51 protein-coding genes and 1 pseudogene (1 of these 52 running past the window's edge) are annotated in these 56648 nt (G+C 63.2%); 18 read left to right on the top strand and 34 right to left on the bottom strand.

All coding sequences use genetic code 11. The features are described from left to right. Positions 1–36 precede the first annotated feature (36 nt). Positions 37–414, top strand: coding sequence for a hypothetical protein (locus tag LQ249_RS20575; protein WP_017847524.1), 378 nt, complete (start codon positions 37–39; stop codon positions 412–414). A 116-nt stretch (positions 415–530) separates the two neighbouring features. After that, entirely contained in the window at positions 531–2042 is a 1512-nt protein-coding gene (locus LQ249_RS20570; protein WP_057005608.1) for a hypothetical protein, read from the top strand. 176 nt (positions 2043–2218) lie between these two features. Here the strand turns inward: LQ249_RS20570 and LQ249_RS20565 are convergent, their stop codons facing one another. From LQ249_RS20565 to LQ249_RS20505, 13 genes are all read right to left on the bottom strand, one after another. Continuing rightward, on the bottom strand, positions 2219–3082 hold the full coding sequence (locus LQ249_RS20565; RefSeq protein WP_017847522.1) for a LysR family transcriptional regulator: 864 nt from the start codon (positions 3080–3082) through the stop codon (positions 2219–2221). 153 nt (positions 3083–3235) lie between these two features. After that, complete coding sequence (locus tag LQ249_RS20560; RefSeq protein WP_232565855.1) at positions 3236–4642, bottom strand: amidase; 1407 nt, start codon at positions 4640–4642, stop codon at positions 3236–3238. Further along, complete coding sequence (locus LQ249_RS20555; protein ID WP_046382790.1) at positions 4639–5907, bottom strand: Zn-dependent hydrolase; 1269 nt, start codon at positions 5905–5907, stop codon at positions 4639–4641. The genes LQ249_RS20560 and LQ249_RS20555 overlap by 4 nt, the downstream gene beginning before the upstream one ends. A 13-nt stretch (positions 5908–5920) precedes the next feature. Continuing rightward, positions 5921–6616, bottom strand: a complete 696-nt coding sequence (locus LQ249_RS20550) for an ABC transporter ATP-binding protein (RefSeq protein ID WP_017847519.1) — start codon at positions 6614–6616, stop codon at positions 5921–5923. Then, positions 6616–7365 carry an ABC transporter ATP-binding protein gene (locus LQ249_RS20545; protein ID WP_017847518.1) on the bottom strand — a complete coding sequence of 250 codons (750 nt, stop codon included), beginning with the start codon at positions 7363–7365 and terminating at the stop codon, positions 6616–6618. The genes LQ249_RS20550 and LQ249_RS20545 overlap by 1 nt, the downstream gene beginning before the upstream one ends. After that, complete coding sequence (locus LQ249_RS20540) at positions 7362–8372, bottom strand: branched-chain amino acid ABC transporter permease (RefSeq protein ID WP_046382792.1); 1011 nt, start codon at positions 8370–8372, stop codon at positions 7362–7364. Before LQ249_RS20540 ends, LQ249_RS20545 begins: the two co-directional genes overlap by 4 nt. Before the next feature lies 1 nt (position 8373). Next, positions 8374–9234, bottom strand: coding sequence for a branched-chain amino acid ABC transporter permease (locus LQ249_RS20535; protein WP_232565854.1), 861 nt, complete (start codon positions 9232–9234; stop codon positions 8374–8376). A gap of 58 nt (positions 9235–9292) precedes the next feature. After that, positions 9293–10495 (bottom strand): ABC transporter substrate-binding protein, encoded by a 1203-nt coding sequence (locus tag LQ249_RS20530; protein WP_046382794.1) that lies wholly within the window; start codon positions 10493–10495, stop codon positions 9293–9295. Positions 10496–10736: 241 nt separating this feature from the next. Then, positions 10737–11504 (bottom strand): FadR/GntR family transcriptional regulator, encoded by a 768-nt coding sequence (locus LQ249_RS20525; RefSeq protein ID WP_046382795.1) that lies wholly within the window; start codon positions 11502–11504, stop codon positions 10737–10739. 107 nt (positions 11505–11611) lie between these two features. Next, positions 11612–13231: an alpha/beta fold hydrolase gene (locus LQ249_RS20520; protein WP_082643891.1), complete on the bottom strand. Its 1620-nt coding sequence runs from the start codon at positions 13229–13231 to the stop codon at positions 11612–11614. A 136-nt stretch (positions 13232–13367) separates the two neighbouring features. Further along, positions 13368–14783 carry an efflux transporter outer membrane subunit gene (locus LQ249_RS20515; RefSeq protein ID WP_108525017.1) on the bottom strand — a complete coding sequence of 472 codons (1416 nt, stop codon included), beginning with the start codon at positions 14781–14783 and terminating at the stop codon, positions 13368–13370. Next, positions 14776–16764, bottom strand: a complete 1989-nt coding sequence (locus tag LQ249_RS20510) for a MacB family efflux pump subunit (RefSeq protein ID WP_232565853.1) — start codon at positions 16762–16764, stop codon at positions 14776–14778. Before LQ249_RS20510 ends, LQ249_RS20515 begins: the two co-directional genes overlap by 8 nt. Then, entirely contained in the window at positions 16761–17936 is a 1176-nt protein-coding gene (locus LQ249_RS20505) for an efflux RND transporter periplasmic adaptor subunit (protein ID WP_017847510.1), read from the bottom strand. The genes LQ249_RS20510 and LQ249_RS20505 overlap by 4 nt, the downstream gene beginning before the upstream one ends. Before the next feature lie 255 nt (positions 17937–18191). Between LQ249_RS20505 and LQ249_RS20500 the strand changes: the two genes are divergently transcribed. Together LQ249_RS20500 and LQ249_RS20495 are read left to right on the top strand one after the other, a co-directional pair. Beyond that, positions 18192–18674 carry a sigma-70 family RNA polymerase sigma factor gene (locus tag LQ249_RS20500; protein ID WP_017847509.1) on the top strand — a complete coding sequence of 161 codons (483 nt, stop codon included), beginning with the start codon at positions 18192–18194 and terminating at the stop codon, positions 18672–18674. 119 nt (positions 18675–18793) lie between these two features. After that, complete coding sequence (locus LQ249_RS20495; RefSeq protein ID WP_108525021.1) at positions 18794–20131, top strand: lysine N(6)-hydroxylase/L-ornithine N(5)-oxygenase family protein; 1338 nt, start codon at positions 18794–18796, stop codon at positions 20129–20131. Between the two features lie 281 nt (positions 20132–20412). On the opposite strand, the gene LQ249_RS20490 is transcribed toward LQ249_RS20495, so the two are convergent. The 7 genes from LQ249_RS20490 to ctlX all read right to left on the bottom strand — a co-directional run bounded on the left by LQ249_RS20490 (position 20413) and on the right by ctlX (position 26300). Beyond that, positions 20413–20910, bottom strand: a complete 498-nt coding sequence (locus LQ249_RS20490; protein ID WP_029296543.1) for an Lrp/AsnC family transcriptional regulator — start codon at positions 20908–20910, stop codon at positions 20413–20415. 5 nt (positions 20911–20915) lie between these two features. After that, the gene (locus LQ249_RS20485) at positions 20916–21755 is read right to left on the bottom strand and encodes an ABC transporter ATP-binding protein (RefSeq protein WP_057005602.1); all 840 of its coding nucleotides are present in this window, start codon (positions 21753–21755) and stop codon (positions 20916–20918) included. Between the two features lie 3 nt (positions 21756–21758). Then, the gene (locus LQ249_RS20480) at positions 21759–22472 is read right to left on the bottom strand and encodes an ABC transporter permease (RefSeq protein WP_046382798.1); all 714 of its coding nucleotides are present in this window, start codon (positions 22470–22472) and stop codon (positions 21759–21761) included. Further along, a complete protein-coding gene (locus LQ249_RS20475) occupies positions 22469–23170 on the bottom strand; it encodes an ABC transporter permease (protein ID WP_057005601.1) in 702 nt (233 codons plus the stop codon). Before LQ249_RS20475 ends, LQ249_RS20480 begins: the two co-directional genes overlap by 4 nt. A gap of 106 nt (positions 23171–23276) precedes the next feature. Next, complete coding sequence (locus tag LQ249_RS20470) at positions 23277–24056, bottom strand: ABC transporter substrate-binding protein (protein WP_046382800.1); 780 nt, start codon at positions 24054–24056, stop codon at positions 23277–23279. 254 nt (positions 24057–24310) lie between these two features. After that, positions 24311–25357 carry an ornithine cyclodeaminase gene (locus LQ249_RS20465; RefSeq protein ID WP_232565852.1) on the bottom strand — a complete coding sequence of 349 codons (1047 nt, stop codon included), beginning with the start codon at positions 25355–25357 and terminating at the stop codon, positions 24311–24313. A gap of 16 nt (positions 25358–25373) precedes the next feature. Continuing rightward, the gene (ctlX, locus tag LQ249_RS20460) at positions 25374–26300 is read right to left on the bottom strand and encodes a citrulline utilization hydrolase CtlX (protein ID WP_057005600.1); all 927 of its coding nucleotides are present in this window, start codon (positions 26298–26300) and stop codon (positions 25374–25376) included. A 250-nt stretch (positions 26301–26550) separates the two neighbouring features. Here ctlX and LQ249_RS20455 point away from each other — a divergent pair, with 250 nt between their 5' ends. After that, a complete protein-coding gene (locus tag LQ249_RS20455) occupies positions 26551–27444 on the top strand; it encodes a GNAT family acetyltransferase (protein WP_017847504.1) in 894 nt (297 codons plus the stop codon). A 129-nt stretch (positions 27445–27573) separates the two neighbouring features. Here the strand turns inward: LQ249_RS20455 and LQ249_RS20450 are convergent, their stop codons facing one another. The 5 genes from LQ249_RS20450 to LQ249_RS20430 form a co-directional block, all read right to left on the bottom strand. Beyond that, positions 27574–28593, bottom strand: coding sequence for a branched-chain amino acid aminotransferase (locus LQ249_RS20450; protein WP_017847503.1), 1020 nt, complete (start codon positions 28591–28593; stop codon positions 27574–27576). 193 nt (positions 28594–28786) lie between these two features. Beyond that, positions 28787–30166 carry a dihydrolipoyl dehydrogenase gene (lpdA, locus tag LQ249_RS20445; protein WP_104902826.1) on the bottom strand — a complete coding sequence of 460 codons (1380 nt, stop codon included), beginning with the start codon at positions 30164–30166 and terminating at the stop codon, positions 28787–28789. Positions 30167–30170: 4 nt separating this feature from the next. Then, positions 30171–31439, bottom strand: a complete 1269-nt coding sequence (locus LQ249_RS20440; RefSeq protein WP_232565851.1) for a dihydrolipoamide acetyltransferase family protein — start codon at positions 31437–31439, stop codon at positions 30171–30173. Further along, positions 31440–32498: an alpha-ketoacid dehydrogenase subunit beta gene (locus LQ249_RS20435; protein ID WP_017847500.1), complete on the bottom strand. Its 1059-nt coding sequence runs from the start codon at positions 32496–32498 to the stop codon at positions 31440–31442. 1 nt (position 32499) lies between these two features. Further along, a complete protein-coding gene (locus LQ249_RS20430; RefSeq protein WP_126589067.1) occupies positions 32500–33735 on the bottom strand; it encodes a 3-methyl-2-oxobutanoate dehydrogenase (2-methylpropanoyl-transferring) subunit alpha in 1236 nt (411 codons plus the stop codon). A gap of 195 nt (positions 33736–33930) precedes the next feature. Between LQ249_RS20430 and LQ249_RS20425 the strand changes: the two genes are divergently transcribed. Both LQ249_RS20425 and LQ249_RS20420 read left to right on the top strand, forming a co-directional pair. Beyond that, entirely contained in the window at positions 33931–34413 is a 483-nt protein-coding gene (locus LQ249_RS20425; RefSeq protein WP_017847498.1) for an Lrp/AsnC family transcriptional regulator, read from the top strand. 415 nt (positions 34414–34828) lie between these two features. Continuing rightward, positions 34829–36454, top strand: coding sequence for a methyl-accepting chemotaxis protein (locus tag LQ249_RS20420; RefSeq protein ID WP_126585770.1), 1626 nt, complete (start codon positions 34829–34831; stop codon positions 36452–36454). A gap of 31 nt (positions 36455–36485) precedes the next feature. Here LQ249_RS20420 and LQ249_RS20415 read toward each other — a convergent pair whose 3' ends face one another. Beyond that, positions 36486–37349 (bottom strand): MBL fold metallo-hydrolase, encoded by an 864-nt coding sequence (locus LQ249_RS20415; protein WP_232565850.1) that lies wholly within the window; start codon positions 37347–37349, stop codon positions 36486–36488. A 319-nt stretch (positions 37350–37668) separates the two neighbouring features. Between LQ249_RS20415 and LQ249_RS20410 the strand changes: the two genes are divergently transcribed. From LQ249_RS20410 to LQ249_RS20400, 3 genes are all read left to right on the top strand, one after another. Then, positions 37669–38844, top strand: a complete 1176-nt coding sequence (locus LQ249_RS20410; RefSeq protein ID WP_017847495.1) for a porin — start codon at positions 37669–37671, stop codon at positions 38842–38844. Between the two features lie 248 nt (positions 38845–39092). Continuing rightward, positions 39093–40250, top strand: a complete 1158-nt coding sequence (gene nosP / locus LQ249_RS20405; protein ID WP_102618595.1) for a nitric oxide-sensing protein NosP — start codon at positions 39093–39095, stop codon at positions 40248–40250. Next, a complete protein-coding gene (locus tag LQ249_RS20400) occupies positions 40180–42144 on the top strand; it encodes a PAS domain-containing hybrid sensor histidine kinase/response regulator (protein WP_079444258.1) in 1965 nt (654 codons plus the stop codon). Before nosP ends, LQ249_RS20400 begins: the two co-directional genes overlap by 71 nt. A gap of 222 nt (positions 42145–42366) precedes the next feature. Here LQ249_RS20400 and LQ249_RS20395 read toward each other — a convergent pair whose 3' ends face one another. The 6 genes from LQ249_RS20395 to LQ249_RS20370 form a co-directional block, all read right to left on the bottom strand. Continuing rightward, positions 42367–43032, bottom strand: coding sequence for a response regulator transcription factor (locus LQ249_RS20395; protein ID WP_017847492.1), 666 nt, complete (start codon positions 43030–43032; stop codon positions 42367–42369). Between the two features lie 24 nt (positions 43033–43056). Further along, complete coding sequence (locus LQ249_RS20390) at positions 43057–43596, bottom strand: PQQ-dependent catabolism-associated CXXCW motif protein (RefSeq protein WP_046382809.1); 540 nt, start codon at positions 43594–43596, stop codon at positions 43057–43059. 108 nt (positions 43597–43704) lie between these two features. Then, the gene (locus LQ249_RS20385) at positions 43705–44496 is read right to left on the bottom strand and encodes an ABC transporter permease (RefSeq protein ID WP_057005597.1); all 792 of its coding nucleotides are present in this window, start codon (positions 44494–44496) and stop codon (positions 43705–43707) included. Next, the gene (locus tag LQ249_RS20380; RefSeq protein ID WP_017847489.1) at positions 44493–45233 is read right to left on the bottom strand and encodes an ABC transporter ATP-binding protein; all 741 of its coding nucleotides are present in this window, start codon (positions 45231–45233) and stop codon (positions 44493–44495) included. Before LQ249_RS20380 ends, LQ249_RS20385 begins: the two co-directional genes overlap by 4 nt. Next, positions 45230–46189: a YVTN family beta-propeller repeat protein gene (locus tag LQ249_RS20375; RefSeq protein WP_017847488.1), complete on the bottom strand. Its 960-nt coding sequence runs from the start codon at positions 46187–46189 to the stop codon at positions 45230–45232. The genes LQ249_RS20380 and LQ249_RS20375 overlap by 4 nt, the downstream gene beginning before the upstream one ends. 34 nt (positions 46190–46223) lie before the next feature. Next, entirely contained in the window at positions 46224–47408 is a 1185-nt protein-coding gene (locus LQ249_RS20370; protein ID WP_232565849.1) for an ABC transporter substrate-binding protein, read from the bottom strand. 279 nt (positions 47409–47687) lie between these two features. On the opposite strand from LQ249_RS20370, the gene LQ249_RS20365 reads away from it, so the two are divergent. From LQ249_RS20365 to LQ249_RS20350, 3 genes and pseudogenes are all read left to right on the top strand, one after another. Further along, positions 47688–48950, top strand: coding sequence for a HAMP domain-containing sensor histidine kinase (locus LQ249_RS20365; RefSeq protein ID WP_232565848.1), 1263 nt, complete (start codon positions 47688–47690; stop codon positions 48948–48950). Further along, positions 48947–49573: a response regulator transcription factor gene (locus LQ249_RS20360; RefSeq protein WP_017847484.1), complete on the top strand. Its 627-nt coding sequence runs from the start codon at positions 48947–48949 to the stop codon at positions 49571–49573. Before LQ249_RS20365 ends, LQ249_RS20360 begins: the two co-directional genes overlap by 4 nt. 334 nt (positions 49574–49907) lie before the next feature. Beyond that, positions 49908–49994: pseudogene (locus LQ249_RS20350) on the top strand (outer membrane lipoprotein carrier protein LolA); the annotation flags it as partial. 457 nt (positions 49995–50451) lie between these two features. On the opposite strand, the gene LQ249_RS20335 reads toward LQ249_RS20350, so the two are convergent. Together LQ249_RS20335 and exaA are read right to left on the bottom strand one after the other, a co-directional pair. Next, on the bottom strand, positions 50452–51099 hold the full coding sequence (locus tag LQ249_RS20335) for a pentapeptide repeat-containing protein (protein ID WP_046382814.1): 648 nt from the start codon (positions 51097–51099) through the stop codon (positions 50452–50454). A gap of 78 nt (positions 51100–51177) precedes the next feature. Beyond that, the gene (exaA, locus tag LQ249_RS20330; protein ID WP_079444253.1) at positions 51178–53085 is read right to left on the bottom strand and encodes a quinoprotein ethanol dehydrogenase; all 1908 of its coding nucleotides are present in this window, start codon (positions 53083–53085) and stop codon (positions 51178–51180) included. 255 nt (positions 53086–53340) lie between these two features. On the opposite strand from exaA, the gene pedF reads away from it, so the two are divergent. From pedF to LQ249_RS20305, 5 genes are all read left to right on the top strand, one after another. Further along, positions 53341–53802: a cytochrome c-550 PedF gene (pedF, locus tag LQ249_RS20325; protein WP_017847481.1), complete on the top strand. Its 462-nt coding sequence runs from the start codon at positions 53341–53343 to the stop codon at positions 53800–53802. 3 nt (positions 53803–53805) lie between these two features. Continuing rightward, complete coding sequence (locus LQ249_RS20320) at positions 53806–54681, top strand: substrate-binding periplasmic protein (RefSeq protein ID WP_079444252.1); 876 nt, start codon at positions 53806–53808, stop codon at positions 54679–54681. Between the two features lie 9 nt (positions 54682–54690). Then, complete coding sequence (locus LQ249_RS20315; protein ID WP_057004484.1) at positions 54691–55452, top strand: quinoprotein dehydrogenase-associated SoxYZ-like carrier; 762 nt, start codon at positions 54691–54693, stop codon at positions 55450–55452. A 16-nt stretch (positions 55453–55468) separates the two neighbouring features. Continuing rightward, positions 55469–56401, top strand: coding sequence for a quinoprotein relay system zinc metallohydrolase 1 (locus LQ249_RS20310; RefSeq protein ID WP_017847478.1), 933 nt, complete (start codon positions 55469–55471; stop codon positions 56399–56401). A gap of 135 nt (positions 56402–56536) precedes the next feature. After that, positions 56537–56648, top strand: the start of a protein-coding gene (locus LQ249_RS20305) for a PQQ-dependent methanol/ethanol family dehydrogenase (protein ID WP_046382819.1). It continues 1664 nt past the right edge of the window; only the first 112 of its 1776 coding nucleotides appear in the window; its start codon is at positions 56537–56539; its stop codon lies beyond the right edge, outside the window.

The following is a 56648-nucleotide window of genomic DNA, read 5'->3' as shown; positions in this document are numbered from 1 at the left end:
TGGTGATTTGATATTCCAGCCAGAGGGGGCTTAACCATGGATTTTTTTCTCGTTTATTCCATTGTGTTGTTTGTTGGGATGTCTGTCGTCTTGGGACTGCTGCTATTTGCCGAATATACAAAACTCGACGAGTTGGAAAGTTACTTCAGTGAAAACGAAGAAGTTCGCAACAACAAGCGCTTTTGGCGACGAAACCAGTGGATCGACAGACAATATCGCATGATGCTGATTTTTGAATACCTTGCAGACTCTAAACGCCATGTGAAAGCCGGTCTTGTGACCGAAGCCGAACTGGCGTCTATTCCTTTAGCGCTCAAACGTTGGGTGTTGTGGCCCTATTACCTTGCGTTCATTTGGGCCATCGCAACGGTGGTTTGGTCGGTTTGGCGCAGGTGGTGCAACGTCATCATCTGAAAGGCACTGCATTCCTTTCAAAAAATACTGTACATATATACAGTAATATCCTACAGTCCATCCCAGGTGACCGGATGTCACCTGACCTTCAGTTTTTAACTATGGATGGATAAAAAATGAAATCGAAAAAAAACCTTATGCTGGGTGCAGCCATGGCGGCCTCCTGCTTCGTTTCGGCCTTCGCCCTGGCCGAGCAATACCCTCACCTGGCTGCGCAAGCGCTTCAACCCAACGTCAAACAGGCGTTGAAATCCGGTGCAAAAATCGCCGCCAACAAGGCTCCCACGGCGCTGAAACAGCAACTGCGGGCAGACGCTCAGTCGAAGAAAGCGGTATTCGTCGCGAAGGCCGAGGCCGATTCGGTGGTGGAAGACAACACCGCGCCGGCCCCCGTCACCCAAGTACAGAAAGCCACTGCCAAACAGGCTGCTGCAGTGCAGGCGGCGCTGGTTCAGGGTTGTGAAACCACGCTGGATGTCAACGCGCTCTATACGATCACCGGCGTGCAAACCGGCGATTTGCTGTGCTACCACTTCAACCTGCCGAAGAAGGCCCGGATCAACGCTCTGCTGGTCAGCCAGACGGCGGGCACCGACATGTCGTTGACCTTGTTCCAGGACGACGGCCAGGGCAATCCGCTGCCCTTGGGCACCTCCAATAATCCGGGCACCGCTGATGAGAGCCTTGGCGGCGTGGTGCCGGCCGGTGATTACTACTGGTTCATGGAAGCCAACGCGGCGGTCCAGGGGTCGGGCTTTCAGTTCGGTGTGGCGGTCGATACCAACCTCGACGCCTTCGAACCCAATGACACGCCGGACACCGCCTTCAAACTGCCTGACACGCTGAACTACATCAGTGGCAATGCCGACAGTCTCGATGACGTTGATTACTTCGACTTCACCGCAGTACGTGGCCAGAGCGTGGGGATCGCATTGACTGCCGACGCTGCCAGCGGCAGCGCGCGAGGCAAATGGATACTGGAGCGTTTCGATGGCGCGCAGTGGGTCACCGTGGGCGCGAATGTGCTATCGACCTCGATCCCGAGCCCTGGCGTCGGAGGGGTGGTCAAAGTGCGCGTGCGTCCGAACCAGCACCCGAACGAACCGTGGAGCGCGACGGGCAAATACAACCTGTCGCTGGGTTCCAGCCCGCGGGTGAACAGCCCTGATGTGAAAGGCGAGGCGAATGTGTTGCGCATCCCGTCCTCCGCTTCCAATGTGGGCTATGGCTACATGACCACCCAAGCCTATCGCGATCTGACTTGGACCATGGGCCTGTCGGACAGCACCGGTGCGCCGCTGGTAGGGCTGCATCCGATTGTGTATCTCGATCAGCATATCAACCCGGACACCGGCAATATCGTCTACAAGGCCTACTCGGCAGCCACCGACAGCTCGGGTCAAGCCGGCGGCACGATCAACGTGGGCACGTGCTCCGGTGATTTCCAGACCACCTTTGTCGATTATGCCCAGGGCTACAAAAACACCTGGCGCAGCGACTTTAACTACGGCGTGTGGCGCATGGAGGTACTGGAGTATCCGGGCATCGGTGTCGGTGGTGACAATGTCGAGTACGTCAGCTTCGGCCACTTGTGCAAACAGACGCTGCTCAGCAGCACCAAGAGCTGATGCAGTAAACCGGTAGTACCCAGGGCATACAGGCCGAGCGCCTGTATGCCCTTTTTGCATTATGGCGTCAGCGCCAGTTTCAACGGCACGCGTGCCATGCTCTCGAGCGGTGGCGAATGTGCGAGTTTTTGCTCCAATAGGCGAGCCCGTAATAGGACGGGCTCAGGCGTGAACATTCAAATCAGCGGGTCCCAGCGTTGCGACCAGTCGCTTTCTGCCTTGACCACACCGCGCAGCAACTCCAGCGCCTGCTGCAACACGGCCGAATCCCGCGCCCGTGAGTACACCAGGAACGTCGGGAAGCTGAACTCCGGCGCCTTGGGCGCGCGTTGCATCACGCCGCTGTCGAGGTAGCTTTGCACCACTCGGGTACGGAAATACCCGGCACCGCCGTTCTCCAGAATGTACTGCAGCGCCAAGGGCCCGAGGTTGAAACTCAGCGCAGCGCGGGCCTTGTCGGGCAGCGCGGCGTCATGCTGCTGGCGAAACCCCGGGCCCCAGTCGATATACACATACGGGCCCGGCTTGCTCACCAGTTGCACCAGGATCAGCTTTTCTTCCAGCACCTGCTCCACCTGCAAACCCGGCCAGTACTGCGGCTGGAACACCAGCGCGGCGTCGAGCACACCCAGTTCCAATTGGCGCAGCAGGTATTCGCCCTCACGGATTTCCGTGCGCAGCGCATAGCCTGGGATATGTTCGCGCAAGGCCTGGGCCCAGCCGAGCATCAACGGGTTACACAGGCTGACCTCACCGCCGATATGCAGCACATTGCGATAGCCCTCGGGCAATGGCAGGTCGCGGCGCGCGGCTTCCCAGGTTTGCAGCAACTGGTTGGCGTACACCACAAAGGCCTCGCCGTCGGCGGTCAGCCGCGCACCGGCGCGGTTGCGCACAAACAGCGTGCTGTCCAGCTGGCTTTCGAGGTTCTTCACGCGTGCGGTGATGGCGGTCTGGGTGACGTGCAGTTTCTCGGCCGCCGCGGCCAGGCTGCCGCAGCGGGTGATTTCGAGGAAAGTGCGTGCCAGTTCGATGTCCATGAAGCCCCCGGGGATGATTGGGGGCCTATTGTAGTGGAATGCGCTCAAGAACTGTGGGAGGGGGCTTGCTCCCGATGGGGGTGTGCCAGAACCCGATCAGTCAACTGACACACTGCAATCGGGAGCAAGCCCCCTCCCAGCGTTGGGTTGGATCTACGCTGTTCCGGTGATCGGGGCTGGCAGGGGGGCGGTAGGGAATGCCTTTGCATATGCCTGGCAAACCCGCAACACCGTCTCATCGGCAAACCGCGCCGCCACCACGTGCAACCCCACCGGCAAGCCATTCGCCGCCAACCCGCACGGCACCGACGCTGCCGGTTGCTGGGTCAGGTTGAAGGGGTAGGTGAACGGTGTCCACTCCATCCATTCCTGCATCCCGGAGCCTGGCGGCACGTTGTGCCCGGCCTCGAACGCGGTGATCGGCATCATCGGCGACACCAGCACATCGTAGTGCTCATGGAACGCCGCCATCCGCGCCACCAGGGCTGCCCGTGCTTCCAGGGCCGCGCTGAAATCGTCCAGGCTCAGGCCCTCACCGCGTTGCGCGATACGCAGCAGGCCGGGGTCGAGCAGCTGTTTTTGCGCCTCGCTCATCGGGCCGGTCAGGCGGGCCGCGCCGGCCGCCCACAAGGTGTTGAACACCTCCTGCGGGTCGCTGAAACCCGGGTCGATCTGTTCGACATGGGCGCCCAACTGCACCAGGCCGGCCACAGCCCGGGCGACCACTTTGGCCACCTGCGGGTCGACATCGACGTAGCCGAAGGTGGGGCTGTAGGCAATGCGCAGGCCCTTCAAATCCACGGTCTCCGACAACCAGGGCGTGGTCCTTGGTGCGCCGATCAAGCCGTCTCGCGCATCCGGTTGTGCGACGGTTTGCAGCATCAAGACGCTGTCTTCCACCGTGCGGGTCATCGGCCCCAGGTGCGACAGGATCGTCATCGAACTGGCCGGCCACTGCGGTACATAGCCGAAGGTCGGCTTGATCCCGAAGGTGCCGGTAAACGCACAGGGAATGCGGATCGAGCCGCCGGCATCGCTGCCTTGGTGCAACACCCCCAGGTTCAGCGCAGCCGCCGCGCCCGCGCCGCCGGAGGAACCGCCGGTGGTCATGCGCGTGTCCCACGGGTTGCGGGTGATGCCGTACAGCGGGTTGTCGGTGACGCCTTTCCAGCCGAATTCCGGGGTGGTGGTCTTGCCCAGCAGCACCGCACCGGCCTTGCGCATAAACGCCGGGAAGGGCGCGTCCACGTCCCACGGGCCCTCGGCCGAAGAGGTGCGCGAGCCCTTGCGCGTGGGCATGCCGAGGGTCAGCGTGAGGTCCTTGATCGACGCCGGTACGCCATCCAGCGCACCGCAGGGTTCGCCTTTCAACCAGCGCGCTTGCGAGGCGCGTGCGGCGTTGAGTGCGCCCTCGGCATCGACATGGCAGTAGGCGTTGACCAGCGGGTTATAGCGCTCGATGCGCGACAGCGCGTCTTCGGTGACTTCCACCGGCGACAAGCTCTTGTCACGAAAATGCTGCAGCAGTTGCACCGCCGTCAGTTGGCCGATCTCACTCATGCCTGATCCCCCTGTGCCGCATTGACCATGGCGCGCAGCAACACCGCGCAACCTGCCGCCAGATCATCCGGTGCGGCGTTCTCGATTTCGTTGTGGCTGATGCCGCCTTCGCACGGCACAAAAATCATCCCGGCCGGGCCCAGTTCGGCGACGAAAATCGCGTCGTGCCCGGCGCCGCTGACGATGTCCATATGGCTCAGGCCCAAGGCGTCGGCGGCGTCGCGCACGGCATTGACGCAGGCCGGGTGGAAGTCCAGCGGCGGGAAGTCGGCGGTAGCGGTCAACTCGAACGTCAGGCCGTGGCGTGCGGCGCTGGCTTCGATCACGCTGCGCACTTCATCGACCATGGCCTGCAGCTTGTCGGCATGCAGATGGCGCAGGTCGATGGTCATCTGGACCTGGCCCGGAATCACATTGCGCGAGCCGGGGCGCAGGCTCAGGCAGCCGACCGTGCCGCAGGCGTGGGGTTGCTGTTGATGTGCGATGCGGTTGACCGCGCTGACCACCTCGGCGGCGCCGACCAGGGCGTCCTTGCGCAGGTGCATCGGCGTCGGGCCGGCGTGGGCTTCGACGCCGGTGAGGGTCAGGTCGAACCACTTCTGGCCCAGGCAGCCCATCACCACGCCGATGGTGGTGGCGCGGTCTTCCAGCACCGGGCCTTGTTCGATATGCGCCTCGAAATACGCACCGACCGGATGGCCGAGCACCGCACGCGAACCGGCATAACCGATGCGCCGCAATTCGGCGCCCACCGACAGGCCCTGGTCGTCCTGCTTGTCCAAGGTGTCCTGCAAGTCGAACTTCCCGGCGAACACCCCGGACCCCATCATGCACGGCGGGAAGCGCGAGCCTTCTTCATTGGTCCATACCACCACCTCGATCGGCGCTTCGGTTTCGATCTTCAAATCATTGAGGGTGCGGATCACTTCCAGGCCGGCCATCACCCCGAAGCAACCGTCGAACTTGCCGCCGGTGGGCTGGGTGTCGATGTGGCTGCCGGTCATCACCGGCGGCAGGGCGGGATTGCGCCCTGGGCGCCGGGCAAAAATATTGCCGATGGCGTCGACGCTGACACTGCACCCGGCCGCCTCGCACCACTGCACGAACAGGTCGCGGGCCTGGCGGTCGAGGTCGGTGAGGGCCAGGCGGCACACGCCGCCTTTGACGGTGGCGCCGAGTCGGGCCAGGTCCATCAGCGATTGCCACAGGCGGTCGCGGTTGATCAGCGGGGCGTTGCTCTGGAGCGGTTGTGCAAAGCTATTCATCTTCGAACTCCGGTCAGGCACTCAGGGCCAGGTAGCGGTTCTTGATCGTCGGGTCGGCGCGGAAGGCTTGCGCGCTGCCCTCGTACACCACGCGGCCCTGTTCGAGCACGTAATGGCGGTCGGCGAGCTTGTCGCAGACCATCAGGTTCTGTTCCACCAGCAGCACCGGCAGGCCGTCGTCCTTGACCTTGCGCAGGATCTTCACCAACTCGTCGACGATCACCGGGGCCAGGCCTTCGGTGGGTTCGTCGAGGATCAGCAGCTTGGGATCGTTGAGCAGGGCGCGGGCGATGGCGAGCATCTGTTGCTCGCCGCCGGAGAGCGCGTGGCCGGCGTTTTTGCGTCGCTCCTTGAGGCGCGGGAACATGCCGTAGACGTCTTCGAGTTGCCAGCGGCTGCTCTTGCGCGCGGCGATGCGCAGGTTTTCCTCGACGGTGAGCAGGCGGAAGATCCCGCGGTTCTCCGGCACCAACGCCAACCCCTGGCGTGCGATTTCAAAGATCTTCTGGCCCACCAGCGCCTGGCCGTTGAAGTGGATCTGGCCCTGGCGCGGGCAGATGATGCCGAGGATGCTGCGCAGCGTGGTGGTCTTGCCGGCGCCGTTGCGGCCGAGCAGGGTCACCAGTTCGCCGGGGTTGACGGTCAGCGACACGCCTTCGAGCACGTGGCTCTTGTCGTAGTAGGAATGGATATTCTCGACGATCAGCATCAGGCAGCCTCCCCAAGATAAGCCGTTCGCACACGTTCATCGGCGCGCACGAACTCCGGCGTGCCTTCCACCAGGATCTGGCCGTGGCTCATCACCGTGATGCGCTGGCTGATGGACATGACGATGCTCATGTTGTGTTCGATCAGCAGCACCGTGTGGTCGCGGCCCAGGTCGCTGATCAGTTGAGTCATGATCGGGATGTCATCGATGCCCATGCCCGAGGTGGGCTCGTCGAGCATCAACAGTTTCGGCTTGGAACAGATCGACATGCCCACCTCCAGCACCCGTTGCTGGCCATGGGACAACTCGCCGGCCAGGGTCGCGGCGCGGGCCGTGAGTTGCAGGCGTTCGAGCACCTGGTCGGCCATCTCCAGGTGTTCGCGCTTGCTCTCGACCCGACGCCAGAAATTCAAGGCGCGCGCACCGTCGCGACCTTGGGCGGCCAGGCGCAGGTTTTCGCGCACGCTGAGGTTCTGGAACAGGCTGGTGAGCTGGAACGAACGCGCCATACCGAGGCCGACGCGGGCGTGGGCCGGTTTGCGCATCAGTGGCTGGCCGTCGAAATGGATCGCCCCGGCGGTGGCCTGGCGTTCGCCGGTCAGGCAGTGGAACAGGCTGGTCTTGCCCGCGCCGTTGGGGCCGATGATGGTGTGGATGGTGCCGGCCGCGACCTTCAGGTTGACGCCGTTGACCGCATGGAACGCGCCATAGGCCAGCTCCAGGTTCTTGGTTTCCAACAGGATGCTCATAGCCCTTGCTCCTTGGCGACGACGACGGCCTTGCGGCGGCCGCGCACTTTCTCGAACAGCGACGCCAGGCCGCCCCACAAACCACCGCGCATGAAGATCACCACCAGGATCAGGATCACCCCCAGCAGCATCAGCCAGCGCGGCCACAGGTCGGAGAGGAAATCCCCCAGCAGCACGATGGAACCGGCGCCCAGCAACGAACCGAACAGCGAGCCGGTGCCGCCGACGATGGTCATGATCAGGATGTTCTCGGACATCGCCAGGTCGATATTCGACAGCGGCACAAAGTGCAGCAACATGGCGTACAGCGCCCCGGCAATCCCGGTGACCGCGCCGGACAGCACGAACACCAGGATCTTGAAGTGGCGCGTGTCATAGCCGATGGCCGAGGCACGGGTTTCGTTTTCGCGGATCGCCATCAGCGTGCTGCCGAATGGCGAGGCGATGACGCGGCGTGCGCCGATAAAGATCAGCAGGAACAGCACCGCGACAAAACCGTAGAACGCGCGGGCGTCGGCCAACGACAGCAACACGCTGTCGCCGATGCGGATCTCCGGGCGCGGCACGCTGAGCAGGCCGTTGTCGCCGCCGGTCCAGTCGCTCAGGGTGTAGGCGACGAAATACGCCATCTGGCTGAACGCGAGCGTCAGCATGACGAAGTAGATGCCGGTGCGGCGGATCGCCAGGGCACCCACCAGCAGCGCCAGAAAGCCGCCGGCCACGGCAGCGCCGAGCAGCGCGCTGAACAGACCCAGTTGCAGGTGAATCATCAGCAGCGCCGCGCAGTACGCACCGGCCCCAAAGAAGATGCCTTGGCCGAACGACAACAGCCCGGTGTAGCCGAGCAACAGGTTGCAGGCCAGGGCGGCCATGGCAAAGATCAGAATCTCGCTGGCCAGGGTCGCCGAGGGCAGGACCAGCGGCAGGCCGATCAGCACTGCCAGCACCCACAGCAACATCGCTTTGGATTGGGTCTTGGCGAACGGCAGGGGATTTTTCTCGCTCATGTCAGGCTCTCCCGAACAGGCCGTAGGGGCGGACCAGAATCACCACGGCCATCGCGCCGTAGATCATCAGGCTCGCACCCTGGGGCCAGAGTGTGGTCATCAGGCTTTGCACCACGCCCACCAGCAAACCGCCGACCAGCGCGCCGCTGAACGAGCCCATGCCGCCGATGACGACAACCACAAAGGCGATCCCGAGAATTTCCGGTCCGACAAAGGGCTGGGCACCGCGCAACGGCGCGAACAGTACGCCGGCCATGCCGGCCAGGCCGACGCCGAGGGCAAAGGTCATGGAGAACAGGCGGAAGATATTCGTGCCCAGCAGCGACACGGTTTCGGTGCTCTCGCTGCCGGCGCGCACCAGTGCGCCGAAGCGCGTGCGTTCCAGCAGCAGCCACAGGCCCAGGCCCACCAGCCCGGAAAATACGATGAGGAACAGGCGGTAATAGGGATAGACGAAATCGCCCAGCACCAGCACCCCGCGCAGCAGTTCCGGCACGGCGATGCTTTTGCCCACCGGGCCCCAGATCATCACGCTGGCTTCCTGGATGATCAGCGCGATCCCCAGCGTCACCAGGATCTGGAACATGTGCGGCAAGTGATAAATCCGCTGGATCAGCAAGCGCTCGATCACCCACGCCAGCGCGGCCACCACCAGCGGTGCCAGCAGCAGCGCCAGCCAGAAGCTGCCGGTGAGGCTCACGGCGGTGTAGCAGATGTAGGCGCCCAGCAGGAAGAACGCACCGTGGGCGAAGTTGACGAAGTTGAGCAGGCCGAAAATGATCGTCAGCCCGACCGCGATCAGGAAGTAGATCATCCCCAGGCCAAGGCCATTGAGTATCTGGAACAGGTAAAGATTGAGCATGCAGGAACCCTCGGCAGGAAGCCGCTCGCGCGGCCCTGCGGTGCAAATAGTCAGGGGGTCAGCCGAGCGTGCAGCCCGTGGCCTCGACCGGCGGGAATGACTGGCCGGCGCTGAGCACTTTGGCCAGGTCGTCCTTGTCGGCCATGTCGGCGGCGGCCTTGCCGATCAGCAGGTAGTAATCCTTGATCACCTGGTGGTCGCCGGCACGGATCGACTCCTTGCCGGTGGGGCCCTCGAAACTCAGGCCCTGCATGGCCTTGGCCACGGTCGGCCCGTCGAAGCTGCCGGTGGCGATGATGGTGTCCAGCATGACCTTGGTGCTGATGTAGTCGGCGGCCAGCGGGTAAGTGGGGTTGATGCCGTACTTGGCCTGGGTCAGCTTGACCAGTTCGCGGTTGAGCGGGCTGTCGACCTGGTGCCAGTACTGCGCGCCGAGGTACACGCCTTCGAGCACATCGCTGCCCAGTTCCTGGAACTGGTCGAGGCCGGCAGACCACACCAGCAGCACTTTCATGCGCTCCTTGATGCCGAAGTTGACCGCCTGGCGCAGGGTGTTGGACGACTGGCTGCCGAAGTTGAGCAGCACCAGTACGTCGGGCTTGGTGGCGATGGCGTTGGTCAGGTAGCCGGAGAATTCCTGCTCCTGCAGCGAGTGGTAGCTGTTGCCGACGTGTTCCAGGCCATGTTCCTTGAGCACGTTTTTGGCGCCTTCGAGCAAGGCTTCGCCGAACACGTATTGCGGGGTGATGGTGTACCAGCGCTTGGCGTCCGGCAGCAGCTTGATCAGCGGCACCAGGGTTTCGCGGATCGCGCCGTAGGTCGGCACCGACCAGCGGAAGGTCGCGTGGTTGCAGTCTTTGCCGGTGACCTCATCGGCACCCACCGGGGTCATGAACACGCCGCCGGCCTTGTCGACTTCCTTGGCCACCGCCAGCGCCGACGACGACAGGGTGCAGCCCTGGAAGAACCGCGCGCCGTCCTGCGCAATCGCTTCCTGTACCTTGCGCACCGCCTTGCCCGCGTTGCCTTCGGTGTCGATGACCTTGTAGTTCAGCGGGCGCCCAAGAATCTCGGGGTGCTGCGCCACCGCCAGGCGCGAACCCATGTCGGCGAACTTGCCATAACTGGCAAAGGCGCCAGACATGGACTTGAGGCCGTAAAAGGTAAAAGGCTCGGCGGCGAATGCCGAGCGCACGCTCAGCGGCAGGCTCAGGGCGGAAGCGAGGGTGAGGCTGGCTTTCAATAACGTACGACGCTGCATGGGGTGACTCCCTGGTTTAGTTATTGGCAGGAGCGGCAAGGGCGATACGGTGGAGCAGGGCCTGTGGGCAGGCATTTTTTTATTGGGGTAACGCAGTGTGCGGGTTGGAATGCAGTCAACTGTGGGAGGGGCGGTGCGACGATTTGACTTGCTCCCGATAGCGGTGTGTCAGTCGATATAACGGTGACTGTGCCGGCCTCATCGGGAGCAAGCTCCCTCCCACATTGGATCTGGGGTGTTCTTAAGAGTGATCGAACTCCAGTAGAAAATGCGGGCTGACCTGGCCTTCGAGCGCGGTCATATGGTGTTCGGCGTCGCACATGTGTTCATGCATCAGGCTGCGCACCGCGCTTTCATCGCCGGCGCGAAAGGCGCTCAACAGTTGCTTGTGATAGTCGAGGTTGGCCGCGTCGAACTGCTTGCGCTTGGGCTTGTAGGCTTTTTTCAGCACCACCAGGTCGCGCAGCAGGTCGTTGAGAAATTGCGCCGTAAAGCTCAGCAGCGGGTTGGGGCAGGCCTTGGCGAGCAGGTTGTGGAACTCCAGTTCCGCCAGACGTTGTTCGCGCTGACCGGCCTCGCTGTCTTCCGGCGCGCTGCAAAAATCCACGTTGGCCTGCAGCGCCTGGTAGTCGTCTTCGCTCAGGCGCCCGAGCACCGACACCGCCAGTTCCACTTCGATGACCTTGCGCAACTGGTACACCTGCTCGCCATCCAGGTGCTGGAAGTGCAGGTAGTTGCGCAGTGCGCGGCTGGCCGGTTCGGTGCCGGCCTGGTTCAGGTAGGCTCCGCCACTCGGGCCGGTGCGCGTGCTGACCAGGCCTTCGACTTCCAGGGCCTTGAGCGCTTCGCGGGCCGAGCCCTTGGAGCACTGGAAGCTTTCCATCAGCTCGCGCTCGGTGGGCAGGCGGTCGCCGGGCTTCAAGGCGTCGGTGACGATGGAGCGCTTGACCGACTCGACAATCACGTCGGACAGCTTCTGGCGTTTGCGTCGTAGCGGGCGAGTGAGCATGGGGTCTATTTATCGTATTAATGCGGATAAATAGTACTTAATAACGATTGGGCCGTAGCGTCAACGCAGGGTGTCGTTTCTGGTGTGGAAAGGTCGCAAACGGAGACTCATTGCACAGTGGCATCCGTACACACCGTCGAGCGCGGCGGTTTGTTCCCATGCATCAGATAATCGCCCACCCACTGGTTCACACAGGCACTCACGCCGCTGAACGAAACCCCGTGGGCATAGGCGTTCTTCAGTTGTACGCGGCTCGCCGGGAAGGTGCGCTCGAAGGCCCAGGCGGCGCCGGTGGACGGGGTTTGGTCGTCGAATTCGGCCTGGACCATCAGCAGACTGTCGAGCCGGGCGAGTTCCTTGTACGGCAAGCCCCGGCTGTGTTGTTGCGGCCAGGTGGTGCATTGACGCGCCTCGAGGGCGCTGCCGGCGACCGGGTACTTGGCGAGTGATTCGGTTTCTTTCTGCTGCCAGAGGTCTTCGTTGGAGTAGGTCGAGTCATTGCACAGGATCGCGGTTTTGACCGAGTCGGCGGCCGACATGCGCAACGGCCCGGGCTTGGGCACGTTGGCCTGCAAGGGTTCGCGCACGCGTTGCAGCAGCAGGCTGAACATCGACTTGGCGCGCTCTTCGATCACCGGGTCGGGGCTGAAGCGGTGTGCGCGGGCACGCGTTTCCAGCGCCAGGTCGTCGCCGTCGGGAGTGTCCCGCAGCCAGCGACTGAGCACGTGGGCGCCCATCAGGCCGGCGGGGTCGCTGTAGAAACGGTTGCTGGAACGCAGCGCGGTACGCACGCTGGGCAGCAGTTCCATGAACACACGGCGCACGGCGGCCGGCGTGTCGCCCAGCTGATACACCCCAGGGTCGAGGGCGGCGGCCTGGGCCACGAAACGCTCGAAAATCTTCTCCTTTTCGCTGGCGACGATCACGCTGGCGTGCTCGAACGTTGAGGTCCAGTTGATGTTCGAGTCGAGCACCATGCGCCCCACGTTCGCCGGAAACAGGCCGCCGTACCAGGCGCCGAGCCAGGTGCCGTAGGCGTTGCCCAGGTAGTTGAACTGCAACTCGCCCAATTGCTTGCGCACAAATTCCAGGTCGCGGGCGGTTTGCTCGGTGGTGATGTAAGGCGTCAGCGGGTGGCTGGCGCAGGCTTGGGCGATCAACCGCGCATTCTGGCGCGCGGCGGCTAGGTTGGCCGCGCTGCGGTCTTCGCTGACGTCCGCTTGCGGCACGATCCGCGCGTCGGAGCGGCATTCCAGGCGTGAGCCCGGCAGCCGGCCCAGGCCCCGCGGGGTGACTTCGATTACATCATAGGTATCGGCCAATTGGCGGTAAGTGTCGCCCCAGTCGGGTTGTCGGGCGTAGTGCTTCCAGACGGTGGCCAGGTGTACGGCGAAGGCGCCGCCGGCGTCGAGCCCGGGGCCACCCGGGTTGGCGAATATCGCGCCTTGGCGTGACAGCGGCAGTTTGGCGCCGACGCGGGTGATGTCGAAGCTAATGCGACCACGCTCTGGCGCCCCATGGTCCAGGGGTGCGGTGACGATGCCGCATTGGGTGCGTTCGATGACTTCCGGGTCCAGGCGTTCGAGCGCCGGCTGCGGGCAGTCCAGGAACCATTCGATGCCGAACGGCGAGCGCGGCGTTTCAGCGTAAGCGCCGGTGGGCGCCAGGGCTGCGACCAGCACCAGGCAACGGTAGGTGATTGCGCGTGCAGCTGGAAGGGGTTTCATCAGCGATCCTGGCCTGTCGTGTGAGAAAAAGAAGCCACTGTTGTGGCTGCTCATTCGGGACGACTTTTTTACCAAGGACCGTGGGGGGAAAAATGTAGGAGGACAAAACGGCGAGTGTACGAAATGCGACTTTCGTTTATCGGATGTCGGATTCCCAGCCGCCGCCCAAAGCTTTGTACAAGGCGATACTGGCTTGCAGGCGCGACAAGCGCAGTTGCACATTCAGGTCCTGGGCCGTGTACAGGGTGCGCTGGCTGTCCAGCACGCTCAGCCAGTCTTCGGCGCCCGCCTGGTAGCGGCTTTCGGCGATGCGCAAGGCGTTCTGCGCCGCCTGCAGCTCTTGCGTTTGCCATTGGCGCTGCTGGTCCAGGCGTGTGATGTTGCTGAGGGCTTTTTCCACATCGGCGAAACCGTTGATGATCGCCCCGCGATAGGTCTGCAGCAGCTCGTCCTGGCGCGCGCGGGCCTTGTCCCGTTCGGCGGTTAAACGGCCGTTGTTGAAGATCGGTGCGACCAGGCCGCCCGTCAGCGTGTAATACGGGCTGCGCAGGATCTCCACGGCTTTGCCGGCGTCGGAGCCGAAGGTCGCGCCGAGCGTCACCGCAGGCAGCATGGCCGCGCGGGCGACGCGAACATCCGCTTGCGCCGCCGCCAGTTCGGCCTCGGCCTTGGCCAGGTCGGGGCGCCGGCTCAGCAGTTGGCTGGGCACGCCCGGGCCGATGCGCGGCCAGGTGAGGGCCTGGAAGGGCTCGGTGCCCAGGTCCAACGCCTGGACCGGCTGGCCGAGGAGGGCGGCGAGGGTGATCCGCGACTCTTGCGCCAGTTGTTGAATCAGCGGCAATTGCCGTTGCTGGCTGGCGACCAGGCTTTGCTGCTGGGCCAGTTCCAGGGCCGTGGCGGAACCGGCGTCGTAGCGGGTCTGCACCAATTCCAGCACGTTGCGTGCATTCGCCAGGTTCAACTCGGCGATCTGCTCGCGCTGGCGTGCGGCGAGGGTTTGCGCGTAGCGGTCGGCGACGTTGCTGAGCAGGGTCAGTTCCACGGTAGCCTGGTCCGACGCGCTGGCCCGCAGGCTATGCAGGGCGCTGTCTCGCGCGGCAGCGCGGCCGCCCCAGAAATCCACTTCATAACTGGCGCTGAGGTTGGCGCCGAAGCTGTTGACCGTGTCATTGCTTTGCGTCGCGTCCAGGTCCGGCCCGCCCTGGCCGCGCAGTAACTTCTGATGGCTGGTGGACAGGTTGAACTTCACTTCCGGCAACAGCGGTGCGCCGGCGATCACTGCCGTGGCTTGGGCCTGGCGCACCCGTGCGACGGCGGCCGCCACGTCAAAACTGTCACGGCGCGCCTGTTCGATCAGGCGGTTCAGTTGCGGGCTGCCGAATTGCGTCCACCAGCGCTGGTTGTTGAGTTGGGCGGCGTCACGCTCGGCGTACTGCCAGGCGGTCGGTGCTGCCACGCCGCTGTCGACGGCGGGCAGGCTGGCGGCGCAGGCATTGAGCAGCAGGCACAGGCCGAGTACGCACACGGGGGGGGCGGGAGATCGTTTATTCACTGGTCAACGCCTTAACCGGATCGAGCCGGGCAGCTTTACGGGCCGGCATAAAGCCGAATACGACGCCAGTGACCAGTGCGCAGCCAAACGCGCCGAGCACCGCCACCAGGGAAAACTGCACCGCGACCTTGGCCAGCATCAGCACGCCGCCGACCAGCAGCGCCAGGCCGATACCGCACAGGCCGCCAACCACCGAGAGCATCAGCGCCTCGGTCAGGAACTGGCGCAGGATGTCGCGCTGGCGCGCGCCGGTGGCCATGCGGATACCGATTTCGCGGGTGCGTTCGCGCACGGTCATCAACATGATGTTCATCACCCCGATGCCGCCCACCAGCAGCGAAATCGCGGCGATCGAACCGAGCATCAGCGACAGCGTGTTTTGCGTGTGCGCCTCGGCCTGGATCATTGCCGCGTTGTTGGTCAGTTGGTAGTCACGCTTGCCGTTATGCAGGCGCAGCATCAGTTGGTCGATGGCTTGTTCGGCTTCCCGTACCTTGCGCGCATCGGCGGCGGCAATCACCACGTATTCGGGGTTGTACGTGCCGAACAGGCGCACGCTGGCGGCGGAGTAGGGAATGGCCACGCGGTCGTCGCTGTCTTTATTGCCGGAGCTGGAGCCCTTTTCCGCGAGCACGCCGATCACCTGGAAAGGCACGTTTTCGATGAGGATGTATTGGCCGATCGGGCTGACCTGCTTGAACAGTTTCTCGCGGATGCGGTGGCCGATCACCGCGACCGTGGCACCGGCGCGCTCGTCGGCTTCGGTGAAGTAACTGCCCTCGACCACCGGCCAGTTGAAGATCTGCGGAAAGTTGACGTCGTTGCCGCCCACATAGGCCAGGTAATCCAGGTTGCCGTAGCGGATGCCGGCGTCGCTGCCGTTGACCGGCATGATCCGCTTGATCTGCGGCAGCGTCGCCAATGCCGCGACATCGTTGAGGGTCACGATGCCCAGCGGCGTGCGCGGGTTGGGCGAGGAGCCACTGAGGTAGAGGATGTTGGAGCCGAATGCGCCCATCTGTGCCATGACCTGGCGCTTGCTGCCTTCGCCCACCGCCAGCATCACCACCACCGAGGCCACGCCGATGATGATCCCGAGCAGGGTCAGGGCGGTGCGGAAGCGGTTGATCCACATCACGCGCCAGGCGGCCTGCACGGCGTCGAGCAGTTCGGCCTTCCACGCGCCGTTGTGCTCGGCGCCTTCGGCCAGGCGCTGGCGCAGGTCGACGGCTTGCAGCGCCGCGCTGTCGGCGCTGTCGGCGCTGTCGGCGCTGGCCGGGCGGTGGCGGGTGCTGTCGGCCGAGTCGCTGATGATCAGGCCGTCGCGAATTTCGATGATGCGGTTGGCCCGCGCCGCCACGTCGCGGTCGTGGGTGATCAGGATCACCACGTGGCCCTGGCTGGCCAGTTCGTCGAGCAGGCGCATTACCTCGGCGCCGCTGTGGCTGTCGAGGGCGCCGGTGGGCTCGTCGGCGAGGATGATATGCCCCCCGTTCATCAGCGCGCGGGCGATGGAGACCCGTTGCTGCTGGCCGCCGGACAGTTGATGCGGACGGTTGCCGGTGCGGTCGGCCAGGCCCAGGCGCGTGAGCAGGGCCCTGGCGCGGGCGTGGCGTTCGGCGGCGCTGATGCCGGCGTAGATCGCCGGCATTTCGACGTTTTCCTGGGCCGACGCCGACGGGATCAAGTGGTAGCCCTGGAACACAAAGCCGAAGGCTTCGCGGCGCAGCCAAGCCAGTGCGTCGCTGTCCAGGTGCGCGACGTTTTCGCCGGCGAACAGGTAGTCGCCGGCGGTGGGGCGGTCGAGGCAGCCGAGGATGTTCATCAGTGTGGATTTGCCGGAACCCGAGGCGCCGACGATGGCGACGAATTCCCCGGCATGGATCGACAGGTCGACGCCGCGCAATACGTCGACCTGCGGGCTGTCGCCGCCGCCGTAGGATTTGCGGATGTGCTTGAGTTCGATCAGGGGCGTGCTCAATTCAACCCCCCGCTGCCGTCGCCCGGCCCGATCAGCAGGTGATCGCCTTCGCTGAGGCCTTCCAACACTTCGACGCGCAGGCGGTCGCTGATGCCCAGACGCACGACGCGCTCTTCGATGCGGCCGTTTTCCGCGACCACGCGGGCGGTCTGCCGGTCGGCGCTGGTGCTGTCTTGCAGGGCGGCGACCGGCGCGGTGAGCGCATCCTTGACCTGGCCGGCGACGAAAAACACTTGGGTGGTCATTTCGGCCATCAAGGCGTTGTCGCTGTTGTCCACGTCCAGCAGCACGGTGTACAGCACCACGCGGCCGCTGCCGCTCTTGTTCGAACTGCTGGGGCTGCCGCTGCCCTGGGTTTCGTTCAGCGGCTTGGGCGGGATCGGCAGGATCTGCCGCACGCTGCTGGTCCAGCGGCGGTTGCCGCCGCTGAGGGTGGTGAAATAGGCGGTCATACCGGGTTTGACGTGGCCGATATCGGCTTCCGAGACCTCGGCCCACACGGTCATCGGTGACAACTTGGCGATGCGCAGGATCAGCGGCGTTTGCTGCTGGGCATTGAGGGTCTGGCCGACCCGTGCGTCCACCGCCACCACGGTGCCGGTCATCGGCGCATAGATGCGCGTATAGCCCAATTCCGCCTCGTCCCTGCGCAGGCTGGCCTGGGCCTGGAGAATCTGCGCCTGGAACATGTCGACCCGCGCCTGGGTGGCGCTCAGTTCGGACTTGGCGGTTTGCACGTCCTCTTCGCGGGTCGCGTTGCCGGCGGCCAGGCGCTGCTGGCGCTGGTACTTCTGGCGCGCCAGTGCGTGCTGGGCTTTCTGCTCCTGCAATTGGGCCTTGAGGTTTTCGATGGCGTAGCGGCTGGCGTCGAGCTTGGCTTTTTGCGTCGAGGGGTCGATCTCTACCAGCAACTGGCCTTCCTGCACTTGATCGCCGGCTTCGACATGGATCTTGCGGATCTGCCCGGACGCCTGGGCGCCCACATCCACATAGCGTCGCGGTTGCAGAGTGCCCAGGGCGGTGACGCTGTTTTCAATGTTGCCGCGGGTCACGGTAACGGTGGCCAGGCTGTCGCGCCCCGGCGGCTGCAATTGCCAGGCGGCGATGCCGATAACAGGGATCAGGCACGCCACAACCAGCAGGGCGTGTCGGGCAGGTCGAGGGCGTTTCATGGGTTGGTTCCAGCCAGGAAAGTTCGGACCGCAGTTGCGGGGGGCTGACAGTTAAACGAGAGCATGGCCCGAAGATTTAGGCTGTTTCACAAGTAGTTACAGTGCTGGCGAGTAAAAAAATTGCCCGCTGAAGCAAGTCTTCTTTAAAAGTAGATGAGAATTACTATAAATTGCACTTACCCAAACTGCCATCACTCATGGGCTGTCTTTTTAAGCATTCAAGGACCTAATACCGCCGTCAGGTGGTCGGGAGTCATGTTGGAAAACTACTATCGCGAGCTGGTGTGTTTCCTCAACGCCAAGCTGGGCAACCGCCAGGTGGCCGAAGATGTGGTGCATGACGCTTATGTGCGGGTGCTGGAACGCGCCAGTGACACCCCCATCGACCAGCCCCGCGCCTTTTTGTACCGTACCGCGCTGAACCTGGTGATCGACGGCCATCGACGCAACGCCTTGCGTCAGGTCGAGCCGTTGGAGGTGCTGGACGCCGAAGAGCGCTTCGCCAACGCTTCGCCCCACGCCACCCACGATCACACTCAGCGCCTGCAGATGCTCGAACGCGCCTTGGCCGAGTTGCCGGCGGTCTGCCGCGACAGCTTCCTGCTGCGCAAGCTCGACGGCCTGTCCCACGCGCAGATTGCCGAGCGCCTGGGGATTTCCCGCAGCCTGGTGGAAAAACACATTGTCAATGCGATGAAGCACTGCCGGGTGCGGATGCGCGAGTGGGACGCACCCTGAGCGTCAAGTGGTTAAATTTTAATTCATTGTCCTCGTTTCCTATCAACACATGACCTGTTGTGCAGGTCGTGAAGGTATTTCCGCCCCACCGCCAAGGGGCTTATCCAGAGGACACTGGAATGACACAGGCAATTGCTTCGCCCGCGGTTCACGACTTGATCGGTATCGGTTTCGGCCCTTCGAACCTGGCGCTGGCCATCGCCCTGCAGGAGCGCGAAAAGACCCAGGGCAAACTGGACGTGCTGTTTCTCGACAAGCAGGCCGACTACCGTTGGCACGGCAATACCCTGGTGACCCAGAGCGAACTGCAGATTTCGTTCCTCAAGGACTTGGTGACCCTGCGCAACCCCACCAGCCCATATTCCTTCGTCAACTACCTGAAAGCCCACAACCGTCTGGTCGATTTCATCAACCTTGGCACATTCTATCCGTGCCGCATGGAGTTCAACGACTACCTGCGCTGGGTCGCCGGGCAGTTCCAGGCCCAGAGCCGCTACGGCGAGGAAGTGCTGGCCATCGAACCGATCCTGCATCAGCAGCAGGTTGAAGCACTGCGCGTGATTTCCCGCGATGCGTTGGGTGAACAGCATGTCCGCACCACCCGTTCGGTGGTGGTCAGCGCCGGCGGCACGCCGCGCGTGCCCGACGTGTTCAAGGCGTTCAGGGATGACCCCCGCGTGTTCCACCATTCCCAGTATCTGGCGCGCATGGCCCAGCAACCTTGCGTGCAGGGCAAGGCGATGCGTATCGCGGTGATCGGCGGCGGCCAGAGCGCGGCCGAAGCGTTCATCGATTTGAACGACGGCTTCCCGGCGGTACAAGTCGATATGATCCTCCGCGGCTCGGCGCTGAAACCGGCGGATGACAGCCCGTTCGTCAACGAAGTGTTTTCGCCGGCCTTTACCGACCTGGTGTTCCAGCAGGTCGGCGCCGAGCGTGAGCGGCTGATCGCCGAGTACCAGAACACCAACTATTCGGTGGTTGACCTGGAGTTGATCGAGCGCATCTATGGCATCTTCTATCGCCAGAAAGTCTCCGGCACCGCGCGCCAGGCCTTCCGCACCATGACCGTGGTCGAGAACGTCAGCGCCGGCCCGTTGGGCATCGAGTTGACCCTGCGCAATAACGCCAACGGCGAAACCAGCGTCAGCCATTACGACGCGGTGATCCTGGCCACCGGCTACGAGCGCCAGATGCACCGCGAGTTGCTGGCGCCGCTGCAGGCCTATATGAGCGATTTCGAAGTCAGCCGTGATTACCGCATCGTGACGGATGAGCGGTGCAAGGCCGGCATCTACATCCAGGGTTTCAGCCAGGCCAGCCATGGGTTGAGCGATACCTTGCTGTCGGTGCTGCCGATCCGGGCGGATGAGATTGCCGCATCGTTGTACGCGCATGATCGCCACCGTGGGCAGGGGCGTTCGGTGCAGGATTTGCTGCTTGCTACGGCGAGCTGATGAACGCTTGTAGCGACTTTTGGAGGCATCTGCCGTACCGGGGTAGAAAATGTGGGAGGGTGCTTGCCCCCTCCCACACTCTTGACCGCATTCGGCTTCCAGGATGTGGTCGGCTAATAAGGCCGCGGCCAAGAGCAGAATGAGCCCTATCTGATCCACGGAGATCCAGATGTGGGAGGGGGCTTGCCCCCGATGGCGGTGTATCAGTCAACTAATTTGTAGCTGACAAATTGCAATCGGGTGCAAGCCCCCTCCCACATTTGATCTTCGGTGTCTGGGGATCAGGCCAGTTCGGTGGCGGTGTTTTTGACTACCGCGAGTTCGGGGTGGGCCACCAATTTGTCGATGTGCAACTCATCGTTGTTCAACCAGGTCTCCGTCAGCACTCGGTAATGTTCCATATCCCGGCAACGCATGCGCAGGCTGTAGTCGAACGGCCCGCTGATCAACTGGCATTCGAACACCTGCGGGCAGGCTTTGACGCAGGCTTCGAAGGCCTTTTGCGCCGAGCGCCCGCTCTGGTTGGACAAGGCCACCAGCACCAGCAGCGACAGCCCCGGTGAGACCATCTGCACGTCGATGATCGCCCCGTACCCGCGGATCACCCCGCGCCGTTCGAGCTTGCGCACCCGTTCCAGGCACGGCCTGGGGGTCAGATGCACCAGCGACGAGAGCTTCTCGTAGGTGATACGCCCCTGATGCCGCAGCACGTCGATGATCGCCTCATCGATGCGATCCAGCGCAGGGGAGGAATGGGGTCCGTTGGCCTTGGTATCCATGGGTTTCACTTCAAGCGGTTGGAAAGAAATTGCTGCAAGCGTTCGCTGTTGGGATGGTCGAGAATTTCGGCACCGCCTTGTTCTTCGACGCGGCCCTGGTGCAAAAACAGCACTTGGCTGGACACCTGGCGGGCAAAGCCCATTTCGTGGGTGACCATCAACATGGTACGACCTTCCTCAGCCAACGTCTGTATGACTTTGAGGACTTCTCCTACAAGCTCAGGGTCCAAGGCGGAGGTCGGTTCGTCGAACAGAATGATTTCCGGTTCCATCGCCAAGGCGCGGGCGATGGCGACGCGCTGCTGCTGGCCGCCGGACAGAAACGCCGGGTATTGATCCGCCACCCGGCCCGGCAAGCCGACCTTGTCCAGGTACAGCCGCGCACGTCGTTCCGCCTCGGCCGCACTCACGCCCAACACCCGACGCGGGGCCATGGTGATGTTTTCCAGTACGGTCATGTGGCTCCACAGGTTGAAATGCTGGAACACCATGGCCAGGCGTGTGCGCAGGTTCTGCAGTTGCGCCTGGTGCGGTGCGCGGGTGCCGGCGCGGCCCTGGCGCATTTCGATGCTGATGCCGTCCAGGGTGATGACCCCGGCGTCCGGCTGTTCGAGAAAGTTGATGCAGCGCAGCATCGTGCTTTTGCCCGAGCCGCTGGCGCCGATCAGGCTGATCACATCGCCGTTGCGTGCGTTGAGGGAAACGCCCTTGAGCACTTCATGTTCGCCGTAGCGTTTGTGGATGCCTTCGACTTGCAGTTTGACCGCCGCCGTCGCCGCCTTGGCGATAGGGGCTGCGGGTGTCTCGACGGGATAAGTGGCCAGGGCCTGCGCGGACTGATTCATGGGTTAGCCTCGGGTAGGAACAAGAAAACGCATCCAGCGACGTTCGGCCAGTCGAAACAGGCCCACCAGTGCAAAGGACAGCAGCATGTAGAGCAGCGCGGCGATACCAAAGGCCTGGAACGTCAGGAACGTCTCGGCATTCGCATCGCGGGCCACCTTGAGGATGTCGGCGACGGTGGCGGTAAACGCCAGCGACGTGGCGTGCAGCATCAGGATCATTTCATTGCTGTAGGCCGGCAACGCACGGCGCAGCGCGGCGGGCACCACCACAAACAGGTTCAGTCGCCAGCCGTGCAGGCCATAGGCGCGTGCCGCTTCGATTTCGCCATGGGGAATGTTGCGGATCGCCCCGGCGAAGATTTCCACAGTGTAGGCACAGGTGTTGAGGACGAACGCCAGCAGCGTGCAGTTCAACGCGTTGCGGAAGAACTGGTTGAGCAGGGCGTTGTCCTGCACCACCTCCAGGCTGTACAGCCCGGTGTAGCAAATCAACAGTTGGATATACAGCGGCGTGCCGCGAAACAGGTAGGTGTACACCTCCACCGGCCAGCGCAGCCAGGCGTGTTCCGAGACGCGGGCGATCGCCAGGGGGATCGACAGGAAAAACCCGAACAGCACCGAGATGATGAACAACCACAGGGTCATCGCCACCCCGGACACACCCGCGCCGTCGCTGTACAGGTAGGCCAGGCCGTATTGCTGGAACAGTTCGATCATCGCGCCATCCCCTTGATGCCGAGGTTGTAGCGCCGTTCGAGGCGCTTGAAGATGCGGTTGGAGAGGGTGGTGATCACCAGGTACACCAGGCCCGCGAGGATCAGGAAGTACAGCGGCTCGTTGGTGGTCTTGCCGGCGTTCTGTGCGGCTTTGACCAGGTCGGACAGGCCGATGATCGACACCAGCGCCGTGGACTTGAGCAGCACCAGCCAGTTATTGCCCAGCCCCGGCAGGGCGAAGCGCATCAACTGCGGGAACAGCACCAGGCGAAAGCGCTGCCAGCGGCTCAGGCCATAGGCGGTCGCGGCTTCCAGTTGACCGGCCGGCACGCTGAGGATCGCGCCGCGAAAGTTTTCGGTGAAATAGGCGCCGTAGATAAACCCCAGGGTGACCACCCCGGCGGTAAACGGGTCGATTTCAAAGTAGTTCCAGCCGAAGGCTTCGGTCAGGTCGTTCAGCCACAGTTGCAGGCTGTAGAAAATCAGCAGGATCAGCACCAGGTCCGGCACGCTGCGAATCAGCGTGGTGTAGAGCGTGGCCGGCACCCGCAGCAGTTTGACGCTGGAGAGTTTGGCGCCAGCGGCGATCAGGCCCAGGCCAAGGCTCAGGGCCAGTGCGAGGAACGCCAGCTTGACCGTCATCCAGGCGCCCTGGGCGAGCATCGGGCCGTAGCCCTGCAGGTTGAGGAATTCGTTCATGGGGAGATCTCTAAAGGGCGCAGACAGACCCCTGGGGGAGCGGGCTTTTGGGGGAGGGGGATTGCCCCCTCCCACACAAGTCTTCTCTCACAGGGGCGGTGTTGGCTTACTCGTTGTAGATGTCTTGATCGCCGAAGTATTTCTTCTGGATCTGGGCGTAGGTGCCATCGGCCTGGACGGCGGCGATGCCCTTGTTGATCAGCGCGCGCAGTTCCTGGTCGTTCTTGCGCAGGCCCATGGCGATGTCCAGGGGCAGCGTCGGGTCCTTGAAGGCCGGGCCGGTCTTGAAGTCGGCGCCTTCGGGCTTGGACAGGAAGTTGAGCTGGGCTTCGAGTTTGTCGGTCAGGGTGGCGTCGAGGCGGCCGTTTTGCAGGTCGGCGTAGTTCTGGTCCTGGGACTGGTACGCCTTGATCTGGGCGCCGAGCTTGGCCAGGTGCGCGCGGGCGTAGGCTTCCTGCAACGAGCCCTGCAGCACGCCGACTTGTTTACCCTTGAGGGATTCCGGCGTGTCGCCGAAGTCGGCGTTCTTGCGGGTGATCACCGAGGTGGGGCTGAGGAACAGGCGGTCGGTGAAGTCGATCTGTTTTTCCCGCGCCGGGGTCACGGCCATGGAGGACATGATCGCGTCGAACTTGCGCGCGCGCAGGGCGGGGATCATGCCGTCGAATTCGTTATGCACCCAGGTGCATTTGACTTCGAGCTTGGCGCAGATCGCGTTGCCCAGCTCGATATCGAAGCCTTGCAGGCTGCCATCGGCGGCGACGGACTCGAAGGGTGGGTATTCGGGGAATACGCCGAAGCGGATTTCTTTCCAGTCTTGGGCGTGGGCGGCGCTGGCGCACAGCGGCAATAGCAACGCAGCGAACAATGAGCGGAGTGGCGTCATGTGGAGTCCCTATATTTTGTAATTGATGTCAGGGCAGTCAAAGGAGCAGCGCGCATTCATTTGCTGACTCTTCGGTCGCGCTCAGAATGCTTCAAGGTGGTGCGTTTTTTGTGTCGTTTACCCCGTGCTCAAAGCGCGAATTGCGCTGTTAAAACAGGCAATGCAGCGGAATCGGCTGCGGCACCCGCTGAATCGGCTTTTGATCGTCGCGGTTCTGGCCTGCCCTCGGCGCAAAGCGGCAGGCCAGAGCGGTTTCAGGCGCGCTTTTTGTGCTGTACGCGCGGAGGTTGGGCCAGGCGTGCGAACAGGTCTTTCGGGTCGGCCAGGTCGGGCACCAGTTCCAGTTCGCTGCCGACGTCCAGCGCCTTGGCCACGTCCAGCACGTAGCGCAGCGCCGAATAGTCTTCGATGGCAAAACCCACCGAATCGAACAGGGTGACCTGGCGCGCATTCTCGCGGCCGGGCGCCTGGCCGTTGATCACTTGCCACAGTTCGGTGACCGGCGAATCGGCCGGCATGTGCTGGATTTCACCTTCGATGCGGCTCTGCGGTTCGTATTCGACGATCACCCGCGCACGCTCGACGATGCGTCGGTCGAGTTCGGTCTTGCCCGGGCAATCGCCGCCCACGGCGTTGAGGTGCATGCCGGGTTCGATCATCTCGTCGGTGAGGATGGTCGCGTAGGCCTTGTCGGCGGTGACGGTGGTGACGATGTCCGCGCCTTTCACCGCTTCGGCCACGCTGGCGGCCAGGATCACCTTGATTGCCGGGAACGCCTTGAGGTTGGCCGCCAGCTTGGCGGTGGCCCTGGCGTCGATGTCGAACAGGCGGATTTCATTGATGCCCAGCAGGGTGTGGAAGGCCAGGGCCTGGAATTCGCTTTGCGAACCGTTGCCGATCAGCGCCATGCTGCGGCTGTTGTCCCGGGCCAGGTAGCGTGCGACCAGGGCCGAGGTGGCGGCGGTGCGAATCGCGGTGGTCAGGGTCATTTCCGCCAGCAGCAGCGGCCGGCCGGTGTCCACGTCACCCAAGGCGCCGAAGGCCATCACGGTGAGCATGCCGGCCTGGGTGTTTTTCGGGTGGCCGTTGACGTATTTGAAGGCATACAGCGACGCGTCGGACACCGGCATCAGTTCGATCACGCCCTCCGGCGAGTGGTTGGCCAGGCGCGCACATTTCTCGAAGTCCTGCCAGCGCAGGTAGTCGGCGCGGATGTACTCGGCCATCTCGGTGATGCAGGTTTGCAGGCCTTTTTGCGAGACCAGGTAGCTGAGGTCGTTGACGTCGATATAGCGGGTCATGGAGTGGCTCCTGTAGTTATTGGAAGGTGGCGCGGGCGGGCAGATGCACCTCCGCGAGCATGCAGCGGGCACTGCCGCCGCCGATGCGTTCGATGTTGTCGATGTTCACCACCACCGGCCGCGTGTGGCGTTCCACATGCCGGCGCTGCGCGGGTTGCAGGGCGTTCCAGGCGCTGGCGGACATCACCAGCAGCGGCTGGCCGTCGCGGTCGTGGACTTCGAGCATGTTGCCGGCGAAGGCTTCCAACTGGTCGAAATCGAGGGCGAGGATGTCCTTGCCGGTGTCGCGCAGGGAATGCTCCAGGGCCTGGCGCTCTTCGGCGTCCGGCAGGGCTTGCAGGCACACCACCGAGAGGTTGCGGCCGACGCTCATCATCACGTTGCTGTGGTAGATCGGCGCGTGGTGGCGGTCGACGGCGTGGAACACGCAGAGCTGGTAGTCGAGGCGTTCGGCGAACTGGCGCAGGGCGTCGTGGTGGGTGCGCCCGGAGTGGCAGGCGTAGCTGATCCGGTGCTGGCGGTCGAGCACCATGCTGCCGGTGCCTTCGAGGAAGATGTTCTGTTGTTCGAGATGGCTGAGGTCAATCGTGTCCTTGATTGCAAAACGCTGTTCGAGGACGTGCAGCACGCCCTTGTTGCGCTCCAATCGGCGGTTCTGGCCTTCCATCGGGTAGAGCACCAGGCTGCCGTCGGCGTGGCTGCTCCACCAGTTGTTGGGGAAGATCGAGTCGGGGGTGTGCGGTGCCGGGGTGTCCTGCACGACCAGGACTTCGACGCCATGCCGGCGCAGGGTGTCGACATAGCCGTCGAACTCTTCCAGCGCTTTGTGCTGTGCGTCGAGCGGGTCGAGGGGCTGGCGTTGGAAACGGTTGTTGATCGCGGTGTCCGGGTTGAAGGCAAAGCGCGCCGGGCGAATCATCAAGACGGTGTTGGTGGTTTGCATGGGGGCACGAATCCATGGGTTGAGCAGTGGAGCTATTTTGTGCGGGCTGACGGAGGAATCCCGGCTGAAACCGAGGCGGCGCTCAGCCGGGAAAGCTGAAAAGTGGGGTGTGGCAGCCGAATCGGCTGTGCGGGCTGGAATGCGATCAAGCGGTGGCGGATAGGTTGGCTGACGGAGCGCTATCGCAGGCAAGCCAGCTCCCACATTAGTATGGAGGTGGTTGTGGTATCCGAGTCAGGAAGGAGAGTGCATGTCTATCGCCGTTCGTATTGCCCAGGCCGCCGATGCAGATGGGATCAGCCGGGTCATCCTCGCCGCCTTGCACAGCAGCAATGCGCGTGACTATCCGGCGGATGTGATCGCCCGGGTGGCGGGCAACTTCACACCCGATGCGGTGCTCGAACTGCTCCGGCGTCGGTCGGTGCTGGTGGCGGTTCAGGACGAAGTGATCGTCGCCACCGCTTCCCTTGACGGTAATGTGGTGCGCTCGGTGTTCGTCAACCCGGCGCTGCAAGGGCAGGGCATCGGTCGGCTGCTGATGATCGAAATCGAATTGCGCGCCCGTGAGGCCGGGGTGACGGTGTTGAACGTGCCGTCTTCGCTGAGCGCCGAGTCGTTCTATACCAAACTGGGCTTTCACACCGTGCGCGACGTCTACCATGGCAACGAGCGCACGTTGGTGATGGAGAAAGCGCTGTCGTCGCGTCACCCTATCGGCGTCTACCGCGACCGTCTGCACCGGGCGCAGGTGGTTACGTTGTGGCAGGACGCTTTTGGTTATGACACCGCGCACAACCTGCCGACCCTGGCGATCGATAAGAAGCTGGCGGTCAATGACGGGCTGTTCTTTGTGGCGACGGATAAGAACGTCGTGATCGGTACTGTTCTGGCGGGGTACGACGGGCATCGTGGTTGGTTGTATTCGGTGGCGGTGCGCGCCGACTATCGCCGGCAAGGGCTGGGTGCGTCGCTGGTGCGGCATGCGGAGCAGGCCTTGAGCGCCTTGGGGTGTATGAAGATCAACCTGCAGATCACCGGCGGCAATGACACGGTGGTGGGGTTCTACGAGGCGTTGGGGTACGGGGTGGAGCCGAGGATCAGCATGGGCAAGAAGATGGTGGAAAATATTCCGACTCAATCCTGAGAATGATCGCAGATCAAATGTGGGAGGGGGCTTGCCCCCGATGACGGTGGGTCAGTCGATACCTCCAGTGACTGACACTCCGCTATCGGGGGCAAGCCCCCTCCTACAGGGTTTTGCGGTGTGGCGGGGTTAGACCTTGACGATCCAGCCTTCTGGCGCTTCGACGTCGCCGGATTGCACGCCGGTCAGCTCTTTATAGAGCTTCTGGGTGATCGGGCCGACTTCGGTCTCGCTGTAGAACACGTGCAGTTTGCCCTGGTACTCGATGCCGCCGATCGGCGAGATCACGGCAGCCGTCCCGCAGGCACCGGCTTCCTGGAAGATATCCAGTTGGTCGATGAACACTTCGCCTTCGACCACTTCCAGGCCCAGGCGGGTCTTGGCCAGTTCGATCAGCGACATGCGGGTGATGCCTGGCAGTACCGAAGGCGACTTCGGCGTGATGAACTTGTTGTCTCGGGTGATCCCAAAGAAGTTGGCCGAACCGACTTCCTCGATCTTCGAGTGCGTGGCTGGGTCCAGGTAGATGCTGTCGGCGAAGCCGGCTTTTTTCGCTTCGGAACCTGGCAGCAGGCTGGCGGCGTAGTTGCCACCGACCTTGGCGGCGCCGGTACCGTGTGGCGCGGCGCGGTCGTAGCCGGAGATCTGGAAGTTGTGCGGCACCAGGCCGCCCTTGAAGTAGGCGCCGACCGGGATCGCGAACACCGAGAAGATGAACTCCGGCGCGGTACGCACGCCGATGTTGTCACCGGTGCCGATCACGAACGGGCGCAGGTACAGCGCGCCGCCGCTGCCATACGGCGGGATGAACCGCTCGTTGGCACGAACCACTTGCTTGCAGGCGTCGATGAAGGCTTCGGTCGGCACTTGCGGCATCAACAGGCGACCGCAACTGCGCTGCATGCGCGCGGCGTTCTGGTCCGGGCGGAACAGGTTGATCGAGCCGTCCTTGCAGCGATAGGCCTTGAGGCCTTCAAAGCACTGTTGGCCGTAGTGCAGGGCGGTGGAGCCCTCGCTGATGTGCAGCACGTTGTCTTCGGTCAGGGTGCCCGCTTGCCACTCGCCGTTTTTCCAGGTCTGGATAAACCGCTTGTCGGTCTTGATGTAGTCAAAACCCAGCTTGTCCCAATTGATGCTTTCGTTACCCATGACACCCTCTATCTCTGGTCAAGTCGGTTTTTTTCTGAATGGGCGCAACAATACTGCATTCTTGCTTCATGTGGGAGCGGGCTTTTGTGGGAGGGGGCTTGCCCCCGATGAGGGCGCGCCAGTCGGCACATGCGTTGACTGGCCACCGCTATCGGGGGCAAGCCCCCTCCCACAAAAGCCCGCGGGGCGTTTTTTACAGGTGGAGGGGGTGGCCCAGCGCTCGTAGGGCGGCTTCCTGGACGGCTTCGCCTAGGGTCGGGTGGGCGTGGATGGTGCCGGCCACGTCTTCCAGGCGCGCGCCCATTTCCAGGCTCAGCCCAAAGGCGGTGGACAGCTCGGACACGCCGACGCCAACCGCCTGCCAGCCGACAATCAGATGATTGTCACGCCGCGCCACCACCCGCACGAAGCCGCTTTTCGACTCCAGGGTCATGGCCCGGCCATTGGCCGCGAACGGGAAGCTCGACACGATGCAGTCCAGCCCCGCCGCCTTGGCCTCGTCGGGCGACTTGCCGACCACCACCAACTCCGGGTCGGTAAAGCACACGGCCGGGATCGCCGCCGGGTTGAATTCGCGGTGTTGACCGCTGATCAGTTCGGCGACCATTTCGCCCTGGGCCATGGCCCGGTGCGCGAGCATCGGCTCGCCGCTGAGGTCGCCGATGGCCCACACATTGCGCATGCTGGTCTGGCAGCGGTGGTCGATCCTGACCGCCGCGCCGTGCATCTCCAGGTCCAGCGCTTCGAGGTTCCAGCCCCGGGTGTTGGGGGTGCGACCGACGGCGACCAGCACCTGATCGGTCTCCAGCGACACGGTGTCGCCCTTCGGGTCGCGCACTTGCAGGCGGTTGTGCTCAAAGCCGGTGACGCTGTGCTTGAGGTACAGCTTCACACCCAATTGCTTGAGCGACTCGGCCACCGGCTGGGTCAGCTCGGCGTCGTAGGCCGGCAGGATACGCTCCTGCGCTTCGACCACGCTGACTTCGGCGCCCAGCTTGCGGTAGGCAATCCCCAGTTCCAGGCCGATATAACCGCCACCCACCACAATCAGGCGCTTGGGCACGCGGGTCGGCGCCAGGGCTTCGGTGGACGAGATGATCGGCCCGCCGATCGGCAGCATCGGCAGGTTGACGCTTTTCGAGCCGGTGGCCAGCAGCAGGTGTTCGCACTGGATACGCTGGCCGTCGACGTCGACGGTCTTGCCGTCCACCACCTTGGCCCACCCGTGGATGACCTGCACCTTGTGTTTCTTCAGCAGCGCGGCAACCCCGCTGGTCAGGCGGTCGACGATGGCGTCTTTCCAAGCCACGCTTTTGCGGATGTCCAGGGTCGGCACATCCACTTCGATGCCCAGTTGGGAGCCCTGGCTGTGGTGTACGGTCTGCTGGAACTGTTCGGCCACGTGGATCAAGGCCTTGGACGGGATGCAGCCGATATTCAGGCAGGTGCCGCCCAGCGCCTGGCCTTCCACGAGGATGGTCGGGATGCCCAGCTGGCCGGCGCGGATCGCCGCTACATAACCGCCAGGGCCGCCGCCAATGATCAGCAGGGTGGTGTGCAATGTCTGAGTCATGCCCTTACTCCAGGAACAGGCTGGCGGGTTGTTCGAGCAGGCCGCGAATGGCCTGGATGAATTGCGCCGCGTCCATGCCGTCGACCACGCGGTGATCGAACGAGCTGGAGAGGTTCATCATCTTGCGGATCACGATCTGGCCCTTGATCACCATCGGCCGCTCGACGATGCGGTTGACGCCGACGATGGCCACTTCCGGCAGGTTCAGCACCGGCGTGCTGACGATGCCGCCCAAGGCGCCGAGGCTGGTCAGGGTGATGGTCGACCCCGACAGTTCGTCGCGGTTGGCCTTGCCAGTGCGCGCGGCGTTGGCCAAACGCGCGATTTCCTCGGCATTGCCCCACAGGCTGCGCGCTTCGGCGTGGCGCACCACCGGCACCATCAGGCCCACATCGCTCTGGGTGGCGACGCCCACATGCACCGCACCGAGGCGGGTGATGACCTGGGCTTCGTCGTCGTAACGTGCGTTGATCTGTGGGAAATCGCGTAACGCCACGACCATGGCGCGCACGATGAACGGCAGCAGCGTCAGCTTGCCGCGTGTCGCACCGTGTTTTTCATTGAGGTGTACGCGCAGTTCGTCGAGGGCGGTGACGTCGATCTCTTCCACATAGCTGAAATGCGCGGCGCGCCGGGTGGCGTCCTGCATGCGCTGGGCGATTTTGCGGCGCATGCCGATCACCGGGATCTGTTCTTCGTCGTTGCGTTCGGCGTAGGGATTGGCGGCCGTAGTTTTTTTCGCCGGACTCTGGAGCAAGTAAGCGTCCAAATCTTCGTGCAGAATCCGGCCCGCCGGACCGGACCCCTGCACCAGGCGCAGGGGAATGCCTGCATCCAGCGCATGCTTGCGCACGGCGGGGGAGGCCAGCGGACGCTCTTTGGCATCGCGGGCCACGGGGGCCTGGGGCGCGACGGACGGTTTGAGTGCCAGTGTGCTTTCTACCGCTGGGGCCGGCTTGCTTTGCGCTACCGGCGCAGGCGCCGCCTTGGCCGGTTCAGCCGTCATCGGCACGTCTTTGGTATTGCCCGCGCCTTCCACTTCGATGCTGATCAGCACACTGCCCACGGCCATGACTTCACCCGGCTCGCCGCCGAGGGCAAGTACCTTGCCGTGGACCGGCGAGGGAATGTCCACCATCGCCTTGTCGGTCATCACATCCGCCAGCACCTGGTCTTCGACGACCAGGTCGCCGACCTTCACATGCCAGGCCGAGAGTTCAACTTCTGCGATGCCTTCGCCAATGTCCGGCATCTTGATAACGTGCGTGCCCATTCAGACCTCCATGACCCGTTTCAACGCCGCGCCCACACGGGACGGCCCTGGGAAATACGCCCATTCCTGCGCGTGCGGGTAGGGGGTGTCCCAACCGGTGACGCGTTCGATCGGCGCTTCCAGGTGGTGGAAGCAATGTTCCTGCACCAGCGCCACCAGCTCGGCGCCAAAGCCGCAGGTGCGGGTGGCTTCATGCACCACCACGCAACGGCCGGTCTTTTTCACCGAGTTGACGATGGTTTCCAGGTCCAGCGGCCACAGGCTGCGCAGGTCGATGACCTCGGCGTCGATACCGGTTTCTTCGGCGGCGACTTGCGACACGTACACGGTGGTGCCGTAGGTCAGCACGGTGACGGCCGAACCCGGACGCACGATCGCGGCCACGTCCAGCGGCACGCTGTAGTAACCGTCCGGCACTTGCGCCTGCGGGTGTTTCGACCACGGCGTTACCGGGCGGTCGTGGTGGCCGTCGAACGGGCCGTTGTACAGGCGCTTGGGTTCGAGGAAGATCACCGGGTCGTCGTTTTCGATCGAGGCGATCAACAGGCCCTTGGCGTCATAGGGGTTGGACGGCATCACCGTGCGCAGGCCGCAGACCTGGGTGAACACCGCTTCGATACTCTGGCTGTGGGTCTGGCCGCCGTAGATGCCGCCGCCGCAGGGCATGCGCAGGGTCAACGGCGCGGTGAACTGGCCGGCCGAGCGATAACGCAGGCGTGCCGCTTCGGAGATGATCTGGTCGCTGGCTGGGTAGACGTAGTCGGCGAACTGGATTTCCGCCACCGGGCGCAGGCCGTAGGCGCCCATGCCCACCGCCACGCCGACGATGCCGCTTTCGGAGATCGGCGCGTCAAACACCCGCGAACTGCCGTACTTGTTCTGCAAGCCTTCGGTGCAACGGAATACGCCGCCGAAATAGCCGACGTCCTGGCCGAATACCACCACGTTGTCGTCACGCTCAAGCATCACGTCCATGGCCGAGCGCAGGGCCTGGATCATGGTCATGGTGGTGGTGGTCATGGCGGTTTCCAATTCGATGCTGTTGTTGTGATCGTTCATGTCAGACCCCCAACTCTTGACGCTGGCGCTTCAAGTGCTCCGGCATCTCTTTGTAGACGTCTTCGAACATGGTCGCGGCGCTTGGAATCTGGCCGCCGGCGAGGGTGCCGTACTGTTCGGCTGCTTTCTGCGCCTTGACCACTTCGGCCTCCAGTTCGGCACTGACCGTCGCGTGTTCCTCTTCGGACCACTGGCCGATCTTGATCAGGTGCTGCTTGAGGCGCGCAATCGGGTCGCCCAGGGGGAAGTGGCTCCAGTCGTCGGCGGGGCGGTACTTGGACGGATCATCCGACGTGGAGTGCGGGCCGGCGCGGTAGGTGACCCATTCGATCAGGGTCGGGCCGAGGTTGCGGCGCGCGCGTTCGGCGGCCCAGGCGGAAGCGGCGTACACCGCGATGAAGTCGTTGCCGTCCACGCGCAGCGAGGCGATGCCGCAACCGACGCCGCGTCCGGCGAAGGTGGTGGCTTCACCGCCAGCGATGGCCTGGAAGGTGGAGATTGCCCACTGGTTGTTGACCACGTTGAGAATCACCGGCGCGCGATAGACGTGGGCGAAGGTGAGGGCGGTGTGGAAGTCCGATTCGGCAGTGGCGCCGTCGCCGATCCAGGCCGAGGCGATCTTGGTATCGCCCTTGATCGCCGAAGCCATGCCCCAGCCCACACCTTGTACGAATTGGGTAGCAAGGTTGCCGGAAATGGTGAAGAAACCGGCGTCTTTCACCGAATACATGATCGGCAACTGCCGGCCCTTGAGCGGGTCGTGCTCGTTCGACAGCAGTTGGCAGATCAGGTCCACCAGCGGCACGTCGCGGGCCATCAGGATGCTTTGCTGGCGATAGGTGGGGAAGCACATGTCGTCGATGTTCAAGGCCAGGGCCTGGGCGCTGCCGATGGCTTCTTCGCCGAGGCTCTGCATGTAGAACGACATTTTCTTCTGACGCTGGGCGACCACCATGCGGTTGTCGAAGATGCGCGTCTTGAGCATGGCGCGCATGCCCCGGCGCAGGATCTCGACAGGCACGTCTTCAGCCCACGGACCGAGGGCCTGGCCCTGGTCGTCGAGCACGCGGATCAGGCCCTTGGCCAAATCGGCGGTGTCGGCGGGTTCTACGTCGATGCTGGGTTTGCGCACCAGGCCGGCGTCGGTCAGACGCAGGTAGGTAAAGTCAGTCTTGCAGCCTGGGCGGCCCGAGGGTTCGGGAACGTGCAGGCGCAGCGGTGCATACGGCTGGTTCATGGCTTTCTACGCTCGATCTTGTGAATTTCTTGTAGTGGGCGCGCTAGCTGACCGTCATCCTCCGGGTAGGAGAAATCTTGTCCTACAACAATCATAGGCGGGGCGTAGAAGAATATTTATCTGTGTTTCGTTGCGCTCGGGCTCATTTGCGGATAAAAAAACTGCATAAACATAATAAACAGGTGATTTTGTCTCATGCGCAAACTGGACCGTACCGATATCGGCATTCTCAACGCCCTGCAGGAGAATGCGCGCATCACCAACGCCGACCTCGCCCGCTCGGTCAACCTGTCGCCTACGCCGTGTTTCAATCGGGTCAAGGCGATGGAGGAACTGGGCCTGATTCGCGACCAGGTAACCTTGCTCGATGCCGACCTGCTGGGGCTGCACGTCAACGTGTTTATCCATGTCAGCCTGGAAAAGCAGAACGAACTGGCCTTGCAGCAATTCGAAGGGGCGATTTCCGACCGGCCCGAGGTGATGGAGTGCTACTTGATGGCCGGCGACCCGGACTATTTGATCCGTGTGTTGGTGCCGACGATCCAGTCGCTGGAGCGTTTCATGATGGACTTTCTGACCAAAGTGCCAGGTGTTGCCAATATCCGCTCCAGCTTCGCTCTTAAACAAGTGCGCTATAAGACCGCGTTGCCACTGCCGCCGGATGGATTGATGGTCTGAGACAAGGTTCGCGGCGCAACGCAACTCATGCATTGCTCTTTATTGGCGCGCGCGCTTTTTAGTATTGACACCTGTCAATGTATGTTTTACCTGAGCGCTCTATTGTATCGGCTACGTTCCCCATTCAAGTGGCCGGACAAGTCATGGAGAATCAGCCGCCAAGGTGCCGTGTACCCTACGACTTTAATCTAACTTCGTATTCTAAATATTGCCGCCTGGGCCGATTGACTTCCAACGCGCTTTGGGCTTCAGGCTGGATGAGTTTTGTTGTTTAGCTAAGTAATTAAAAAGAACGGGGTTTTTTTCTTGCATCATAAAAATTTCCTTGATCGCTCACGAATTTTTCACGCGTTATTAAACAAATTAGTTGCTATAAGCCACCTAACTAACAAGTCCACGTAAAAGGTGAATCGAGATGTCTATGAGATCCCTGAAATTGAATCTACGTACCACCCTTTGTTTCGGAGTGGTTTGCATTCTGCTGTTAATACAAGGGGGCATGACGCTGGTAAAAGTCGATTCCGTCTATTCTTCAACCATCGAGATTGAAAGCAACTGGCTGCCCAGTATTCGCCTGGCCGGAAGAATCGATTCAGCCCTGTTTAAGTTGCGTCTGGAGTTGCGCCGTTTTGCCATGGACAGTGCCCGGCAGGATCAAAGTTCACGGGATAGCCTTCAAAGTATCCGATCGGAGTTGATGAAGATCGCCCAGAGCTACGCTCCCATGGTGTCGAGCCCCGAGGAGCAGGCCAAATATGACGAAGTCATGAGCAGTATTGGCACTTACAACCAGAAGATCGACGAGTTTCTGACACTCTCTACCACAGGCTCCTCCGCGCAGATCGCCGCTTATCTGAGCGACGTGCAAGCCCCCGTCGCCCTCAAGGCGCAGGACTCGATCAACGACCTGATCACCCTGAACGGGCGCGGCTCCAATGAGGCGGTGCGGATCGCCTCCAGCGAATACAACGCGACTCGTCTGTTTACCTGGGTGCTGATGGGCGCTTCAGTGCTGTTGACCGTGGTCGTCGCGAGCCTGTTTACCCGCAGTATCATTACCCCAGTGCGTGAGTTGCTGGTGTCGACCTCCAAGATCGCCGACGGTGATCTGCGCGTGGCCATCGCCGTCAACGGCAAGGATGAGCTGACGGAGCTGCAACAATCGACTGCCGCGATGCAGATGAACCTCAAAACCACTTTGCAGCACATCTCCGAAGCCTCCGGGCAGTTGGCCTCGGCTGCCGAAGAGATGAGTTCGATTACCCGTGAGTCCAGCGCCGGTATCGAGCGCCAGAGCATGGAAACCGACCAGGCCGCCACGGCGGTCAATGAGATGACTGCGGCGGTGGAAGAAGTCGCGCGCAATGCCGTCTCGGCCTCCCAGTCGACCCAGGACTCCCAACGCTCGGCCCAAATCGGCCAGGAGCGTGTGACCCAGACCATCGCGTCGATTGAAAAACTCAGCGCCACCGTGCAGCAGACCGGTATGGAAGTCGAAGGCCTGGCCAAGCAGGCCCAGGACATCGCACGGGTGGTGGAAGTGATCCGCTCGATTGCCGAACAGACCAACCTGCTGGCGCTGAACGCCGCCATCGAAGCGGCGCGGGCCGGCGAGCAAGGCCGAGGGTTTGCGGTGGTGGCCGATGAAGTGCGGGCGCTGGCTCACCGGACCCAGACCTCGACCCAGGAAATCGAGCAGATGATCGCGAAGATCCAGGTCTGTTCCAACGAGGCGGTGTCGTCGATGACCATGAACCGCAGCGAAGCGGTGGACTCGCTGAAAATCGCCCACGAAGCAGGCCAGGCCATCACCCAGATCACCGAAGCGATTGCCGACATCAACGACCGGAACCAGTTGATCGCGACGGCCTCCGAAGAACAGGCGCATGTGGCGCGCTCCGTCGACCAGAACCTGATCAGCATTCGCGACCTGTCGATCCAGAGTTCGTCGGCCGCCGGGCAAACGTCGATTGCCAGCCACGAACTGTCGAAGCTGGCGATGGATCTCAAGCAGATTGTGGCTCAGTTCTCCATCGCGTGAACCCGCGACGCAGGTGGCCGGTTGAGCGCGTTCAGAGCTGATTGAGCGGGATCTTCAGGTACACCACCCCATTCTCTTCGGGCGGCGGCAGATTCCCCGCCCGCACATTCACCTGGATCGCCGGCAGCAGCAGTGTCGGCATCCCCAGCCCGGCATCGCGCTGGGTCCGCATCTGCACAAACGCCGCTTCATCCACCCCGTCATGCACATGGATATTGCCCGCGCGCTGCTCGGCCACGGTGGTCTGGCACCGGGCCTCACGGCCCTGTGGCGGGTAGTCGTGGCATACGTACAGTCGGGTCTGCGGCGGGAAGGCCAGGAGCTTGTGCATCGACGCATACAGCTGGTGTGCATCGCCACCGGGGAAGTCGCAGCGGGCGGTGCCGACGTCGGGCATGAACAGGGTGTCGCCGACCAGGATCAGTTGATCGTCGATCAGGTAGGCCATGTCCGCCGGGGTGTGGCCGGGCACGTGCAAGGCCTGGGCCTTCAAGTTGCCGATAGGGAAGATTTCATCCGGGGCGAACAGGTGGTCGAACTGCGAACCGTCGACGCGAAATTCCGGCTCCAGGTTGAACAGGTGCTTGAACACGTGCTGCACTTTGCTGATGGCCTGGCCAATGGCGATCTTGCCGCCCAACGTCCGGCGCAGGTAAGGCGCGGCGGACAGATGGTCGGCATGGGCGTGGGTTTCCAGCAGCCATTGCACCTGCAAGCGATGTTCGCGCACGTAGGCAATCACCTTGTCGGCCTGGCGTGTGTCGGTGCGCCCGGAGGCCGGGTCGTAATTGAGCACCGAGTCGACGATGGCGCAGGGGCCATCGTCGGCCTCATGCACCACATAGGTGTAGGTCGACGATGCCTCGTCCAGAAAAGCCTGAATCAACGCGGGCATGGGCGGCGGTCCTTGGTGGCGGGCTGCGGGTTACATTCGCGATGTGTCCCACATGGGCTTGGCAGATTAAGGGAAAAAAACGCTGCGAGGCAAAGTGTCGACCTGTAACAGGACATGACGCGGTCTTTCGGCATGTTGTTCAGGGTCGGTCTTACACCCTAAGTGCCGCGTCTGTGAACGGGCCGGTCTTACACCGAATTTGCCGAGCCCCCGCTGCCCGTCCAAAGCACCCTGAAATTGGCGCCAAGGCAGCGTAGGCCGTGGCCTGGCAGCTTTCGATAATCGCCTCCGACATCATGTCCCCGTTGCGGAGCGCACCATGCATAACAATAAGAAACTCCCCCTGCGTCTGTTGCCTGTGTTTCTCGTCGGCCTGGGCCTGAGCCCGTTCGCCAGCGCTGAAATCATGCTGTACGACAAAGACGAAACCACCTTCTCCACCGATGGCTACATCAACGCCTTCTACGTCAACAGCAACGTAGACCGCGCCGGTGACCAATACGACCGCCGCCAGGCTCGGGTGAAGATGGGCTTTTTGCCCAACTACCTGGGCTTCAACATGACCAAGCAGGCCGACGACCTCAAGCTCGGCGCCCGTGCCTCGTTCTGGGTGACCATCAACGACAGCCAGACCAACGGCACCGACACCGCCATCGATGTGCGCCAGTTCTACGGCACAGTGGCCAACCCGGAGTGGGGCGAAGTGCTGATCGGCAAGGACTTCGGCCTGTTCGCCCGCTCCAACATCCTGCTCGACGAATTGCTCGCGGGCTACGGCCAGGTCAGCGACAGCCTCGGCCTGGTCGACGGCGGCGGGGTTTCGTTCGGCAATATCGGCAGCGGCTATCCATACCCGTTCCCGACCTCGCAGATCACCTACCGCACCCCGGTGATGGACGGCCTGCGTGTTGCCGTCGGCATCCTCGACCCGGTCGATACCAACGACAGCAGCCCCCAAGGCAAGGCCTACCAGAAAAACCCGCGTACCGAGAGCGAGATCACCTACCAGTTCGACCTGGGCGGGGCGAAGATCTACAGCTGGCTCAACGGCAGCTACCAGACCTCGGACAACACCGATTCCAATGTCGACAGCGTCACCTCCAAAGGCGTGGGCTACGGCGTACAGGCGAAAATGGGCGGCCTGTCCCTGACCGGCTCGGGCTTCCAGGCCAAGGGCATCAACCCGTTCTTCACCAACAATGCCGGCGAAGCGACCCTGCGCAATGTCGACAGCAACGGCTACCTGCTGCAAGGCTCCTACAAGCTGGGCAAGAACCGCCTGGCGCTGTCGTATGGCAAGACCAAGGACGACGGCAACGGCGTGGTGGGCAGCGGCGCCGACTATGACACCCGTGGCATTGCGCTGTTTCACGACGTGAACGACAACCTGAAGCTGGTCGCTGAATACAACCAGTTCCAGATCAAGGGGCATGACACCAGCGCACAAAATGAAGACACCGACACCTTCGCCGTCGGTGCCGTGCTCACCTGGTAAGACCTGACTGCCCTGGTCTTTAAGTGGTACGCGGTCAAAATGTGGGAGGGGGCTTGCCCCCGATAGCGGTGGTTCAGTTGGCTCATTTGTAGCTGATCCACCACCATCGGGAGCAAGCTCCCTCCCACATTTGATTACCTGCATCCTGGGCGTCTCATCCCATCGCATCCCCCCACCCAGTACCCAAGTAGCATAGGTTCCGCCCCCCCAGCCTTCGTACACTCATGCCTCAGAGCGGAGAGTCGACGATGCACAACCATGAAGGCGTAGTCAGTGCCATGTCTCTGGCCACCGATGCCGGGCAGGCCGCCGAAGAATTGGCCGAGCAACTGCTGCATCCGTACCTGGGCTTCGTGCTGTTTTTCTGCTCGGCTTCCTACGACCTGCAGGCGCTCGGCCAAGCCCTGCAACGTTGTTTCGGCAATGTGCGCCTCGTCGGTTGCACCAGCGCCGGCGAGATCACACCCCAAGGCTACGGGCGCAATTGCGTGACGGCGATGGGCTTTAACCACGCGCATTTTTCGATTGCCACCGAACTGATCGACCAGGTGGAACACTTCAGCCTGATCGACGCCCAGCACATGGTTGAACGTCTGGTGGGCGGCTGTCGCAGCAACACCCTGGCGCCGATCAAGGGCAACACTTTCGCCCTGACCTTGCTCGACGGGCTGTCCAGCCGTGAAGAAATGGTGCTCGCGGCCCTCAGCGCGGCGCTCGGCGATATCCCGCATTTCGGCGGTTCGGCCGGCGACGACAACTACCTCACGCACACCCACGTGTATTTCAACGGCGCGTTCCACAGCGGCGCGGCCGTGGTGGTGCTGGTCAATACCTGGCTGGACTTCGAGGTGTTCACCACCCACCACATTCTGCCGCGTGCGGAAAAACTCGTGGTGACCGGCGCCGACAGCCCGTCGCGGCGGGTGTTCGAGCTCAACGCCGAGCCCGCCGCGGAGGAGTACGCGCGGCACATCGGCGTGGCCGTTGCCGACCTCGACCACCGCATCTTCGCCGCGCACCCGCTGGCGGTACGTATCCACGACCAGTACTACGTCAGGGCGATCCAGCAGGTGCATGACGACCTGAGCCTGAGTTTCTACTGCGCCGTGGAAAACGGCATCGTCCTCACGGTGATGACACCCGGGCCGATCCTGCCGAACCTGGTAACCCTGTTCGACGGCCTGCAATCGCGCCTCGGCGAGCTGCTGCTGACCATTGGCTGCGACTGCTTCCTGCGCCGCCTGGAGCTGGAAGACAGCGGCACCCTGGAGCAGATCGGCGGCTTCCTGCGCGACCAGCGGGTGATGGGGTTCAACACCTACGGAGAACAGTTCAATGGCATGCATATCAACCAGACCTTCACCGGCGTCGCCATTGCCCGAGGGCGAGCCCCAGGATCGCAATGAACTGTTGGCCGAGTTGGCGCGGCTACGCCTGGACAACTACAAGCTGACGCGGATCAACGCGGCGCTGATCGAGCGCATCGAGTCCGGGGTGACCCAGGGCAACGACCCCTACACCACGTTCCAGCACTCGGTGGTGCTCGCCGAACAAGTGCGCGAGCGCACCGACGCGCTGAACCAGGCGATGGCCGAACTGCGCGCCAGCAACCACTTGCTGATCAACGCCCGCCTGCGCGCCGAAACCCTGCGCCGCGAGCAGGCCGCGGCGCAAAAGGCGCAGGAGAGCGAGCGCTGGATTCGCCTGATCACCGACCATGTGCCGGCGCTGATCGGCTACCTGAATGCCGACCTGGTGTATGAGTTCACCAACAAGGTCTATGAAGAATGGTACTGCTGGCCGCGGGGCATGATGCTCGGCCAGAGCCTGCGCGAAGTCCACAGCGAACAACACTGTCAGCGCCTGGATGCCTACGTCTCGCGGGCGCTGGCGGGGGAGAGCGTGACCTTCGAATTCGCCGAAACCAACATCAACAACCAGGAGCGCTACATGCTGCGCTCCTACGTGCCCAACCGCCTGGCCAGTGGCGAAGTGGTGGGGATCTTTGTGCTGATCCGCGACATCACCGAGCGCCGGCGCACCGCCGAAGCCTTGCACCAGGCCTATCAGAACCTGGAGCTGCGCGTCGCCCAGCGCACCTCGGAACTGACCTCGCTGAACGACCAGTTGCTGCGCGAAATCGACGAACGCCGCCGCGTGGAATCGCGCCTGCGCGAAGCCAAGCTCGAAGCCGAGCAGGCCAACCTGTCGAAAACCAAATTCCTCGCCGCCGTCAGCCACGACCTGTTGCAACCGCTGAACGCCGCGCGCCTGTTCACCGGCGCCTTGCTTGAACGCCGCGAACCCCAGGCCAATGAAACCCTGGTGCGCAACGTGAGCAACTCGCTGGAAGACGTGGAAAACCTGTTGGGCACCCTGGTCGATATTTCCAAGCTGGATGCCGGGGTGATCAAAGCCGATATCGCCCCGTTCGCCCTCAGCGAGCTGCTCGACAACCTCGCCGTCGAATTCACCCAACTGGCGCGCAGCGAAGGCCTGGAGTTGCACTTCGTCGGCTGCTCGGCGCTGGTGCGCAGCGATATCCAGCTGCTGGCGCGGATTCTGCGCAACCTGCTGAGCAATGCGATTCGCTACACCTACTCGGGGCGCGTGGTGCTGGGCTGCCGCCGCCAGCACCAGCGCTTGTCGATCCAGGTCTGGGACAGCGGCATGGGCATTGCCGAAGATCGCCTGGAGGAAATTTTCCAGGAGTTCAAACGCGGCGATGTGCAGCGGCGCGACCAGGATCGCGGGTTGGGCCTGGGCCTGGCCATCGTGGAAAAAATCGCCGGCATCCTCGGCCATCGCATCACCGTCAAGTCGTGGCCGGGCAAGGGCTCGATGTTCGCGGTGGACGTGCCCTTGAGCGCCACCGCGCCCAAATCGCTGCCGCAGCCGTCCATGAGCGAGCCGATGCTGGAGCGCCTGCAAGGCGCGCGGGTGTGGGTGCTGGATAACGACGCAGCGATCTGCGCCGGAATGCGGACCTTGCTGGAGGGGTGGGGCTGCCGGGTGGTCACCGCGTTATCGGAACAAGACCTGGCGCGGCAGGTGGACAACTACCACGCCGAGGCCGACCTGCTGATCGCCGATTACCACCTGGACGATGAGCAGAACGGCGTCGACGCCGTGGCACGCATCAACGCCCGGCGCGCCAGCCCGATCCCGGCCATGATGATCACCGCCAATTACAGCAACGAACTGAAGCTGCAGATCCGCGAACTGGGACACACCTTAATGCACAAGCCGGTGCGGCCGATGAAGCTCAAGACCGCGATGAGCCACCTCTTAGGCAAATGACCACCGAACGCTCCTCAAACAGCGATCAAACAGAGATCCAGAGATCCAGAGAACCAGAGATCCAGAGATCTAGAGATCAAATGGAGATCCAATGTGGGAGGGGGCTTGCCCCCGATAGCTGACTGTCAGTCACTGCACCTATAACTGATCCACCGCTATCGGGGGCAAGCCCCCTCCCACACAAGCCCCCTTCCACAAGGGTTCTAAGTTGTTTCCGAAAGATCAGCGACGCAGATAAGAACCAAAATCAATATCCCCTGCACTCAAAATCGCCTGCACCCGATTATGCACATTCAACTTGCGCAAAATCGCCGACACATGGGCCTTCACCGTGGTCTCGGCGATCTCCAGGGTGTAGGCAATCTGCTTGTTCGACTCGCCCTTGGTCATCCGCTCCAGCACCAGCAACTGCTTGCGGGTCAACGCCTGCAGCAATTCCGGAGCGAAGCCCGGGTTTTCGTTCAGGCGCCGGTGGGTGCCGGGTTTCTGGGTGCGGATGATGTCCGGCGGCAGGTACACATTGCCGTTGAGAATCTGCTGGATCGCCTCGGTCATTTGCTGGCGCGGCGACGACTTGGTGATAAAACCGACGGCGCCATAGGTGATGGCCTGCAGCACGATTTGCTTGTCTTGCTCGGCGGACACGATCACCACCGGGATGGTCGGCGATTCGTTGCGCAGGTTGATCAGGCCATTGAGACCGTGCATGCCGGGCATGTTCAGGTCGAGCAGGATCAGATCGAGGTCGTCGTGTTCCTGGGTCAGCGCCAGGGCGCTGTCCAGGTCGGCGGTCTCCATCACTTCGCTGCCGGGGAAACCATCGCTGATGACGTTATGAATCGCTTCGCGAAACAGTGGGTGATCATCGGCAATCAGGATTTTGTACATGGCCGTTCACCTTTCTTATTGTGGTTATTCAAATGGCTCGGGTTGCGCCACCGACACCGGCAGCTTCGCCGCTTCCCAGGCATCCAGGCCATCGCGATACCAATACACAGAGGTATAGCCCAGGTTGGCCGCACGTTTTACCGCGTTCCAACTCAGCCAGCAATCGGAGCGGCAATAGAAGACCAATGGTCGTGCCAGGTTGCCGCCGCTGTAGGTGTACAGGTGGCGCACGAAATAGCTTTGCCACTCCGGCGTGAGGTCGCCGTCGCCGGTGTTGGCCAGCCAACGGCTGCCGGGCAGGTTGGCGTGGGGCTGGTCTTCGATGAAGCGGCCTTGCAGCCACTGGCGGCGATACGTATCGATCAGCACCGGGGCTGGGGTTTGGGTCAGCAGGGCTTGCAGGGCAGGGGTGTCGATGATCGTCGCGCCCTGCACATGATCGGGCGTGGGGCTGCGATACAGGCTGATGCGATAGCCGTCGGCGGAAAATAATGCGGTATCGGCCTGTACGTTGGCGGCAAACAGGCACAGCAGCGCCAACAAGGGCAGTCGGGCAGGCAGCATGGCAGGGCGATCCTTATCGTTATGCGCCCATTACACGTGAGTCCCGAGCCCTTGGGAATGCGACGATAGACAGGAAAACCAGTACTAAAGTAGTAGTTTTTGCCGCCCTCAGCCTTTTTTGCGCAACGCCGCATGCTGGGGGTTGAAGGTCAGCACCGCCAACACCGCGAACAGTACGGTCAAGCCCAGGCACACCGCGAGGGCCAGGCCGGCGAAGCGTTCATACAGGGCAAAGCGCACCAGCTCGACGGCGTGGGTGAAGGGGTTGATTGCGCACAGCCAATACAACCACTCGCTGGAGTCGCGCATCTTCCACAACGGGTACAGCGCCGACGATATGAAAAACAGCGGGAAGATCACGAAATTCATCACCCCGGCAAAGTTCTCCAGTTGACGGATCGCGTTCGACAGCAGCAAACCCAGCGCGCTCAGCATCAAGGCCACCAGCAGCAAGGCCGGCAGGGCGATCAACAGCCCCATGACAGGCGGTTGCACGCCGTAGACCCAGGCGATCGCCAGGAACCCGTACACCTGCAACAGTGAAATCAGCGCGGTGGCGAGCAACTTGCTGCACAGCAAAAACGTGCGCGGCAGCGGGCTGGTCAGCAGCACGCGCATGCTGCCCATCTCGCGGTCGTAGACCATCGACAGCGAACCCTGCATGCCGTTGAACAGCAGGATCATGCAAGCCAGCCCCGGGATGATGTAGACCTCATAGGGAATGTAGGTGTCGTAGGGTTCGATCACCGAGATACCCAGCGCGGCGCGGAACCCGGCGGCGAACACCAGCAGCCACAACAGCGGGCGCACCAGGGCGCTGAGAAACCGCGTGCGCTGCAATACAAAGCGCAGCCACTCGCGCAGCACGATGCCGCGCAAGCATTGCCAGTAAGCGTTCATGCCGGGGCTCCCGTCGTTGTGGGGCGGGTCAGGCGCGCAAAGACGCTGCCGAGGTCGCCACCCTGTTCGAGGATCAGCGCATCGACCTGCCCGCTGGCCACCAAGCGGCCCTGGTGCAGGATCATCAACGCATCGTCGGGTTGCACTTCATCGAGCAGGTGGGTGGTCCACAGCACGCTGATGCCTTGCTCAAGGCACAGGTTGCGCACGTGCTGGTTCAGCGCCAGGCGGCTGGCGGGGTCGAGGCCGACGCTGGCTTCATCCAGCAGCAGCAAGCGCGGTTCATGCAACAACGCCCGGGCGATTTCCACGCGGCGCCGGTGCCCGCCGTTGAGCTCGCGGACTTTTTCGCGGCGCCGCTCGGTGAGGGCCTGGCGCGCCAGCTCGGCGGCGACGCGCACGTCGGTCTGGCGCCGCGACAAACCGTGCAGCGCGGCGTGATAACGCAGGTTCTGTTCGACGCTCAAGTCCAGGTCCAGGGTGCTTTGCTGGAACACCACCCCCAGTTGCGTGAGGGCTGCGCGCGGTGCATCGCGCAGGGAGTGGCCGCCGACGCGGATGTCGCCGCTTTGCAGGTCGTACAAGCGCGTGAGCAGGGCGATCAAGGTCGACTTGCCGGCGCCGTTGGGCCCCAGCAACGCGGCGAACCGCCCCGGTGCCAGGCTGAAGCTCACCTCGTGCAAAGCCTGGCGCGCGCCATAGGCGAAGCTCAGGTCGCGCACCTCCAGGGCGTTCATGGCGTGACCACCACGCCCCATGGATAACGCCCGACCTTCACCGACTTGAGCACCTTGAGGCTGTCCACATCGATCACCGACACGTCGCCGCTGACGCCATTGGTGGCCAGCAACTGTTTTTCGTCCGGGGTAAATGCCATCTGCCACACGCGGCGGCCCACCAGCAGGTAGTCGAGGATCTCGAAGGTCTTGGCGTCGATCACTGCCACATGGTTGGCCGGGCCCAGGGCGACAAAGGCGTACTTGCCGTCGGAACTGAGCTTGATCCCCACCGGCTGCACCTTGTCCGGGTGGACGCCCTTGATCTTGAACGTCAGGGTTTTGAGGATCGCGCGGCTGGCCACATCGAGAATGGTCACGGTGCCGCCGATCTCCGCCGAGGCCCACAGCTGCGAGCCATCGTGGTTGAACTCGACGAAGCGCGGGCGCTGGTCCACCAGGGTGCTGTCGACCAGGGTCTGGGTGCTGGTGTCGATCCAGTGCAGCATGTTCGTGGTTTCGCTGGTGTTCACCGCCCACTTGCCGTCCGGGCTCACGGCCATGCCTTCGGGCTCTACGCCGACGTTGATCTGGCCGAGCACCTTGGAGGTCTCGGTGTCGATCACCGTGACCAGTGCATCGTCTTCGTTGGACACATACAGCCAGCGGTCATTGGGGTGCAGGGCGAACTGCTCGGGGTCTTTGCCGGAGGGCAGCTCCTTGATGATCTTGCGCGTGGCCACGTCCATCACCTGCACGCGGTCCGAGTCGCTGGCGCAGATGTACAGCAGCTTTTTGTCATGGGACAGCAGCAGGCCCCGCGGGCGCTGGCCGACCTTGAGCGTGTCGGTGACTTGCAGGGTCTGCATGTCGATCAGGCTGAGGGTGTTGTCTTTCTCGTTGGAGACCCAGGCGGTGCTGGCCACGGCGTGCCCGGCGGCAAGCAGCAGGGCGCATGAGAGCAGGGTGCGGCGCATGGCGGATTCCTTATTATTGTGAGTAGGGGAGCGATCAAGGGAAGCGGCAGGTCACCTCGGGTTTGTCGTAGCCCAGGCTGTCCATTTCGTTGAAAGGATGCAGGAAACCGTCCTGGGGCGAGGTGCTCACAAGCGCGCGGGGTTGCACGATGGGGATCGGTTGGCGCAGCTCGCCGTTCCACGGGCGATAGCTGAGCTTGCGGCCCTTGAAGCCGTCCAGCGGCAGTTGCTCGCTGATCTCCAGTTGGCGGATGGTCATGGGGTCGACCTGGCGCAGCTTGTTCACCGCACTGGCAACGCTGCGCACGGCCATCCAGGCGGCGAAGTCGCGGTCGTTCATCCAGCGCCCGGCCAGGGCTTCGAAGCGTTTTTGCAGTTGCGCGGCGCCGTAGGTTTCGACGGTCTTGTGCCAGCCGGTGGGCGTCAGGCCCTGGGTGCCGGCGACGGGGCGCGGGTACCAGGTCTGGTAGGGCACGTACTCGCCGAAGTCGCCGCGCTCGTCCGCCACCAGCACCACGTCGTATTCGGCGGTCTGGGTGAACAGCGGCATGTCTGCCTGGGCGCTGCGGCGTTGGTCGTTATCGAAGCGCCAGGCTTTCTCCGCCACCAGATGCACGCCGAAGCGCTTGGCGGCGCGGCGCAGGGCGGCGGCGTAGGCCTGGTCATCCTCGGTGGGGCCGACGATCAGCAGCGCCTTCTGCCATTTGCGCACCACCAGAAATTGCGCCAGGGCATCGGCGAGCATGGCGCGGCTGGGCAGCGTGTGCAGCACGTTGCCCAGGCAGTCGGTGCTGCGCAGGCTGTCATCGGGGCTGCCGGCGTTGAACAGCAGGCTGTCGGGCAGGGCCGCGCTGAGCTGGCGCAGGCTGGCGGCGGGGGCGTTGACCACGAACAGGCGCAGGCCCTGGTCGTGCTGGGCCTGGGCGGCGGTGAGCAGGGCGTCGGGGCTGTCCACCGTGGCGCTGGTCAGGCTGTAGCGTTGGTTGAGAAAGGCGCCGGTGCTGTTGCTGTCGATGATCGCCAGTTCCGCACCGCGTTGCCCGGCGTCGGTGGGCTCGGGGATCACATTCGACAGCAGCGGCCCAGGGTCGGGCCGATAGCCCAGGTAGCCGATCTGCACCGCCAACGGCGCCTCGGCGGCCTGGCTGGCAGTGGCCACCCCGACGGCGCAGGCAATCGCCAGCAGGTAGAGCACGGCGTAGGGGGCGAGCTGGCGCATAAGGCACTCCATGTCAGGTAGCGCCAGCATAGGAAGCCTTATGTCTGCTGCAAATATGCAGAAAGTACCGCTGAGCCAGTACCAAGGTAGTAGCCCCGCGCAGGTGGCGCGGTCTTAGCATGGGTTACCCCCACCGTGTCCATCCGGGAGATGAACGATCATGCAAATCCTCAAGGCGCTGCTTTTGCCGTTCCTGCTGATCGTGAGCCTGATCGGCGTCGACAAGCTGCACGCACCACGCCCGGCGCTGAGCGTGCCCGCCAGCGTGGCGCACTAGGTATGTCGGCACTGTGGCGCATCAACCTGTGGGTGTGCGGTTTCTTCGCCTTGGTCACCTGCGCCTGCACCGCGCTGTTGCTGCATCAGGCCCTGACGGATGTGGAGCGTGAGCTGCAATCGGCCGAAGCGGTGGTGCATTACCTCAGCGCAACCGCCGAGCGCGACCCGGCCAGCCTGCAACCGCATCTCACCGCCAGCCTGCGCCATGTGCGCGTGCATTGGCTGGCCCCCGACGAGACTTTGCCGGCGCCGCTACCGTCCGGCCTGGACGCCAGGCTCGGGCGCCTGCTGTTTGCCGAGGCGCGGCGCAGTGCCCAGGTGCTGGACCTGCCGGACGGCCGCCGCGTGTCCATCGCCGTCGACCCGCGGGATGAGATCGATGAAGTCTGGGACTCCCTGCAACAACTGTTGAGCCTGTGCGCCCTGGCCCTGGCGCTGAGCCTGCTGACCATCCGCTGGGCGGTGCGCCGTGGCATGGGCGTACTCGACGAACTGCTGCGCGCCTTGCAACAGGTGTGCGCCGGCCAGCTCAATGTGCGCCTGCGCAGCGCAGGATCACCCGAAGCGCGGCAACTGGCGCTGCATTTCAACCGCATGACCGACGCCCTGGAGCAGGCGCACACCGACAATACCCAACTGACCCAAACCCTGATGGCGGTGCAAGAGCAGGAGCGCAACCACCTGGCCCAGACCCTGCATGATGACCTCGGCCAATACCTGGCCGGTATTCGCGCCCAGGCCTGTTTGCTGCGCCTGGTCACCGATCAGCCACAGTTGCTGGCGCGCACGGTGGCGCAACTGGAAGATCACTGCGATCACTTGCAGCAAGGCTTTCGCGCACTGGTCCACGACCTGTACCCGGTGGCCCTGCAGCACCTGCCGCTGGCCGAGGCGTTCGCGATGCTGGTGACGCAGTGGCAGGCCAGCCATGGCATCGATTGCCGGCTGCGGGTCAGCGCGGACCTGCCGGCGTTGTCCGGGGCGAGCAAGACGCACCTCTATCGCCTGCTGCAGGAAGCCCTGACCAATATCGTGCGGCATGCCGATGCCAGCCAGGTGCGCGTGCGCCTGCATCGTCACGGTTCGCGCCTGCGCCTGTGGGTGCGCGATAACGGCTGCGGCGCGCAAACGCCGCAGCGTCCCGGCGTCGGCCTGTATTCGATGTACGAACGCGCGCGCTGCCTGGGCGGCGAACTGACAATCCTCAGCCACCCCGGCGCCGGTTGGGCGCTGGCGTTGAACATGCCATTGGAGGCCTCATGAATATTCTGTTGGTGGACGACCATGCGGTGGTGCGCCAAGGCTATGCCAGCCTGTTGCGTGCACTGTTGCCGGCCATCGAAGTGCGCGAAGCGGCCAGCGGCGAAGAGGCCTTGAGCCGGGTCCAGGAAGCACTGCCGCATTTGGTGATCATGGACTTCGGCCTGCCCGGCATCAGCGGCCTGGAAACCACGCGCCGCCTGCGCCAGCGCCTGCCGCAACTGCGCGTGCTGTTCTTCAGCATGCACGACGAACTGCCGCTGGTGCGCCAGGCCCTGGAAGCCGGCGCCTCGGGCTACCTGACCAAAAGCTCGGCGCCCGAGGTGCTGATCGAAGCAGTGCGGCGCGTCCTCGACGGCCACGCCTATATCGAACAGTCCCTCGCCACCCAACTGGCCTACACGCCAAGCGACCAACGCTTGCAAGGCATGACACCGCGTGAGCTGGAGATTTTCCTGATGCTGGCCAGAGGCACGCCGACCCGAGTGATTGCCGACCAGTTGAATATCAGCAGCAAGACCGTGTCCAACCACCTGACCCTGCTCAAGAGCAAATTGCAGGTCAGTTCCCATGCCGAACTGGTCCACCTGGGAATCGACCTCGGCGTGGTGCGCGTAGCGGGCTGATCCCCCCATGTACCCCTGTTACCACTGTAGGAGCGAGCTTGCTCGCGAAAACCGTCAACGATAACGCGAAAAACCAGACCCCCCGCAGCGGTCCCGGGTTTTTCGCGAGCAAGCTCGCTCCTACAAAAGTTACCGCTCAGTGCCCATGCCTAGCGCGGGCACCTAGCCCTCACTGTAGGAGCGAGCTTGCTCGCGAAAACCGTCAACGATAACGCGAAAAACCAGACCCCCCGCGGCGGTCCCGGGTTTTTCGCGAGCAAGCTCGCTCCTACAAAAGTTACCGGTCAGTGCCCATGCCTAGCGCGGGCACCTAGACCCCACTGTAGGAGCGAGCTTGCTCGCGAAAACCGTCAACAATAACGCGGAAAACCTGACCCCCCGCGGCGCTCTCGGGTTTTTCGCGAGCAAGCTCGCTCCTACAAAAGTTATCGGTCAGTGCACATGCCTGGCGGGGCACCTAGACCCGTCTGTAGGAGCGAGCTTGCTCGCGAAGACCGTCAACGATAACGCGGAAAACCTGACCCCCCGCGGCGCTCTCGGGTTTTTCGCGAGCAAGCTCGCTCCTACAAAAGTTACCGGTCCGTGCCCATGCCTAGCGGGGCACCTAGACCCGACTGTAGGAGCGAGCTTGCTCGCGAAAACCGTCAACGATAACGCGGAAAACCAGACCCCCGCGGCGGTCTCGGGTTTTTCGCGAGCAAGCTCGCTCCTACAAAAGTTACCGATCAGTGCCCATGCCTAGCGCGGGCACCTAGACCCCACTGTAGGAGCGAGCTTGCTCGCGAAGACCGTCAACGATAACGCGAAAAACCTGACCCCCCGCGGCGGTCTCGGGTTTTTCGCGAGCAAGCTCGCTCCTACATTCAAATGGCGGTGTGCTAACGATTCCAGGTGGTGGGGCAGTCCTTGCAGCCTTCCATGTTGGCATCCTGGAAGTTCGCATAGTGCTGGCGACTGCCCGTGAGGGTGGCCTGTTCCAGGTTGCTCTCACCGAACTTGGCCTCTTGCAAATTAGCATCGCTCAGATCCGCCCCTCGCAGGTCGGCCTTGCTCAGCCAGGTCATTTCCAGGTCGGCGGCGCGCAGGTTGGCCTTGTGCATTTTTGCCCCGGACAGCCGCGCGAATTGCAGGTAGGCCGCGCTCAGGTTGGCGTTTTCAAACTGCGCTCCCTGGGCGAACAGGCCCCAACCCTGGATCGCCATCAGCGTGGCGCCGGTGAAATCGGCCAGGCGCAGGTTGCTTTGTTGCAGGCTGGCGCGGGTCAGGTTGGCGCCCTGCAACTGGGCTTTTTCCAGGTTGGCCAGGTCGAGGTTGGCGTGGCGCAAGTCCGCATCGCGCAGGTCGGCGCCGGCCAGGTTCATTTTGCTGAGGTCCTGGTTGCTCAGGTTGGCGCCCCTGAGGTTGGCGCCGGGGCATTGGCTGTGTTCGGCGAGGGTGCAGCCGTTGATGACCAGCGGGGTGTCGTCGCCGTCGTCGGCGTGGGCCAGGGGCAGGGCGAGCAGGAGTAACAAGGGCAGATAGTTCATCTTGGAACCTCCAGACGAAGCAACCCCGTAACGTAGCAGCTGTCGAGCGCCAGCTGCTACGACGGGGCTGGGGACGGGTTATTTTTGGGCGGTCTTGTTATCCCAGCTCGGGATCTTGAACACCCAGAACGACCCACCCTGTGCCACCGGCTTGGTCAGCTCGGCCATGTCGCCGCCCCACAACGGCACCGCGCCGCCATAGCCGACGGTGACGCCGATGTACTGCTCGCCATCCTGTTCCCAGGTGATCGGCGGCGAGACGATGCCGCTGCCGGTCTGGAACTTCCACAGCTCCTTGCCGGTTTTCGCGTCGAAGGCCTTGAAGAAACCGTCGCCGGTGCCGGTGAACACCAGGTTGCCCTTGGTCGCCAGTACGCCGGCCCACAGTGGCAGGGCTTCCTTGTGCTCCCACACCACCTTGCCGGTGGTCGGGTTCATCGCCCGCAGTGTGCCGACGTGGTCGTCATACATGCGCTTGATACGGAAACCCATGCCCAGGTACGCCGAGCCCTTCTTGTAGTTGACCTCTTCGGTCCAGTATTCCTCTTTCCATTGGTTGCCCGGGATGTAGAACAGGCCGGTGTCCTGGCTGTAGGCCATGGGGTTCCAGTTCTTGCCGCCGAGGAACGGTGGCGAGACTTCCACCGGCTTGCCCTTGGTTTCACCGGGCAGCGGTTTGGCCGGACGCTGGCCCGGGTTTTCCACCGGACGACCGGTCTTCAGGTCGATATGGCTGGCCCAGGTGATGTTGTCGACGAACGGGAAGGCGTTCTGCAGCTTGCCGTTATTGCGGTCGACCACGTAGAAGAACCCGTTGCGGTCGGCGTGACCGGTGGCCTTGACCACTTTGCCATCCTTGTCCTTGTAGTCGAACAGCACCAGCTCGTTGTTGCCGGAGAAGTCCCAGGCATCGTTCGGGGTGTGCTGGTAGAACCATTTCACTTCGCCGGTGCTCGGGTCGACACCGACCTGGCCCGAGGTGTAGAGGCTGTCGAAATCGTGCGGGTTGCCGTCCTTGGACGTGCGCGCCCAGGTGTTCCACGGGCCGGGGTTGCCGGCGCCGACGATGATGGTGTTGGTCTCGGCATCGAAACTCGCGCTCTGCCAAGGTGCGCCGCCGCCGTGGCTCCAGGCCTCGACCTTGCCGGTTTCGGTGGTCGGGTCATCCGGCCACGACGGCGCTTTGACGTCGCCGGTCGGGGTGCTGTCCTTGCCGTTCAGGCGGCCCATGTGGCCTTCGACGAACGGGCGCATCCACACTTCTTCGCCGGTGTCCGGGTCGCGCGCATACAGCTGGCCGACCACGCCGAACTCATCGCCGGAGCTGCCATGGATCAGCAGCACCTTGCCGCTGACCTTGTCTTTGATCAGCACCGGGGCGCCGGTCATGGTGTAACCGGCGGCGTGGTCGCCGAACTTCTTGTTCCACACCACTTTGCCGGTGTTCTTGTCGAGGGCGATCAGGCGCGCGTCGAGGGTGCCGAAGTAGATCTTGTCGCCGAAGATCGCCGCGCCGCGGTTGACCACGTCACAGCACGGGCGGATGTTTTCGGGCAGGCGGTGGTTGTAGGTCCACAGGCGTTTGCCGGTCTTCGCGTCGAGGGCGAACACGCGGGAGTAGGAGCCGGTGACGTAGACCACGCCGTCGCTGACGATGGCCTGGGATTCCTGGCCGCGCTGCTTCTCATCGCCGAACGAGTACGACCAGGCCGGGGTGAGCTTGAACACGTTCTTGTCGTTGACCTGGGCCAGCGGGCTCCAGCGCTGGGCGTTGGTGCCCATGCCGTATTGCAGTACGTCCTTGGTGCTCAGGTGGTCGTTGGCGATGTCTTCCCAGGTGACGTTGCGCGTCGCCTTTGCGGTGGACGGCGCGGCAGGGTCGGCGGCGGCGAAGCTGGCCGCACTCAAGGACAGGCTGCCGACCAGCAGGAAAGCCTGCACGGCAAGGCTCAGCGGCGAACGGGCGGGTAGCGATCTTATTATCATGGTTGCAGTTCCCAGTGGAGGTTTTGGCCTGCACAGGGTGGAGCGCCAGGGCGCTGCGCGGATACGGAAAAAGTCCCGCTGTTGCCGGGAAGACTTCCCGAAGCGCCGCTGTTTTAGGCGTGCCCCACAAGCCCTACTACCAAGGGAGGACAAGCCGGCCACCAAAGCAGCATACGGCCTATGCCCCAGGGTTTCTAAGATGGTTGCCATAACCTCTGCAATGAGGTTTTGCGTGCAATCCTGAGGGCAAAAATAATGACAACAAAACGCAATGCCTTGCTCGTCGCCGGGCTGTTGGCCGGTGTGATCGGTGCAGGCTCGGCCTGGGCCCACGGCAACGTGGTCCCGCAAGCAGTGGAAACCAAGGGCCTGACCTCGATCAAGGACGCCGGCGTGCCGGTCGACGAGGACGGCTGGGCGGCAGTGAACCCTTACCGCACGTCGCCTGAACACGACCGAGCCCTGGAAATCGGTTCGTCCGCCTACAATCAGAACTGCGCCGCCTGCCACGGCCTGGAAGCCAAGTCCGGCGGCATCGCCCCCGACTTGCGCATGCTGGATGTGGGCGAGGCCGGTGATGAGTGGTTTGTGCAGCGCGTGCGTCACGGCGCGGTGCGCGACGGCCGGGTATATATGCCGAAAATGGCCGATTACCTGAGCCAGGAAGCCTTGTGGGCGGTACGCACCTACCTGGACAGCGTTCACGTCGAGGAGTAAGCCATGCGCCTGTTCGCTTATGTGCTCGGCCTGGCCCTGCTGTGTTGCCAGACGGCACAGGCGCAGGTGCGCAGCTATGACCAGATGATCGCCGCCGGTGAGTTGAAAGTGGCGGTGTACAAGGACTTTGCCCCCTACAGTTTCGAAGACGGTGCCACCCCGCGCGGGGTCGACGTGGAGCTGGCCGAGGCCCTGGCCAAGGCGCTGGGGGTGCAGCTCAAATTGATCTGGGCGCCGGCCGGAGAAAAACTCGACGACGACCTGCGCGACTACATCTGGCGCGGCAGCCAGTTGCATAACCAGCAACTGGCCGACCTGATGATGCGCGCACCCTACGACCACGACTACGCGCAAAGGCGTAACGATCAGGGCGAACTGGAAAACGGCCATGTGGTGATGTTCGGGCCGTACCAGAACGAACAATGGCAGGTGGCCTACGACCGCCGCCGCCTGGACAAGGTCGCCAGCGTGGCGGTGTTCGAGGAGCACCCGATCGGCGTCGAAGTCGACAGCGTGCCGTCGTTCTACCTGACCTCGGTGTTCAACGGCATGCTCGCCCGCCAGACCCATCACTACCCCGGTGTACCCCAGGCGTTCGCGGCGATGAAGGCCGGTGAAGTCGACGCGGTGATGGCGATGCGCGGCGAGATCGACTGGCAGGTGCATCAAGCACGCGATCCGCAACTGGCCCTGGCGCAAAACGCTTACCCGAACATGGGCCGGCAGCGCTGGGAGATCGGCATGGCGGTACACGAAAGCAATCGTCAGTTGGCCTATGCGGTGGAAGAGGCGCTGGAAGGCCTGATCCGCGACGGTTCGCTGCAAACCATCTACAGCCATTACGGCCTGCAGTACGAAGTGCCCGAAATGTACCAATAGGAGCAGGCGATGAACTGGCGACTGAACTGCATGTTGGCCTGCTGGTTACCGTTGGCGGCCCACGCCGCGGCGGTCGAACCGGGCACGGACCCGGTGCCGTCGGTGATGTGGGCGTTCTACCACAAGCAGTTGTTGGCCGATGCGCCGTTCGTGTTCGATGAGCGGGTCAAGCTGCTGGCGCCGCCGTTCGCCGAAGATGCGCGCCAGGTGCCCCTGGAAATCGACGCGCGGGCGTTCAAGGGGCACGTGGTAAAGATCCTCGCCTGGGCCGAACTCAACCCGTTGCCCAGGATTGTCGATTTTCAGCCCAAGGCCGGGGTGTTGCCCTGGCTGTCGATCCGTATCCGCATCGAACAGGCCACGCCCCTGCGTGCGGCGGTGCTCACCGATGACGGGCTGTGGCACGTCGGCTCGACCCTGATCGACGCGGCCGGCGGCGGCTGCACCGCGCCCAGCGTGGTCCGCACCCAGCCGGGTTGGGAAGAGCATATCGGCGAAGTCCTCGGCGGGCGTTACCCACGCGGCGAATTCAGCCGGGTACGCGTGCAGGTGGCGCACCCGATGGATAACGGCATGGTCAGCGGCATCCCCGAGTTCTATCTCAACCACGCGCAACTGCGTGGCCAGGACGGCCAGGTGCTGGCCGAGCTGGTGCTGTTCCCGGCGGTCAGCGAAAACCCCAACCTGGCCTTTGACATCGACGCACCCGGGCCGACGCGCCTGGTGCTGCGCGACAACAGCGGCAATGAATTCGACGCAGCCATTCCCTGACCAGAAGGAGCGCGGCATGCGCTGGATTCTATTGTTGTGCCTGAGCTTGAGCCTGCCCGCCGTGGCCGACCTCGACTACGCCCTCAAGCCACGACTGATCGCCGACGACACCTGGCTGCTGGAAGGCAGCACCGACAATTTCGCCAAGGACAACGGCGGCAATATCGTCAATACCGCGTTCATCGTCACCGAGGCCGGCGTGGTGGTGATCGACACCGGGCCGTCGCGGCGCTACGGCGAAGCCCTGCGCCGGGCGATCGCCAGCGTCACCGACAAACCGGTGATCCAGGTGCTGCTGACCCACCACCACCCCGACCATGCGCTGGGCAACCAGGCCTTCAAGGACGTGCCCATCGGCGCCCTGGCCGGCACCACGCGCCTGCTGCATGAGCAGGGCGACGGCATGGCGGAGAACCTCTACCGCATGGTCGGCGACTGGATGCGCGGCACCGAAGTGCAATTGCCCACGCAAGTGCTCGAACCCGGTGTGCTCAGCTTTGGCCGCCACGACCTGCGCCTGCTTGCGCTGACCGGCCACACCGACGCCGACCTGGCCATCCTCGACCAGACTACCGGCGTGCTGTTTGCCGGCGACCTGGTGTTCTACCAACGCGCCCTCACCACCCCCAACAGCCCCGGGCTGGCGGCGTGGCTGGCGGACATCGACACCCTGCAGGCCTTGCCCTGGACCCTGGTCGTGCCCGGCCATGGCCCGGTGGCCAACGATGCACAGCCGTTCGCGCAGATGCGCGACTACCTGACCTGGCTCGACCAACTGCTGCGCGACGGCGCCGCCCACGGCAGCGACATGGCCGAGATGATCCGCAGCCCCATCCCCGAGCGCTTCGCCGCGATCAACCTGAGCCGCTATGAACTGATCCGTAGCGTCAGCCACCTGTACCCGCGTTACGAGCGCGAGCAGATGCAGCGCGTGGATTCGGCGCGCTGACGGACCGGACCCGCTACTAAGGAACTAGCAATCTCGATACTGCGGTCAATTGTGACAACCGCCCCTGCGCCCAAGAATCTGTACCAGACCGGGAAAATTTCCCAGGTATAACAAAAAACCGCAGAGGTAGCCGTCATGACCCAACCCGCACGCCGCCAACCCTTCGCCTTGAGTGTGTTGCTCGGTGCCATTCTGTTATCCGGCCAGGCCATGGCGGCCGTGACCGATCAGGAGATTCTCCAGGACC

This window comes from Pseudomonas sp. 7-41, assembly GCF_021233075.1.
GTDB classification, from domain to species: Bacteria; Pseudomonadota; Gammaproteobacteria; order Pseudomonadales; family Pseudomonadaceae; genus Aquipseudomonas; species Aquipseudomonas veronii.
The sequence above is the reverse complement of the archived record's forward strand: the minus strand, read 5'-3'. Positions and strand labels throughout refer to the sequence as shown.

Bases quoted from the DNA above. Each gene is read 5' to 3' on its own strand.
- LQ249_RS20575 (WP_017847524.1), top strand. From the start codon at position 37: ATGGATTTTTTTCTCGTTTATTCCATTGTGTTGTTTGTTGGGATGTCT.
- LQ249_RS20570 (WP_057005608.1), top strand. From the start codon at position 531: ATGAAATCGAAAAAAAACCTTATGCTGGGTGCAGCCATGGCGGCCTCC.
- LQ249_RS20565 (WP_017847522.1), bottom strand. From the start codon at position 3,082: ATGGACATCGAACTGGCACGCACTTTCCTCGAAATCACCCGCTGCGGC.
- LQ249_RS20560 (WP_232565855.1), bottom strand. From the start codon at position 4,642: ATGAGTGAGATCGGCCAACTGACGGCGGTGCAACTGCTGCAGCATTTT.
- LQ249_RS20555 (WP_046382790.1), bottom strand. From the start codon at position 5,907: ATGAATAGCTTTGCACAACCGCTCCAGAGCAACGCCCCGCTGATCAAC.
- LQ249_RS20550 (WP_017847519.1), bottom strand. From the start codon at position 6,616: ATGCTGATCGTCGAGAATATCCATTCCTACTACGACAAGAGCCACGTG.
- LQ249_RS20545 (WP_017847518.1), bottom strand. From the start codon at position 7,365: ATGAGCATCCTGTTGGAAACCAAGAACCTGGAGCTGGCCTATGGCGCG.
- LQ249_RS20540 (WP_046382792.1), bottom strand. From the start codon at position 8,372: ATGAGCGAGAAAAATCCCCTGCCGTTCGCCAAGACCCAATCCAAAGCG.
- LQ249_RS20535 (WP_232565854.1), bottom strand. From the start codon at position 9,234: ATGCTCAATCTTTACCTGTTCCAGATACTCAATGGCCTTGGCCTGGGG.
- LQ249_RS20530 (WP_046382794.1), bottom strand. From the start codon at position 10,495: ATGCAGCGTCGTACGTTATTGAAAGCCAGCCTCACCCTCGCTTCCGCC.
- LQ249_RS20525 (WP_046382795.1), bottom strand. From the start codon at position 11,504: ATGCTCACTCGCCCGCTACGACGCAAACGCCAGAAGCTGTCCGACGTG.
- LQ249_RS20520 (WP_082643891.1), bottom strand. From the start codon at position 13,231: ATGAAACCCCTTCCAGCTGCACGCGCAATCACCTACCGTTGCCTGGTG.
- LQ249_RS20505 (WP_017847510.1), bottom strand. From the start codon at position 17,936: ATGAAACGCCCTCGACCTGCCCGACACGCCCTGCTGGTTGTGGCGTGC.
- LQ249_RS20500 (WP_017847509.1), top strand. From the start codon at position 18,192: ATGTTGGAAAACTACTATCGCGAGCTGGTGTGTTTCCTCAACGCCAAG.
- LQ249_RS20495 (WP_108525021.1), top strand. From the start codon at position 18,794: ATGACACAGGCAATTGCTTCGCCCGCGGTTCACGACTTGATCGGTATC.
- LQ249_RS20490 (WP_029296543.1), bottom strand. From the start codon at position 20,910: ATGGATACCAAGGCCAACGGACCCCATTCCTCCCCTGCGCTGGATCGC.
- LQ249_RS20485 (WP_057005602.1), bottom strand. From the start codon at position 21,755: ATGAATCAGTCCGCGCAGGCCCTGGCCACTTATCCCGTCGAGACACCC.
- LQ249_RS20480 (WP_046382798.1), bottom strand. From the start codon at position 22,472: ATGATCGAACTGTTCCAGCAATACGGCCTGGCCTACCTGTACAGCGAC.
- LQ249_RS20475 (WP_057005601.1), bottom strand. From the start codon at position 23,170: ATGAACGAATTCCTCAACCTGCAGGGCTACGGCCCGATGCTCGCCCAG.
- LQ249_RS20470 (WP_046382800.1), bottom strand. From the start codon at position 24,056: ATGACGCCACTCCGCTCATTGTTCGCTGCGTTGCTATTGCCGCTGTGC.
- LQ249_RS20465 (WP_232565852.1), bottom strand. From the start codon at position 25,357: ATGACCCGCTATATCGACGTCAACGACCTCAGCTACCTGGTCTCGCAA.
- ctlX (WP_057005600.1), bottom strand. From the start codon at position 26,300: ATGCAAACCACCAACACCGTCTTGATGATTCGCCCGGCGCGCTTTGCC.
- LQ249_RS20455 (WP_017847504.1), top strand. From the start codon at position 26,551: ATGTCTATCGCCGTTCGTATTGCCCAGGCCGCCGATGCAGATGGGATC.
- LQ249_RS20450 (WP_017847503.1), bottom strand. From the start codon at position 28,593: ATGGGTAACGAAAGCATCAATTGGGACAAGCTGGGTTTTGACTACATC.
- lpdA (WP_104902826.1), bottom strand. From the start codon at position 30,166: ATGACTCAGACATTGCACACCACCCTGCTGATCATTGGCGGCGGCCCT.
- LQ249_RS20440 (WP_232565851.1), bottom strand. From the start codon at position 31,439: ATGGGCACGCACGTTATCAAGATGCCGGACATTGGCGAAGGCATCGCA.
- LQ249_RS20435 (WP_017847500.1), bottom strand. From the start codon at position 32,498: ATGAACGATCACAACAACAGCATCGAATTGGAAACCGCCATGACCACC.
- LQ249_RS20430 (WP_126589067.1), bottom strand. From the start codon at position 33,735: ATGAACCAGCCGTATGCACCGCTGCGCCTGCACGTTCCCGAACCCTCG.
- LQ249_RS20425 (WP_017847498.1), top strand. From the start codon at position 33,931: ATGCGCAAACTGGACCGTACCGATATCGGCATTCTCAACGCCCTGCAG.
- LQ249_RS20420 (WP_126585770.1), top strand. From the start codon at position 34,829: ATGTCTATGAGATCCCTGAAATTGAATCTACGTACCACCCTTTGTTTC.
- LQ249_RS20415 (WP_232565850.1), bottom strand. From the start codon at position 37,349: ATGCCCGCGTTGATTCAGGCTTTTCTGGACGAGGCATCGTCGACCTAC.
- LQ249_RS20410 (WP_017847495.1), top strand. From the start codon at position 37,669: ATGCATAACAATAAGAAACTCCCCCTGCGTCTGTTGCCTGTGTTTCTC.
- nosP (WP_102618595.1), top strand. From the start codon at position 39,093: ATGCACAACCATGAAGGCGTAGTCAGTGCCATGTCTCTGGCCACCGAT.
- LQ249_RS20400 (WP_079444258.1), top strand. From the start codon at position 40,180: ATGGCATGCATATCAACCAGACCTTCACCGGCGTCGCCATTGCCCGAG.
- LQ249_RS20395 (WP_017847492.1), bottom strand. From the start codon at position 43,032: ATGTACAAAATCCTGATTGCCGATGATCACCCACTGTTTCGCGAAGCG.
- LQ249_RS20390 (WP_046382809.1), bottom strand. From the start codon at position 43,596: ATGCTGCCTGCCCGACTGCCCTTGTTGGCGCTGCTGTGCCTGTTTGCC.
- LQ249_RS20385 (WP_057005597.1), bottom strand. From the start codon at position 44,496: ATGAACGCTTACTGGCAATGCTTGCGCGGCATCGTGCTGCGCGAGTGG.
- LQ249_RS20380 (WP_017847489.1), bottom strand. From the start codon at position 45,233: ATGAACGCCCTGGAGGTGCGCGACCTGAGCTTCGCCTATGGCGCGCGC.
- LQ249_RS20375 (WP_017847488.1), bottom strand. From the start codon at position 46,189: ATGCGCCGCACCCTGCTCTCATGCGCCCTGCTGCTTGCCGCCGGGCAC.
- LQ249_RS20370 (WP_232565849.1), bottom strand. From the start codon at position 47,408: ATGCGCCAGCTCGCCCCCTACGCCGTGCTCTACCTGCTGGCGATTGCC.
- LQ249_RS20365 (WP_232565848.1), top strand. From the start codon at position 47,688: ATGTCGGCACTGTGGCGCATCAACCTGTGGGTGTGCGGTTTCTTCGCC.
- LQ249_RS20360 (WP_017847484.1), top strand. From the start codon at position 48,947: ATGAATATTCTGTTGGTGGACGACCATGCGGTGGTGCGCCAAGGCTAT.
- LQ249_RS20335 (WP_046382814.1), bottom strand. From the start codon at position 51,099: ATGAACTATCTGCCCTTGTTACTCCTGCTCGCCCTGCCCCTGGCCCAC.
- exaA (WP_079444253.1), bottom strand. From the start codon at position 53,085: ATGATAATAAGATCGCTACCCGCCCGTTCGCCGCTGAGCCTTGCCGTG.
- pedF (WP_017847481.1), top strand. From the start codon at position 53,341: ATGACAACAAAACGCAATGCCTTGCTCGTCGCCGGGCTGTTGGCCGGT.
- LQ249_RS20320 (WP_079444252.1), top strand. From the start codon at position 53,806: ATGCGCCTGTTCGCTTATGTGCTCGGCCTGGCCCTGCTGTGTTGCCAG.
- LQ249_RS20315 (WP_057004484.1), top strand. From the start codon at position 54,691: ATGAACTGGCGACTGAACTGCATGTTGGCCTGCTGGTTACCGTTGGCG.
- LQ249_RS20310 (WP_017847478.1), top strand. From the start codon at position 55,469: ATGCGCTGGATTCTATTGTTGTGCCTGAGCTTGAGCCTGCCCGCCGTG.